We start from the raw sequence: 51,304 nt of genomic DNA, 5'->3' as shown, positions 1-51,304 counted from the left end.
CGGTTTGCTTCGCTGCACCTCCTCTCGCTGTGTTTGGCTGCGCCAAACGGTCGCTGCGCTCCCACCCCCGGATAAATCCCTCCACTCAGCCTGCCGACGGGGCCGGTACGGCAAAATCAAAAGCTTTCGGCGAGCTGACACTCGGCGATTGAGTGGTGAAAAGCACGCGCTTGGCTTTTGCTCTTCTGTGGAAGCCAGCCTGCTGGCGATGGCGGCCTGCCAGCCGACCACTCTCTATCCGAATGCATCCAGTCCCTGTGGGAGCTGGCTTGCCAGCGATGGCGGCCTGCCAGATGTACTCATCCTCTGGAGCTGCCGAAGGCTGCGATCTTTTGATCTTTGGCAGAGCACTAAAGATCAAAAGATCGCAGCCTCGTTGCACTCGACAGCTCCTACAGGTAAATGGCGGACAAAAGAAAACCCCCGACACACCAGAAGTCTGTCGGGGGTTTTCTTTTGCCTGGAAGCATCAGGCGTCTCGCGACGCCTGATCCGGCTCAGCTTATTGGCAAGCTTCGCAATCCGGCTCGTCGATCGCGCAAGCCTTTGGCACTGGCGCCGGACCGGCCGGAGCTGCCAGAACCGAATCGTCGCCGTGGTTGCCGCCGCTGGAAACAGCGTTCAGCTTGCCGGTGTTGATGGTCGACTTCTCGGTGCTGGTCGCGGCCAGGGCACGGAGGTAGTAAGTGGTTTTCAGACCACGGTACCAGGCCATGCGGTAGGTCACGTCGAGCTTCTTGCCCGAGGCGCCGGCGATGTACAGGTTCAGCGACTGGGCCTGGTCGATCCACTTCTGACGACGGCTGGCGGCGTCAACGATCCACTTGGTGTCCACTTCGAACGCGGTCGCGTAGAGCTCTTTGAGTTCTTGCGGGATGCGCTCGATCTGCTGCACCGAACCGTCGTAGTACTTCAGGTCGTTGATCATGACCGAGTCCCACAGACCGCGAGCCTTGAGGTCGCGAACCAGGTACGGGTTGATCACGGTGAATTCGCCCGACAGGTTCGATTTCACATACAGGTTCTGGTAGGTCGGTTCGATCGACTGCGAGACGCCCGTGATGTTGGCGATGGTCGCGGTCGGTGCGATGGCCATGATGTTGGAGTTACGAATGCCTTTCTGTACACGGGCGCGAACCGGTGCCCAGTCCAGGGTTTCGTTCAGGTCAACGTCGATGTACTTCTGGCCGCGCTGTTCGATCAGGATCTGTTGCGAATCCAGCGGCAGGATGCCTTTGGACCACAGCGAACCGTTGAACGTCTCGTACGCGCCGCGCTCGTCGGCCAGGTCGCAGGACGCCTGGATCGCGTAGTAGCTGACCGCTTCCATCGACTTGTCGGCGAACTCGACGGCCGCGTCGGAACCATAAGGGATGTGCTGCAGGTACAGCGCGTCCTGGAAGCCCATGATGCCCAGACCGACCGGGCGGTGGCGGAAGTTGGAGTTCTTCGCTTGCGGCACCGAGTAGTAGTTGATGTCGATCACGTTGTCGAGCATGCGCACGGCGGTGTTCACGGTGCGTTGCAGCTTGGCGGTATCCAGCTTGCCGTCGACGATGTGGTTCGGCAGGTTGATCGAGCCCAGGTTGCAAACGGCGATCTCGTCCTTGTTGGTGTTCAAGGTGATCTCGGTGCACAGGTTCGAGCTGTGAACCACGCCGACGTGCTGCTGCGGGCTACGCAGGTTGCACGGATCCTTGAAAGTCAGCCACGGGTGGCCGGTTTCAAACAGCATGGAGAGCATTTTGCGCCACAGGTCTTTGGCCTGGATGGTCTTGAACAGCTTGACCTTGCCCGGGTACTCGGTCAGGGCTTCGTAGTACTCGTAGCGCTCTTCGAAGGCTTTACCGGTCAGGTCGTGCAGATCCGGTACTTCGGAAGGCGAGAACAGGGTCCACTTGCCGTCATCGAAGACACGCTTCATGAACAGGTCAGGGATCCAGTTGGCGGTGTTCATGTCGTGGGTACGACGACGATCATCACCGGTGTTCTTGCGCAGTTCGATGAACTCTTCGATGTCCATGTGCCAGGTTTCCAGGTAGGCACACACAGCGCCTTTGCGCTTGCCACCCTGGTTAACGGCTACGGCGGTGTCGTTCACTACTTTGAGGAACGGAACCACGCCTTGCGACTTGCCGTTGGTGCCCTTGATGTACGAACCCAGTGCACGCACCGGCGTCCAGTCGTTGCCCAGGCCGCCAGCGAATTTGGACAACATGGCGTTGTCGTGGATCGCGTGGTAGATGCCCGACAGGTCGTCCGGAACGGTGGTCAGGTAGCAACTCGACAGCTGTGGACGCAAGGTACCGGCGTTGAACAGAGTCGGGGTCGAAGCCATGTAGTCAAAGGACGACAGCAGGTTGTAGAACTCGATCGCGCGGTCTTCTTTCTGCTTCTCTTCGATCGCCAGGCCCATGGCCACGCGCATGAAGAAGATCTGCGGCAGTTCGAAACGCACGCCATCCTTGTGGATGAAGTAACGGTCGTACAGGGTCTGCAGGCCCAGGTAGGTGAATTGCTGATCGCGCTCGTGGTTGATCGCCTTGCCCAGTTTTTCCAGGTCGAAGGAGGCCAGCACAGGGTTCAGCAGTTCGAACTCGATACCTTTGGCGATGTAAGCCGGCAGTGCCTTGGCGTACAGGTCGGCCATTTCGTGGTGAGTGGCGCTTTCGGCCACGCCGAGGAAGCCCAGGCCTTCGGCACGCAGGGTGTCCATCAGCAGACGGGCGGTGACGAACGAGTAGTTCGGCTCACGTTCAACCAGGGTACGCGCGGTCATCACCAATGCGGTGTTGACGTCGTTCAGGGCCACGCCGTCGTACAGGTTTTTCAGGGTTTCGCGCTGGATCAGATCGCCATCGACTTCAGCCAGGCCTTCGCAGGCTTCGGTGACGATGGTGTTCAGGCGGCCCATGTCCAGCGGCGCGAGGCTGCCGTCGGCGCGGGTGATGCGGATCGACGGGTGCGCGTCGACCGCGGCTTCGACCGGGGTATGAGCTGCGCGTTCTTTCGAGCGGGCGTCACGGTAGATCACGTAGTCGCGAGCGACTTTCTGCTCGCCGGCACGCATCAGGGCCAGTTCGACCTGGTCCTGGATTTCTTCGATGTGGATGGTGCCGCCCGACGGCATGCGACGCTTGAAGGTCGCGGTGACTTGTTCGGTCAGGCGGGCAACGGTGTCGTGGATTCGCGACGAAGCGGCAGCGGTGCCGCCCTCAACTGCGAGAAACGCTTTGGTGATAGCGACGGTGATCTTGTCATCGGTGTAAGGAACGACAGTGCCATTACGCTTGATCACGCGCAGTTGACCAGGCGCGGTGGCGGCCAGATCCGAATTCGAATCGGCGGCCTGCGGCAAGGTGCCCTGCGGGTTCTCGCGAGTTGTGTCGGTTTGCATGGGTGTCTCCACGTTCTCTATGTTTGTTTGGGCACCATGAAGGTGCCCACCGTTCCGTCCTGAAGCACTACAACCGGCACGCGCCGGGCATAACGACTTCGGGACAGTTCAGGAAGGGGGCCTTGTGGGCGCCGCTTCCATGCCGAAGTCTTCGGTTCGCGCTTTACGCGTGAAACCGCATTCCTTTCGGGGAGCAGATTCGTCACTGCAACACCCGTACCGTTATCGTCGTGGTCGACCGAAAAACGGTAGCCATCCGCAGGCGCGGTTTGGGCTTCTGAAAATACGTTTGGTTCAACCCGACAATGGCAATAAAAAGCCTTGAATTCACTGTCCGGTTTGTGTTTGGTTTTTTAGCGCTAACCCCTACATGTAGGGTTTTTTTGCGCACGGGCTACAAGATAATGCGTTTCGGGGGAGTATTGCAACGTATAGCCTGTGGATAAACCTGTGCGTAAATTGTGTGCGAAAGGGCTGATTCGCGTGTAGGCCGCGAACCTGCTGAGCTAGACCGTTTGTCACTGTTTTTCACGCGGGAAAAACGCTTCAGCGGATTTTTAAGGGCGCGAACCCTATCACAAAAAACCGCCGTGTCCGAACGCATTTGCCGACTTGTGTTCTGCCGATACGCCGTTTATACAATCGGGCGGCGTTTACCCATTCTTATGCTCCCAAAAGATGACAAAAAGACGGGAGCATCGGAATCTGCGGGCAACCGCACGCCTGTGTAGGAGCTGCCGCAGGCTTCGATCTTTTGCTTTTAAAAAGCAAGGTCAAAAGATCGCAGCCTGCGGCAGCTCCTACAGGGGGCAGTGTGTTTCTGCCTTATTAACAAAAACAGCAAGCAGAGGTCACCGGTGGAGCAAGAAGCCTGGCAGGTATTGATAGTCGAGGACGACCAGAGACTGGCCGAACTCACCCGCGAATACCTGCAAGCCAATGGATTGCGCGTGGAGATCGAAGGCGACGGTGCGCTGGCGGCGGCGCGGATCATCAAGGAGCAGCCGGACCTGGTGATCCTCGACCTGATGCTGCCCGGTGAAGACGGCTTGAGCATTTGCCGCAAGGTCCGCGACCGTTACGACGGGCCGATCCTGATGCTCACCGCGCGCACCGACGATGCCGACCAGATCCAGGGCCTCGACCTCGGTGCCGACGATTACGTGTGCAAACCGGTGCGCCCACGGCTGTTGCTGGCACGGATTCAGGCTTTGCTGCGGCGCAGTGACAGCGCCGAGCCGGTCACGGAAAAAAGCCGTCGCCTGCAATTCGGCCCGCTGGTGGTGGACAACGCCTTGCGCGAAGCCTGGCTCAGTGACAGCGGCATCGAACTGACCAGCGCCGAATTCGACCTGCTCTGGCTGCTGGTGTCGAATGCCGGACGAATCCTCTCTCGCGAAGAAATTTTCACTGCGCTGCGTGGCATCGGCTATGACGGTCAGGACCGCTCGATCGATGTGCGCATCTCGCGCATCCGCCCGAAAATCGGCGATGACCCCGATCATCCGCGCCTGATCAAGACCATCCGCAGCAAAGGCTATCTGTTCGTTCCGGAAGCCTGTGTGGATCTGGCGCTGTGAACTCGATCTTCCTGCGCATCTATGGCGGCATGTGCGCGGCGCTGATTCTGGTGGCGGTGCTTGGGGTGCTGGCATTGCACCTGCTCAATCAGGTGCGCAGCGAGCAATACCGCGAGCGCCTGGCCCACGGCACGTTCTCGCTGATGGCCGACAACCTGCAACCGATGAACGCAACCGAGCGCCACCGGGCATTGTTGGTCTGGGAGCGTCTGCTGGGGATTCCGCTGGCGCTGAAGACGTTTTCCGAGACCGATCTGGACCTCTCTCAGCGCGCCCGGGTGCAGCGCGGTCAGGCCTTGGTAGAGCAGACCGGCCCGCATGCGGCGCGGGTCTATCGACTGGTCAGCGACAAGGAACAGTTGCTGCTGACCGGCGACGTCCAGCAGATCAGCGAACAACTGGCCCGCGCGACTATTTACCTGCTGGCCGATGAACTGGTGCGGGTGCCGGTTGGCGAACAGCCCAAGCGGCTGGCGCAGTTAAAGGAGGAGAAAGGTTTCGGTTTTGATTTGCGCCTGGTCACGGTCAACGAGGCCGACATGGACGAAGACCAGAGCCGCCGTGTGTCCGAGGGCGATACGGTGATGGCGCTGGGCAAGGGCGGGGATTCGATCCGGGTGTTTGCCGGCATGGTCGGCACGCCGTGGGTGCTGGAAATCGGTCCGCTGTATCAGATGAATCCGTATCCGCCGCAATGGCTGGTGCTGATTGCGGCCCTCGGCCTGAGCCTGATCGGCCTGATCGTTTATCTGTTGGTGCGCCAGCTCGAACGACGTCTGCGCGGTCTCGAAGCCGCAGCCACGCGCATCGCCAAGGGCAGTCTGGAAACCCGAGTGCCGGCTCGTGGCGCTGACTCGGTGGGGCGGCTGGCGGCAGCGTTCAACGGCATGGCCGAGCACTTGCAGCAGTTGCTGGCGATCCAGCGCGAACTGGTGCGCGCGGTGTCCCATGAGTTGCGTACACCCGTGGCGCGTCTGCGATTCGGGTTGGAGATGATCGGCTCGGCCACCACCCCGCAGGCGCTGGAAAAGTACCGCGAGGGCATGGATCACGACATCGAGGATCTCGATAAGCTGGTGGACGAAATGCTCACCTACGCGCGGCTGGAGCAGGGGTCGCCCGCGCTGACCTTTCAACGCATCGACCTCGATGCGCTGGTCAATCAAGTGATTGAAGAACTGGCGCCGTTGCGTGCCGAGGTCACGGTGCAGCGCGGGTTATGCCTGTCCGCTGCCGATAATGACGGCGCCTGGGTCGAGGCCGAGCCGCGCTTTTTGCACCGCGCGTTGCAGAACCTGGTGAGCAACGCGATGCGCCATGCGCACTCGAACGTCACGGTGAGTTATCAGGTTGGGCAGCTGCGCTGCCGGGTGGATGTCGAGGATGACGGGCCGGGTGTGCCGGAGTCGGCGTGGGAGCGCATCTTCACGCCGTTCTTGCGTCTGGATGACAGCCGCACACGGGCGTCGGGCGGGCATGGGCTGGGTCTGTCGATTGTGCGGCGGATCATTCACTGGCATGACGGGCGGGCGCTCATCAACAAGAGCAAGAGTCTGGGTGGGGCCTGTTTCAGTCTGAGCTGGCCGAGGAATCAGGAGCGCCGCTGAGTTTTATGCTGGTTTTGCCGGCCCCAATCGCTGGCAAGCCAGCTTCCACAGTGTCCGTGGTGAGCACAGATTTTGGATACACCCCTGAAACCTGTGGGAGCTGGCTTGCCAGCGATGGGCCCCTCAGCGGCGCTGAAAAATCTTCAGGCAGGGATGCTGACCAGACTCAACAACTGCCCATCCTGCACACCAAACTGCGCGTCCAGCTCGGTGCCATGACGCCATTCACCTGAAAGATCGGTCAGCAAGCGCAAGCGAACCTGACCCTGTTCCGTCCACTCCAGCACCTCGGCGTGCTCGAAATAAAAGCGCTTCTGCACAATCGGGTACAGCGCCTTGAACAGGCTCTCTTTCACCGAAAACGTCAGGGTCACCCACAACCCCAGTTGCTCTCGCGAGCCGGCGGCCATGCGCTGCAATTCCGCTGGCGTGAGGATCTCCCCGGCCAGGCGTTCGCCACGCTCGGTCTCGAGCAGGTTTTCCAGATCCATGCCCAAGCCGCGCCAGTGTCGCTTGTTGGCGACAATCGCCGCCGCGTGTCCGGTGCTGTGGGTGATCGAGCCGCAGATGTGCGCCGGCCACACCGGCGCACGGTCTTCGCCAATCGCCGGAATCACGTTTGAGCCTTCCAGTTGCTGCAGCGCAGCCCGGGCACAAATCCGCCCGGCGAGAAACTCGGCCTGCCGTTTGGCCACCGAGCGCTGAATGCTCGGCGGCGGCTCGATGGCGCTGCGCTGGAAGTCATCGCCGAGCAGTTGCTTCGGGTCGAAACGGGTGCTGAGCAGGACGGTGTCGGGCAACACGTTGGGCAACGGCCAATGGGCGTCGAGCGGGGTGCAGCAGGCGGGGAGGGGCGGGCTGGAATTCATGGCGGGCATTTTGCCGGTTGGCGCGGATGCTGGGTAGAGCCAAAACCTGTATCAGGCGTCGCTGACCCTGTAGGAGCTGCCGAAGGCTGCGATCTTTTGTTCTTGATCTTAAGAAGCAAGATCAAAAGATCGCAGCCTTCGGCAGCTCCTACAGGGGGCGAAGTGGGTCAGCCAAAGATTTTCTGGAAGAACGCCTTCATGTCCGCCCAGGATTTTTCATCGGCCGCTTTGTTGTAGCCGATATCCGGGCCACCGTGATCGCCGTGGCTCAAGCGATCGGCATCCGGATTGGTGAAACCGTGCTTGGCGCCGTCGAGGCTGACGAATCTGTAGTCGGCGCCGGCCTTGTCCATTTCAGATTTGAACGCGGTGACGTTGTCGGCAGTGACCATGCTGTCCAGCGCGCCATGCTCGACCAGAATTTTCGCTTTCACACTGCCGGGCGTCGCCGGGGTGGTGGTCGCCAGCGCACCGTGGAAACTCACCACGCCCGCCAGCGGCTCGCCCTGACGCGCCGCATTGAGCACCACGCCACCGCCGAAGCAGTAGCCGATGGCGGCGATTTTATTGACGTCGGTCTGCGGCTGCTTTTTCAGCAGATTCAGCCCGGCCTCAAAGCGCTTGCTGGAGGCGGCGGCATCCTGGGTCGCGGCCTGCATGAACGCCATCGCATCTTTCGGGTGCTCGGTGTTCTTGCCCTCGCCATACATGTCGATTGCCAAGGCGCTGTAGCCCAGTTCGGCGAGGTCGCGGGCGCGGCGTTTGGCGTAATCGTTCAGGCCCCACCATTCATGCACCACCACCACGCCCGGGCGTTTGCCCTTGATCGCGTCGTCGTAGGCGTAATAGCCGATCAGTCGGGTGCCGTCGGCGCTCTGGTAAGGAATCTCCTGAGTCTTGATCGCAGCGTTGGCCAGGCTGCTGGCGGCGAGCAGGGCAAGGACGAAAAACAGGCGCATGGTCGGTCTCCTTATCGAAAGTGGTCAGGACAGCCTAGTCGATTTGATTCAGCGCAGGTTCAGAGAGTGTTCAGGGCAGGTACAGGGGCAGGTCAGTAACCTTGCGCCATACCCAAACAGCACTGTGAAAGAGGAAATGCGATGAATCGTCTGAACAAACTGCTGCTGGCTTTTACCTTGTTGGGCTCCAGCCTTGCGGCACATGCCGATGACACCAGCAACTTCGCCGGCCTGACGTTCGGCCAGACCAGTGACAAGGTCAAAAAGTCCCACGCGCTGAACGACAACCTTGGCCACCCGGATGCCAGCGGCGCAATCGATGGCAACAACACTTACGGCGTGCGCCTCGGTCAGCAAAACTCGCAAGGTCGCTACTACGCCACTTACGACAACGTGTCCGGTTCGCACAATGGCATTAAACTGCGCCAGGAAAACCTGCTGGGCAGCTACGATCTGTTCTATCCAGTGGGCGGCAGCACCAAACTGTTCGGTGGTGCCACGGCCGGTTTGACCAAGCTGACCCAGGATTCGCCAGGCTACAGCCGTGACAGCGACATCGGTTACGCCGTTGGTGGCCAGTTCGGTGTGCTGCAACAAGTGGCGCAGAACATTTCGGTGGAACTCGGTTACCGTTACCTGATGAGCAACGCCAGCACCGAAATGAAAGAGAGCGGTGGCAGCAAGCAAGGCTCGCTGGACTTGACCAGCAGCGCCCAGACTTACCTGTCGGCGAACTACGCTTTCTAAAGCGCGGTTCGCTCTAGACCCTGTGGGAGCGAGCTTGCTCGCGAAAGCGGTCTATCAGTCGACAACACTGTTGGCTGGTACATCGCCTTTGCGAGCAAGCCCGCTCCCACACATGCGTTGTTGGAGTTTTTGATTTGCCCGGGAGAGCGTTATGAAACTGTTGGTCGTCGAAGATGAAGCGCTGTTGCGCCATCACCTGCAAACCCGTCTGACGGAGAGTGGCCACGTGGTCGAGTCCGTGGCCAATGCCGAAGAGGCGCTGTACCAGACCGGACAGTTCAACTTCGATCTGGCGGTGATCGACCTCGGTCTGCCCGGCATGGGCGGTCTGGACCTGATTCGCCAGTTGCGCTCGAGCGGCAAGACCTTTCCGATCCTGATCCTCACCGCGCGCGGCAATTGGCAGGACAAGGTCGAAGGCCTCGCCGCCGGTGCCGACGACTACGTGGTCAAGCCGTTCCAGTTCGAAGAACTCGACGCGCGCCTCAACGCCTTGCTGCGCCGTTCCAGCGGTTTCACCCAGTCGACCATCGTCGCCGGGCCGCTGTTGCTTGATCTCAATCGCAAGCAGGCGTCACTGGATGAAGAGCCGCTGGCGCTGACCGCCTACGAATACCGCATCCTCGAATACCTGATGCGCCACCACCAGCAAGTGGTGCCCAAGGATCGCCTGATGGAACAGCTCTATCCGGACGACGACGAGCGTGATCCGAACGTGATCGAAGTGCTGGTCGGCCGCTTGCGCCGCAAGCTCGAAGGCCCGGGCGGGTTCAAGCCGATCGATACCGTGCGTGGTCTCGGCTACCTGTTCAATGAGCGCTGCACTTGATTCGTTCTCTTCGCGTTCGCTTGATGCTCGCCGCCACCACGTTGGCGGTGTTGTTCATGCTCGGCTTGCTGCCGGCCATGCAGGGCGCGTTCAGCCTGGCACTGCAGGACTCGATCGAGCAGCGCCTGGCCTCGGATGTCACCACGCTGATCTCGGCGGCGCGCATCGACAGCGGCCAACTGGTGATGCCGACGCAGTTGCCGGATGAACGTTTCAACCTCACCGACAACCGCTTGCTCGGCTACATCTACGACCGCCAGGGCAAACTGGTCTGGCGCTCGAAAGGTACTCAGGAAGAGCAGATCAACTACAAGCCGCGTTACGACGGCATGGGTAACGAGTTCGCGCGGATCCGCGAGAGCAACGGCCAGGAGTTCTTCGTCTACGACGTCGAAGTCAAACTGCTCGGCGGCAAGAGCGCGGCTTTCAGTATCGTTGCGCTGCAACCGGTGCGCGAATATGAAAACACCCTTGAAGGCCTGCGCGAGAACCTCTACCTGGGCTTCGGCGCTGCCTTGTTGGTGCTGCTGGCGCTGTTGTGGATCGGCCTGACCTGGGGCCTCAAGGCGCTGCGTCGGCTGAGTCAGGAACTCGACGAAATCGAAAGCGGCACCCGCGAAAGCCTCACCGAACAGCACCCGCGCGAGCTGCTGCGTCTGACCGGATCGCTCAACCGTTTGCTGCACAGTGAACGCCAGCAACGCAGCCGGTACCGCGACTCTCTCGATGACCTGGCGCACAGCCTGAAAACCCCGTTGGCGGTGTTGCAAGGGGTCAGTGAAGACATGGCCCAACGCCCGGAAGATCGCGATCAGGCCTGGGTGCTGCAAACCCAGATCGAACGCATGAGCCAGCAGATCAGCTATCAACTGCAACGGGCCAGCCTGCGCAAAAGCGGTCTGGTGCGCCATCAGGTGCGGCTGCGGCCGGTGCTCCAGAGCCTGTGCGATACGCTGGACAAGGTTTACCGCGACAAACATGTTCGAGTGGCGTTCGACCTGCCGGAGCAATGTTATGTGCCGATCGAACAGGGCGCGTTGCTGGAGATGATGGGCAACCTGCTGGAAAACGCCTATCGCCTGTGCCTGAGCGAAGTGCGCATCAGCGTGCGCGAGAGCCTGACCGGTATCGAGTTGTGCATCGAAGACGACGGCCCCGGCGTACCGCCGAATCAGCGCGCGCGAATCCTTGAGCGCGGCGAACGACTGGATCGCCAGCATCCGGGGCAGGGCATCGGGCTGGCGGTGGTCAAGGACATCATCGAAAGCTACAACGCCAAGTTGATGCTCGGAGATTCGCCGATGGGCGGGGCGGCATTCAGGATTCAGTTTCCTGCGGTTTAGGTGTTGGTCTTTCGGGCGCCATCGCTGGCAAGCCAGCTCCCACAGTGTCCGAGTCGTATACAAATTCCTTGAACGACATCAACACCTGTGGGAGCTGGCTTGCCAGCGATGAGGCCAGTCAAGGCGCCACAGACGGCGAGCAGATCACTGCTCCTGCGCCCGATAAGCCCCCGGTGTCAGCCCCGTCCATTTCTTGAACGCCCGGTGAAACGCCGACGGTTCGGAAAACCCCAGTTGCTCGGCAATCTGCTGCAACGACAGATCCGCCCGGCCCAGGTGATAAATCGCGATGTCGCGGCGCAACTGATCCTTCAATTCCTGAAAACTGCTGCCTTCCTCACGTAAATGCCGACGCAGGGTTTGCGGGCTGATGTGCAACTGCGCAGCCACGGCCTCCAGGTCCGGCCAGTGCGCGCTGTCGCGGCTGAGCAAACGGCGCAGGCGGCTGCTGAGGCTGTCGCCGTCGTCCGGGCGCGACAACAGGTCGGCGGGGGAGCGTTCGAGGAAATGCTTCAAGGTGCGTTCGTCCTGCAACAGCGGCATGTGCAGGTAGCGACTGTGAAACAGCAGGCTGCTCTGCTCGGCGCAAAACACCAAAGGGCAGGGGAACAGCAGGTCGTACTCGGCACCCTGCGCCGGTTTCGGGTAACTGAAGGTGGCCTGCTCCAGACGAATCCGCTGGCCGATCAGCCAACTGCCGAGGCGATGCCAGATCACCAGCAGGCTCTCGCTGAGAAAGTGATCCGGGTCCCATAACTGCGCATCATCGAGGCTCAGGCGCACCCATTCGTCTTCGCGGCTCAGGCTCAGGCGCGGGGCTTCGGGGAATAGGCTATAAAACAATAAACCGCGTTGCAGTGCCTTCTCCAGATTGCGGCAGTGGATCAAGGCGTGGCACATCATCGCGAAGCTGCCGGGTTTGCTCGGCGCGTTGCCAAAGCCCAGGTATTCGTCATCCAGCGCCAGCCACAGGCTCTGGATCAGTTGGGTGAATTGTTCCGGGGCGATGCGTGCCCGTGGCTCATCGAGCAACTCGGGGCTGATGCCCAGTTGCTGCAGCAACGGCGCATAGTCGAATCCCGAACGGCGTGCGCCACCGAGGGCGGCGCGGGCGAAATGACTGGCGATGGTACGTTCGCGCATAAGCGGCTGATCCTTCCTCAGGCGCCGGATGGTAGCCGGGGCAAGCGCAGGGCAACAAGGCGGATTTCCGCCAAATTGTAGGACGAGATCCGCTGACTTGGCGGAAATCCGCCACACCTGCGTCACCGGGCGGTGACAAAAAATACCCTGCATACCCTGATATCAAAAGGCTTGCAGCGAATCGCACCAAAGTGGCACGGCGTTTGCGATAAGAGCGACAGAAGTGTGCGTCTTTCCGCTGGAAAAACGCTGCTCGACACAACAAATCCCTCCAGTGCAGGAGGGTTCGCAATTCAGGTTCTGCGCTCAACAGATGGATGTTGCCCGCGGGACGCTTGAGGACACTTGCAATGACGACTCGTCAGCCACTGTACAAATCCCTGTATTTCCAGGTGATCGTCGCGATCATCATCGGTATTGCCCTTGGTCACTACTACCCGCAGTTCGGTGTGGCGGTTAAGCCGCTGGGCGACGGGTTCATCAAGCTGATCAAAATGATCATCGCCCCGATCATTTTCTGCACCGTGGTCAGCGGCATTGCTGGCATGCAAAGCATGAAATCGGTCGGCAAGACCGGCGGTTACGCACTCCTGTACTTCGAAATCGTTTCGACCATCGCCCTGCTGGTCGGTCTGATCGTGGTCAACATCGTGCAGCCGGGCAACGGCATGCACATCGACGTCAGCACTTTGGACGCCTCGAAAGTCGCCACTTATGTGCAGCAAGGCGCAGACCAGAGCGTTGTCGGCTTCCTGCTCAACGTGATCCCGACCACCATCGTCGGCGCGTTCGCCACCGGTGACATCCTGCAAGTGCTGATGTTCTCGGTAATCTTCGGTTTCGCCCTGCACCGCCTGGGTGACTATGGCCGTCCGATCCTCGACTTCATCGATCGCTTCGCCCACGTGATGTTTAACATCATCAACATGATCATGAAGCTCGCACCAATCGGTGCCTTCGGTGCGATGGCGTTCACCATCGGTGCCTACGGTGTCGGTTCGCTGGTGCAGCTGGGTCAGCTGATGGCCTGCTTCTACATCACCTGCCTGGCGTTCATCCTGATCGTGCTGGGTGCCATTGCCCGTATGCACGGCTTCAGCGTGCTGAAGATGATCCGTTACATCCGTGAAGAGCTGCTGATCGTACTGGGCACTTCCTCGTCGGAATCGGTACTGCCACGCATGCTGATCAAGATGGAGCGTCTGGGCGCGAAGAAATCCGTCGTGGGTCTGGTGATCCCGACCGGTTACTCGTTCAACCTCGACGGTACCGCGATCTACCTGACCATGGCCGCCGTGTTCATTGCTCAGGCCACCGACACGCACATGGACATCACCCATCAGATCACCCTGCTGGTGGTGCTGCTGCTGTCGTCCAAAGGCGCCGCCGGTGTGACCGGTTCGGGCTTCATCGTGCTGGCCGCCACCCTGTCGGCGGTAGGTCACCTGCCGGTGGCCGGTCTGGCGCTGATCCTCGGTATCGACCGCTTCATGTCCGAAGCCCGCGCCCTGACCAACCTGGTCGGCAACGCCGTGGCGACCATCGTGGTTGCCAAGTGGGTGAAAGAGCTGGACACCGACGTGCTGCAAGCCGAGCTGGCTTCGGGTGGTCGCGGTATTGCTGACACCCGTCCGGAAGACGACCTGGGTGTGGCTGAAGGTGCTACCCCGAGCAACGTCAAGTAACTGCAATTTGGTAATACCTTGTGGCGAGGGAGCTTGCTCCCGCCGGACTGTGCAGCAGGCCCCTCTTTGAAGAATGGGGCCGCTTCGCGCCCCTGCGGGAGCAAGCTCCCTCGCCACAGGTGTCCTGAAAAACCTGCTTCGGCAGGTTTTTTATTGCCTGCGATTTGAGCATTACGGTCACTGCCGCTGACACATCCGGTGATTGCCGTGCGCGGCATCGCTGCCTAGTCTGAGTGCATCGCACAAGGAGCTCGCCCATGTCCGCACCGCTGGCCTCACTGAAGATTCTCGATTTTTCGACCCTGCTACCGGGGCCATTCGCCTCGCTGTTGCTGGCCGACATGGGCGCCGAAGTGCTGCGCATCGAGTCGCCCACGCGCATGGACCTGCTGCGGGTGTTGCCGCCGCACGATCAAGGGGTGTCCGCCAGCCACGCTTACCTCAACCGCAACAAGCGCAGCCTGGCGCTGGATCTCAAGCAGCCGGAGGCGCTGGAGGTGATCAGGCAGTTGCTGGGCGAATACGACATCGTTCTGGAACAGTTCCGTCCCGGGGTGATGGAACGTTTGGGGCTGGGCTACGAGGCGTTGAAGGCGATCAACCCGAAGCTGATTTACGTGTCGATCACCGGCTACGGCCAGACCGGCCCGTACAAGGATCGCGCCGGGCATGACATCAATTATCTGGCGCTGGCCGGGCTCTCCAGCTACACCGGCCGCACCGATAGCGGGCCGTTGCCGTTGGGCATGCAGGTGGCGGATATCGCGGGCGGTTCACTGCATGGGGTGATCGGCCTGCTGGCGGCGGTCATCGCCCGGCAGCAGAGCGGGCAGGGCACGCATCTGGACGTGAGCATGACCGATTGCGCCTTCAGCCTGAACGCCATGGCTGGCGCCGGATATCTGGCCTGTGGCGAGGAACCGCACTGGGAAGACCAGATGCTCAATGGCGGCAGCTTCTATGACTATTACCGCTCGCGCGACGGGCGCTGGTTGTCGGTGGGCAGTCTGGAACCGGGGTTCATGCAGCAACTGTGCGCGGCGTTGGGCCGGCCGGAGCTGGCGGCGCAGGGCTTGTCGCCGAAACCCGAACACCAACGGTTATTGAAGGATGCGCTGAAAGTTGAATTCGAGAGGCACGACTTTGCCGAGCTGTGTGAATTGTTCGCCGGAGTCGATGCCTGTGTCGAACCGGTCTTGAACCTGAGCGAGGCGGTGCAGCATCCGCAATTGCAGGCACGGGAACTGGTGACCCAGGTGCCGCGTGGCGACGGTACGACTCAGGCGCAGATCGGCTGTCCGTTGAAATTCTCCGAGGCGCTGCCGGCGCCGCGGCATGTTGGTGCGAAGTTGGGACAGCACACGGAGCAGGTGCTGGGGGAGTTGGGGTTTGATGCTGAGCGGATTGCTCAATTGCGTGCGGCCAAGGTCATTCTCTAGCGTTGGTGCTGGCCTCATCGCTGGCAAGCCAGCTCCCACAGTTTCTTTGGGGTGTTCACAGGCTCTGTGTTCGGCACAAAACCTGTGGGAGCTGGCTTGCCAGCGATGAGGCCCTCCAATGCAGCAACGAACCGGCTATTCCACCCGCATCTCACCACTGAACACCAAAGTGTTGCGACAACGCCGGCACAAATACCGCCGCCCCTGGCGCACCAGGCTATGACGCTGCGCCGAAAACGGAAAATCACTGTCGGCGCACGGGCATTTGTAGATATAGCGGGTCACGCTGCGGCGTTTCACGGCGTAGGTGTGGCAACGATCCGGTGGCAGTTCATAAACCCCGCGCATGATCAGTTGCCACTCCTCGCCGTGCGGCTGGATGCGGTCGCCGAACAGTTGATGGGCGATCAGGTGCGCGACTTCGTGGGCCACGGTCTGCTTGAGGAAGTGTTCGGTGTTTTCCCGGTACAGCTGCGGGTTGAAGCGCAGCAGGTTCTCGTGCAGATGCGCGACACCGGCTTTTTGCCCGCGCAGCTTGAGGCTGACGACCGGGCGTTGGAAATGACGTTTGAAAAAGGCTTCAGCGAGTTGGTAACAGTCTTCGACGCGGGTATTGAGTTGCTCGGGCATGCTTGATGGATCTCCAGAGGCGTCGAGTATGCCGCAACCTCCAGGACTTGCGAATCGTTGACCTGCCGAATGGTCATTCGCGAAACGAGAAGGCCGCCTTGCGGCGGCCTGTATTGGCAGATCTTGTTGTTCTCGGGGATAACGCCTGTCAGTTGGTATACACCGGCCCCACGCCGAGGCCCCAGACAATCACGGTGAACGCCATGATGGCGACCAGCACCACCAGACCCACCGCCAGCACCGAGCTGGAAAACAGGAAGCCTTCGTCCGACGGTATGTTCATGAACGTCGGCAGCCCGACGTACAGCAGGTACACCGTGTAGCAGATGGCCGCCGTGCCGACGATCATCCCCAGCCACATATGCGGATACAGCGCCGCCAGCCCGCCAACGAACAACGGCGTGGCGGTGTAGGTCGCGAACGCCACGCAACGCGCCAGGCTTGGATTGGCGTCATACGTGCGGGCCATCCAGTGCACAAAGGCGCCCATCATCGCGACCCCGCCGAGCATTGCCAGGTACGACATCACGGTCATCCAGATTGCGCTTTCGACGGTGAGCATCACCGGCGCGCGGTTGCCGATCACCCAGCCGACCTGCGTGGTGCCGATAAACGCCGAAACGGCCGGAATCGCCGCCAGGATCAGCGTGTGCGTCAGGTACATGTGGCTGATGCTTTCCTCTTGGTCGCCACGGATTTCCTTCCATTCCTGATCGGGGTGGGTAAAAAGTCCCACTACGTGATGGATCATGCCAGTCACTCCTCTTGTTATTGCCATCGCCCCCCAGCGGAGCGCCTACGGGCCAAGGTGGCCGAGCAAATACAGGTCTTCAGATGTATGCGACCTTATGTCGCAGTATAGAAAGGACTTAACCGCACAGGGACTAGGGGCTTAGAGCAAATTGCGCTGTAAACACTGGGCGTAATCGCGGCAGGGTCTTGCGCATTTGAGGCTGGGTCACCTCTGTGGCGAGGGAGCTTGCTCCCGCTCGGCTGCGCAGCAGTCGCCAATCCTTGCAGTTCGGTGAGTCAGGAAAATAGCGACTGCAGGTTTGGGGGCGCTTCGCACCCCAGCGGGAGCAAGCTCCCTCGCCACAGGGGATCGGTTGAAAGGGACAGACCCACGGCCCTTCGCGCTCCCCGGGTTTTTGCGTAAAATGCCCGCCTTTCGTCACACCTCACGGATTTCGCGTCATGGGCACTCTTACGGTCAACCAGAACAAACTGCAAAAGCGCCTGCGCCGCCTGGCCGGCGAAGCGGTCGCCGATTTCAACATGATCGAAGACGGCGACAAGGTCATGGTCTGCCTGTCCGGGGGCAAGGACAGCTACACCATGCTCGACGTGCTGCTGCACCTGCAGAAGGTTGCACCGATCAAGTTCGAGATCGTCGCGGTGAACATGGATCAGAAGCAGCCGGGTTTCCCCGAGCACGTGCTGCCGGCCTACCTGAAAGAGCTGGGCGTCGAGTACCACATCGTCGAGAAAGACACTTACTCGGTGGTCAAGGAGTTGATTCCCGAAGGCAAGACCACCTGCTCGCTGTGCTCGCGCCTGCGTCGCGGCACGCTGTACACCTTTGCCGATGAAATCGGTGCGACCAAGATGGCCCTCGGTCACCATCGCGATGACATCGTCGAGACGTTCTTCCTCAACATGTTCTTCAACGGCACCCTCAAGGCGATGCCGCCGAAGCTGCGCGCCGACGACGGGCGCAACGTGGTGATCCGTCCGCTGGCCTACTGCAACGAGAAAGACATCCAGGCCTACTCGGACTTCAAGGAATTCCCGATCATCCCGTGCAACCTCTGCGGTTCGCAGGAAAACCTGCAGCGCCAGGTGGTCAAGGAAATGCTTCAGGACTGGGAGCGCAAGACTCCGGGCCGCACTGAAAGCATCTTCCGCAGTCTGCAGAACGTCGTGCCGTCGCAACTGGCCGACCGCAACCTGTTCGACTTCACCAGCCTGAAGATCGACGAGACCGCGGCTTCGCGCTTCGTTAACGTCGTCAACCTGTAAACCCTTTCCCTGTGGGAGCGGCCCTGTGGTGAGGGGATTTATCCCCGATGGGCTGCGCAGCAGCCCCAGCTTTTCTGGGGGAGCTTTGCTCCTCATCGGGGCGGTGCGACGTTTCGCTAAATCCCCTCACCACAGGGCCTGCCCCCACATGGGGTTTTTCGTTTCATTCGATAGGAGAGGGCATGCGCGATTACAAGTGGCTGCACGAATACTGTCTGAACCGCTTCGGCTCGGCGGCTGAACTGGAAGCCCATCTGCCCGTTCCCAAGACTCCCGCGCAATTGCGCAAGATCAGCGACGACCGCTACCTCTCGACCATGGCCCTGCGCGTCTTTCGCGCCGGCCTCAAGCACAGCCTGGTGGACGCCAAGTGGCCGGCTTTCGAAGAGGTGTTCTTCAAATTCGATCCGGAAAAAGTCGTGCTGATGAGCGCCGAACATCTTGAACGCCTGATGCAGGACGCGCGGATCATCCGCCACCTGGGCAAGCTCAAGAGCGTGCCGCGCAATGCGCAGTTCATTCTCGATGTCGAGCAGGAGAAGGGCAGTTTCGGCGCGCTGATCGCCGACTGGCCGGTGACCGATATCGTCGGTTTGTGGACCTACCTGAAAAAACACGGGAGTCAGTTAGGTGGGCTGTCGGCACCACGCTTCCTGCGCATGGTCGGCAAGGACACCTTCGTGCCGAGCTATGACGTGGTCGCGGCGCTGAATGCGCAGAAGATCGTCGACAAGGCGCCGACCAGTCTGCGCGATCTGGCGATTGTGCAGAACGCGTTCAATCAGTGGCATGAGCAGAGTGGCGGGCGGCCGATGAGTCAGATTTCGATGATGCTCGCGTACACTGTCAATCATTGACATCGAGTTGCTTCAATCGCTGGCAAGCCAGCTCCCACAGGATCCTTGTTGAAACACAATTTTGTGATCGACACAAAAACGGTGGGAGCTGGCTTGCCAGCGATAGCGATCTGTCAGGCGACAGAGACTTCGCCCTCGCCAGCCAGCTTGCGATTCAACTGATACCGCCACCGCACATACAGCAGCGCCGAGCAGAACAGCGCCAGGCTCGCGGCCATCTCCAACACGCCAAACAGCTGCCGGTTCGGGTCATAGGCCGCCAGTGCACCTTTGATGAAGTACAGATTCACCACAAAGCACATCCACGAGTGCGCACGTGCGTTGCCCATCAGCATCCCCGGCGCGAGGATCAGCCACGGGATCAGTTCGACCAGCAGGATCACCCACGGTCGAGCGCCGTGCAGGTCGGCGAACACCAGGTAATAAGCCGCCAGCAATCCTGCCAGGCCGAAAAAGCACAGCAGACTGATAACCCGCATCGCCCGTACACGCGGCTCCAGCCATTCAACGCTGGGCAGGACTTTCGGCTTCCGGGCCATGTCAGCCCTCCAGTTTTTGCGCGGTTTTCGCCAGGCGTGCGCCGAGTGCGCGACACAGCGCCATCTCGTGCGGATCCAGACCTTTTTTGCCATCGGCCCCGGCGTGATGACTGGCGCCATACGGCGTACCGCCGCCTTGGGTTTCCAGCAACGCCGACTCGCTGTACGGCAGGCCGGTGATCAGCATGCCGTGATGAAGCAGCGGCAGCATCATCGACAACAAGGTGGTTTCCTGGCCGCCGTGCAGGCTGGCGGTGGAGGTGAACACGCCAGCCGGTTTGCCGACCAGTGCGCCGGTCAGCCACAGGTTGCTGGTGCCATCGAGGAAGTACTTCAGCGGTGCGGCCATGTTGCCGAAACGTGTCGGGCTGCCGAGGGCCAGACCCGCGCAATTCTTCAGGTCATCGAGCGTGGCGTACAACGCGCCTTCATCCGGGATGTCCGGCGACACGGCTTCGCACTCGGTGGAAATGGCGGGCACCGTACGCAAGCGCGCTTCGAGACCCGCCTGTTCGACACCGCGCGCAATCTGCCGCGCCATCTCATTGGTCGCGCCGTTGCGGCTGTAATACAGCACCAGAATATAGGGCGCGCTCACGGCAACAGCTCCAGCACATTTTCCGGCGGACGACCGATCACGGCTTTGTTGCCGACTTCAAGAATTGGCCGTTCCATCAGTTTTGGGTGCTGGACGATGGCGTCGATCAATTGCGCTTCGCTGAGGCTTTCGTCAGCCAGCTGAAGCATTTTGTATTCATCTTCTCCGGTGCGCAGCAACTGACGCGCGCTGATTCCCAGCTTGCCGAGCAGTGCCTTGATTTGTACCGCATTCAGTGGGGTTTCGAGGTAACGCACCACGTTCGGGGTCAGGCCGCGGGCCTCAAGAAGTTCCAGCGCGCCGCGGGATTTCGAGCAGCGCGGATTGTGATAAAGCGTCAGATCGGTCATGGCAGGTCGCTTCTGGCGTAAAGTGGCGGCTATTCTAACTGTGCAGCGCGCAATCCAGAACCTTCAGAGGCGATGGGTCGCAGGCGCCTTCAATTTTTGACCAGGGAACATGACATGACACGGCGATTGGCAGCGGCATTGACGATAATCGGGGCGTTGATGCTGGGGGGCTGCGGCAACGACTACGGCATTGACCAGAATGGTCAGAAAGTGGCGTCCGAGCGCCTGGACAAACAATGGGTAGTGCTCAACTACTGGGCCGAATGGTGTGGCCCGTGCCGCACTGAAATCCCGGAACTCAACCATTTGGCGGACGAACTCAAGAGCAAGAATGTCGGTGTGTTCGGGGTCAACTTCGACAACGTCCAGGGTGAAGACCTGAAGAGCGCCAGCGAGAAACTCGGCATCAAATTCACCGTGCTGGCGCAGGATCCGGCCGACCTGTTCGACCTGCCGCGCAGTGAGGCCTTGCCGGTGACCTACATCATCGACAACAAGGGCAAGGTGCGTGAGCAGTTGATGGGTGAGCAGACGGCGGCGGGGGTGATGGCGAAGCTGGAGGCGTTGCAGGCGACGAAGTGAGCTGAATCGGCTTTTGTGGCGAGGGAGCTTGCTCCCGCTGGGCCGCGAAGCGGCCCCAAACCCTGCTGACTCGTGTCTCCGGCAACGCGCGGTTAACGGTTTTGCGACTGCTACGCAGCCGAGCGGGAGCAAGCTCCCTCGCCACAGTAACTTCAGTGTGCGTCGAAGGGGGTTAACCCTCTTCCAGCCACCAACGCAACGGCTTGCCTTCGGCCGGCCAGAAGCGCATCTGCTCGATCGGCGAGATGTCCCAGCGCTCAACGCCTTGCAGCGCCTGCAGGAAGCGTTGTTCCTGCTCCATCAGCGCCGGGGAGCAGAGTTTGCGGGTCTTGCCGATCGGGCCGAAGCTCAGCTTGTCGCCGTCGAGGGTGTACGGCGCGAACCAGTGGTTGCAGCCGCCATTGCCGTAAGCACGACCATCGTCGCCGAGGGTCACGGTCAGGTGGCTGTAATCCATTAAGGGCCGCTCGCCGATCCATTCCAGAATGTAGCTGCGGTTCTGTTGCAACTGCACTGGCTCTGCGGCGCAGCCCACCAGACCGGCACCGACCAGCAGCGGCAGGGCAAGGCGTTTCATCACGCAGGCTCCTGGCATTTCGGGCACAAGTGCTTGTCGCCAACGGCTTTCCAGCCCAGCTCGGCGATGCGCGCGGTGGCGGCCGGCTTCTCGGCGCTCTTGCCCAACTTGGCGTCCACGGCAAACTCGAAGTTCAGCTCTTTGGCGCAGCTGTCGCAGTTGACCTGCCAGGTGTGGATCGCCAGTTCGCCGAATACCGGGCCGGTGGTCATCGCGGTCCATTGGCCCGGCGGATTGATCAGGTGGCGCACGGTGTCGACGGTCAGGCGCATGGACAAGTCCTTGCTGCCTTTGAGCGTGACCAACAGGACGTCACCGTTGCGAATCGAGCCACCATTGCCGGTGACCTGATAGCGGCCCGGTACAAGGGCGCGGCATTCGGTGAGGGTGTGTTGCGGGTTCATCAGGGTGTAGCGGAAATCGTGTTCGACCATGGGTCCTCCAAATCTGCGCGACATGCTAGCACGGGCTGGATTGCAGGATGGCGTACGTGTGCGACCTTCGATCCGGTTCAAATCGGCTGGCGCTCATGGCAAACTGCCGCCCTTCAATCTGAGGGAACGGAACATGGCGTTGATCGAATGTTATGAATGCAAGCGCAGCATCAGCTCGGAAGCAAAGGCGTGCATTCATTGTGGTGCTCCGATGGCGCAGCAGCACGAGCACACACCGGCGCAAGCCGCCGCGACGATTTCATTCGGCAGCCTGCCGCGCAACAAATCCGTGCCCGAAGCCTTTGTTCCGCCACCAGCTCCGGAGCCGACGCCGAAAGTGACACCGGCCGCTGTCGGCCGGCGCCGTCGGCAGCCCGAGCCCGCGCCGCAGCCTCAGGCCAACGCCGATGGTTCGCGTCCGGTGGAAGGCTGGTTGAAGATCATGGTGTTTCTGTTGCCGATGGTCTTTGTCTGGTTCCTGCTGCGCAACGGCCACTCGATGAAACAGCGCTTTTTCGGGTTTGGCTGGCTGGCGCTGCTGATTCTGGCCTCGTCGCTGTCGCCCAAATAAGCCGCCAATCCTCAGCCTTCGACCTGGTTCTGCGGCGTGCCTGCGGCCCAGGTCGCGATGTTGTGCAGGGTGGTCGCGGCAATCGCACCCAAGGCTTCATGGGTCAGGAACGCCTGATGCGCGGTGATGATCACGTTCGGAAACGTCAGTAACCGCGCCAGCACGTCGTCCTGCAACGGCAGGTCGCTGCGGTCCTCGAAAAACAGCTGCGCTTCTTCCTCATACACATCCAGTCCCAGATAGCCCAATTGGCCGTCCTTCAGTGCATCGATCAACGCCGGTGTGTCCACCAGGCCGCCGCGCCCCGTGTTGATCAGCATTGCCCCCGGTTGCAGATGGGCCAGTGACTCCCGGTTGATCAAGTGTTTGCTTTGCGCATTGAGCGGGCAATGCAGGCTGATGATCCGCGACTGCGCGAGCAGCTCCGGCAGGCTCAGATACCGCGCGCCCAAAGCCACAACATCCGGATTTGGATACGGATCGTAGGCCAGCAACTGACAACCGAAACCGTGCATGATTTTCGCGAACGTCGCGCCGATCTGCCCGGTGCCAACGATGCCGACCGTTTTGCCCACCAGATCGAAACCGGTCAGGCCGTGCAGGGTGAAATCGCCTTCGCGGGTGCGGTTGTAGGCGCGGTGCAGGCGCCGGTTGAGCGCCAGAATCAGCGCCACCGCATGTTCGGCCACCGCATGTGGCGAATAGGCCGGCACCCGCACCACGGCCAACCCGAGGCGTTTAGCCGCGAGCAGATCGACATGGTTGTAGCCCGCCGAACGCAGGGCGATCAGGCGCGTGCCCCCGGCCGCCAGACGCTCCAGCACTGGCGCGCTGAGATCGTCATTGATGAAGGCGCAGACCACCTCGTGGTGCTCGGCCAGGGCGGCGGTGTCGAGACTGAGCCGGGCCTGCTGAAAGTGCAGTTCTATCCCGCCCGGGCAATCGACGGCGAGGAAACTGTCGCGGTCGTAGGTCTGGCTGCTGAAAACGAGCGTGCGCATGTATTCCTCCTGGAACGGGGTGGCGAGTCAATATTGACCACCACCACTTTATCGGCGGTTGCCAACACCGGTATTGCCATGGGTCAGGCGCTGATTCTGGCCTGGGTCGCGAGGCGATTGATCGCCCGCTCCAATTCCTCCAACGCCGCCGGTGCTTTCGGGTCGCCCTGTTTGAGCAGGGTTTCACTGCGCTGACAGGCCGCGCGCAATTGCGGCACGCCGCAATACCGAGTCGCGCCGTGCAGGCGATGCACGCGCTCGATCAGTGCATTCTGATCGCGGGCTTCACTGGCGGCGCGAATCGCTTCGCGGTCGGCTTCCAGCGAGGCAAGCAGCATCGCCAGCATGTCCGCCGCCAGATCGGCCTTGCCGGCGGCCAGGCGCAAGCCTTCTTCGTGGTCAATCACGGGCAGTTCGTTGCTGCCCGTCGCACTCTCGCTGGCGCGCTCCGCGCCTTGATTGCGCAAGGCCAGCCCCGTCCATTTCAGCACCACTTGCGCCAGTTGCCGCTCGCTGATCGGTTTGGTCAGGTAGTCGTCCATGCCGCTTTGCAGCAAGGCGCGTTTTTCGTTGGCCATGGCGTGGGCGGTCAGGGCGACGATCGGCAGCGGTGTGCTATGCCGTTCGCTTTCCCACTGACGGATGGTTTCGGTGGTCTGGCGTCCGTCCATGCCCGGCATCTGTACGTCCATCAGCACCAGATCGAAGGATTCGCTCTGCACCGCTTTGACTGCTGCGTAGCCGCTTTCCACGGCCAGCACCTTGGCGCCCATGTCTTCGAGCAGGGTCTGCACCAGCAACAGGTTGGCTGGGTTGTCGTCGACGCACAGGACTTTCGGAGCACGGCTCGACAGCGGTTCGCCTGGTTCATTGCGCGGCTGGCGCGGGTTGGCCAGATCCGCCAGCGCCCGACGCAATTTGCGCGTGCAGGCCGGTTTGGCTTGCAGCTGACTGTGCGGGTTGGGCACCGAGAGATGGAACAACGTCTGTTCGGTGGTCGGGCACAACACCAGCACTTTGCAACCGAGGTGTTCCAGATCCCAGATGTGCTGGTTCAGGCGCTCCGGGAGCATGTCGTTGCTGGTGATGCCGAGCACCGCAAGGTCGATGGCCTGATCGGTCTGGTGCGCGCCGGTGACGCCGTTGGTCAGGCTCTCCAGGGTATTGAATGGCGTGACATCGAGGCCACAGTCTTCCAGTTGATGCTGCAAGGCCTGGCGCGCCAGTTCGTGATTTTCCAGCACCGCCACGCGGCGTCCGAGTAGCGGTGGGGCCGGCAAATCTTCGGTGTCGTCGCGGGTTTTCGGCAGGCTCAGGCTGATCCAGAACTCCGAGCCTTCGCCCGGGGTGCTGTCGACGCCGATTTCGCCGCCCATCTGTTCGATCAGGCGCTTGGAAATCACCAGACCCAGACCGGTGCCGCCGGGCTGGCGCGACAGCGAGTTGTCGGCCTGACTGAACGCCTGGAACAACGCGCGCACATCCTGACTCGACAGGCCGATGCCGGTGTCCTGAATGCTGATGCGCAGTTGCACGCTGTCTTCATGTTCTTCTTCAAGCATGGCGCGCGCGACGATGGTGCCTTCGCGGGTGAACTTGATCGCGTTGCTGACCAGGTTGGTGAGGATCTGTTTCAGGCGCAGCGGGTCACCGACCAGCGACAGCGGCGTGTCGCGATAGACCAGGCTCACCAGCTCCAACTGCTTGGCGTGCGCCGCCGGCGCCAGAATCGTCAGGGTGTCCTGCAACAGGTCGCGCAGGTTGAACGGGATATGGTCGAGCACCAGCTTGCCGGCCTCGATCTTCGAGAAGTCGAGGATCTCGTTGATGATCCCGAGCAAGCTGTCGGCGGACTTTTCAATGGTGCCCAGATAGTCGAGCTGGCGCGGGGTCAGCTCGCTTTTCTGCAACAGATGCGTGAAGCCGAGAATGCCGTTGAGCGGCGTACGGATTTCGTGGCTCATGTTGGCGAGGAACTCGGATTTGATCCGGCTCGCCTCCAGCGCTTCTTTGCGCGCCAGGTCCAGTTCGATGTTCTGGATCTCGATGGTTTCCAGGTTCTGCCGCACGTCTTCGGTGGCCTGATCGACGCTGTGCTGCAATTCTTCGCGCGCGTTCTGCAGGGTCCCGGCCATGCGGTTGATGCCCGAGGCCAACTCGTCCAGCTCCTGGCTGCCGAGCGGTGGCAGACGGGTTTCCAGATGACCGTCCTTGAGTTGCGCGACGGCGTGTTTGATCTGGCTCAATGGGCGGTTGATGGTGCGGCCCATGCGCAAGGCGAGCAGGGCCGCGCCGGCGAGGCCCGCGGCGATCAGCAGCAGGCTGGCAAACAGACTGCGATAACCGCGCAGCAGCATGCCGTTGTGCGACAGCTCCAGTTCGACCCAGCCGAGCAGGCGCTCGGATTCTTGCGGGATCACGTCGCCGGCGAGGTTGCGATGCTTGCCGAACACCGGCATCAGATAACGGGTGGCGTCATTGCCGCTGCGCCGTTGCAGTTGTGCACTGTCGCCACTGGGGGCTTGATTGAGCATGGTCGGACCGGCGTGCGCCAGCGGGGTGCGGTCGGGGGCGAGGAAGGTGACGGCGCGCACGTCAGGCTGTTCCAGCGATTGGGTGGCGATGCGTTCGAGCAAATCGGTGTTGCCGTGGCCCATGGCGGGCGCTACCAGTGGCGCCAGTTGCTCGGCGATCATTTCACCGCGCTGCATCAGTTGGGTCTGCAAATCGGACTGTTGCATCCAGGTGAAATAGCCACCGAGCACCAACGCCATCAGGCTGGTGGGCAACAGGGTCAGCAACAATACGCGACCTTTGATTCCCAGTTTCTTGAGCACACCCATCTCCTGCATCCCGCTGAACTGTTGACTCGCACGTGCGTCCGGCACGCGACATTGGCGCAGTGTAGCGATTTGCAGGCAGGCAATCTTCGGAAAAATCATCTCGCCCTCGGCCGTCAGGGCGAGGCGCGTTTGTCCGGCCGGTCAAGCTTGGGTTGCCCGATGGCGGACAATCTTGAATAATCGGCCAACTGAGAATTATTTGCAGATACTCATGACTCCTGTTTCCACCGACCTGCCACGCATTCTTGCCATCGAGGACGACCCGGTGCTCGGTGCCTATGTTCACGAACACCTGGGCCGGAGTGGATTTGCGGTGACCTGGTGCCAGAACGGGCAGGAAGGTCTGAACATCGCTCGCCATCAGCCGTTCGACGTGGTGCTGATGGACATTCTGTTGCCCGGGCTCGATGGCCTGAAGGTGCTGACGCAATTGCGCCAGAGCCATTCGACGCCAGTGCTGCTGATGTCGGCGCTGGGCGCCGAGGCCGATCGCATCAGCGGCTTTCGTCTGGGCGCCGATGATTACCTGCCCAAGCCGTTCAGCATGGCCGAGCTGCATGTGCGGATCGAGGCGATCCTGCGCCGGGTGGCGCTGGATCGGCGTCCGGCAGCGATTGCACCGGCGGCGATTCATGGCGCGCTGCGCTTCGACGAAGAACAGTGCGAGGTCTTCTATAACGCGCAAGCTGCCGGTTTGACCCGCAGCGAATACCGCTTGCTGGAAACCCTCAATCGCAACGATGAAGAAGTCCTGAGCAAGGCCTTCCTGTATCAGCACGTGCTGCAACGCGGCTATGCGGCCCACGACCGCAGCCTCGACATGCACATCAGCCAGATCCGCCGCAAACTCAAGGCCATCGGTTACACCGAACGAGAAGTGCGCACGGTATGGGGCAAGGGTTATGTGCTGAGTGCGCCCGATGAAAGTCTCTGACTTGCCGGGGCGGCATTCGCTGTTCTGGAAACTGGCGTGTCTGCTGGTGGCGTTCTGTCTGCTGATGATCTGGTTAAGCTGGTCGTGGGGGCGTTACATGGAAGAGCGCAATCAGTTCCTTTCCGACGAGGCGCGCGGCACCCTCAGCCGTTATGCCGGCGAGGCCGAGCGGGCGTGGCAGCGCGGTGAGCGCGACGGTGTCGATAACTGGTTGCAGAGTATGGAGTTGCGTGAGGCGGCCTGGGTCGGGGTGATCGACCGCAATCTGCAATCGTTGAGCAGCGAGCCGCTGAATGAACAGGAAATCCAGCACCTGACCTTTTTGCGCGGCCTCGACTGGCCGATCCACAAAAAGGGCCGGCCGTGGCTGCGTGTGCCGTTTCCGAAGGACCCGTCCGCCGGCAGTCTGGTGATCGAGTTGCCCGAGCGTTTCCTGCCGGGGAAATACCGGGTGTTCTGGCGGGTGATCACCAACGGCGTGATTCCGGGGCTGTTCACCTTATTGCTGTGCATTGGCCTGTATCGCTTGCTGGTAGTGCCGTTGAATAACTTGCGTGAGCAGGCCAACGCCTGGCGTGCCGACCAATTGCATGTGCGTCTGTCGAGCGGTATCACCCAGCGCCCGGACGAACTCGGCGAGCTGGCGCGGGCCTTCGATTCAATGTCCGAACGCCTGCAATCCACCGTCGCCCTGCAACAGCAGCTGCTGCGCGACCTGTCCCATGAACTGCGTACGCCGCTGAGTCGTCTGCGGGTGGCCAGTGAAAGCGAGCAGGATCTACGGCAACTGCGCGAGCGCATCGGCCGTGAAGTCGACGGCATGCAACGGCTGGTCGAAGACACCTTGCAACTGGCCTGGCTCGACACCGAGCGTGCGCCGCTGCCTGACGAAGCGATCCAGATCCAGGCGCTGTGGGAAATGCTCACCGACAACGCCTGTTACGAAAGCGGCTGGCCGAGCCTGCAATTGCAGTGCGCGGTGCCGGCGTCGTGCTGGGTGCGCGGCAACCTCAATACTTTGGCGCAGGCGCTGGAAAATATTCTGCGCAATGCCATCCGTCATTCGCCCGAGGGTGGCATCGTGCGCCTCGATGGACGGCGTGACGGCGATTACTGGCATTTGTGGCTGGAGGATCAGGGCGGCGGGGTGGCCGAGGGCGATCTGCAACGGATCTTCTCACCCTTCACCCGCCTCGACGGCTCGCGCCCGGGGGACGGCGGGTTTGGGTTGGGGTTGAGCATTGCGAGGAATGCGGTGCAGCGCCAGGGTGGGATGGTGTGGGCGGAGAATGCCGGGGCGGGGTTGCGGCTGAATTTGCGCCTGGTGGCGGATGACGCTGCACTCAGATCCGATGCCATCGCTGGCAAGCCAGCTCCCACCGTGAACTTCTGTCAGACAAATACCGTGTGAACACCTGAAACCCTGTGGGAGCTGGCTTGCCAGCGATGAGGCCATCAGCATCGCTCTGGAAACTTCAGAACGGCCAGTCTTTTGTCTCACCGCTGATGAGAATTTTACTGCTTATTCCCATAAACCATAAGCTCCGCACTTTGCGTGATATGGCCTGCGAACGTTTGCCGGTATGATAGGCGCCCCCGCACGTCTGGATTGCGAATACGCCATGACCCTGCAGTACCCAACCATCGCCGATTGCGTCGGCAACACGCCGCTGGTGCGTTTGCAGCGCCTGCCCGGTGCTACCAGCAACACCCTTTTGCTCAAGCTTGAAGGGAATAACCCGGCGGGTTCGGTCAAGGACCGTCCGGCGTTGTCGATGATCACTCGCGCCGAGTTGCGCGGGCAGATTCACGCTGGCGATACATTGATCGAAGCGACCTCGGGCAACACCGGCATCGCTCTGGCCATGGCTGCCGCGATCAAGGGTTACAAGATGATCCTGATCATGCCGGACAACTCCAGCGCCGAGCGTAAAGCGGCGATGACCGCTTACGGTGCCGAGCTGATTCTGGTCAGCCAGGAAGAGGGCATGGAAGGCGCGCGCGATCTCGCCCAGCGGATGGAAGCCGAGGGCCGTGGCAAGGTGCTCGATCAGTTCGCCAACGGCGACAACCCTGAGGCGCACTACACCACCACCGGCCCGGAAATCTGGCGTCAGACCCAGGGCACCATCACCCATTTCGTCAGCTCGATGGGCACCACCGGGACCATCATGGGCGTGTCACGCTACTTGAAAGAGCAGAGCGACAGCGTACAGATCATCGGGCTGCAGCCGATGGAAGGCTCGGCCATTCCCGGCATCCGTCGCTGGCCGCAGGAATACCTGCCGAAGATCTATCAGGCCGACCGTGTCGACCGCATTGTCGACATGGCGCAAAGCGAAGCCGAGGACGTCACCCGGCGTCTGGCCCGCGAAGAAGGCATCTTCTGTGGTGTGTCCTCGGGCGGTGCGGTGGCAGCCATGCTGCGCCTGTCCAAAGAAGTTGAAAACGCGGTGATCGTCGCGATCATCTGCGACCGTGGCGACCGTTATCTGTCGACCGGCATTTTCGACGCGGCCAATTGATGGCCAAGCACGAGAGAGGCCTGCGCTTCCAGCCCACCGGCGGCAGCAAGGCCGCGCAAATCCCGACCGGCAAAAAGCAGCGCTTGAACATCGAGCGCCTGGCCAATGACGGTCGCGGCATCGCGTTTTTCGAAGGCAAAACCTGGTTCGTCCTCGGCGCCCTCGCCGGTGAAGAGATCGAGGCGCGGGTGCTTGGCGCCCGCGGCAAAGTGGTTGAAGCGCGCACCGAGCGCGTGTTCAAGGCCAGTGAACTGCGTCGCCCGGCTGCCTGTCAGCACGCCGGCCGTTGCGGTGGCTGCAGCGTGCAACACTTGCCCCATGCCGAACAGCTTGCCCTGAAACAGCGCATGCTCGCCGAGCAGTTGTCGAAGGTTGCAGGCGTTGCGCCTGAAGAATGGGCTGCGCCGTTGACCGGCCCCGAGTTCGGCTACCGCCGCCGCGCGCGGATTGCCGTGCGTTGGGACATGAAGGCGAAAAAACTCGAAGTCGGTTTTCGCGCCGCCGGCAGTCAGGACATCGTCGGTATCAACGAATGCCCGGTGCTGGTACAGCCCTTGCAACCGATCATGACCCGTTTGCCGGAGATGCTCCGTCGTTTGAGCAAACCGCAAGCGCTGGGGCACGTCGAGTTGTTCAGTGGTTCTTCGCTGGCGGTGTTGTTGCGCCACATGGCGCCGTTGTCTGAAGCCGACCTGACGATCCTCAAGGAATTCTGCCAGTTCCATGACGCGCAACTGTGGCTGCATGGCGACGGCGAGCCGCAACCGGTGGATGCCACGCAGTCTCTGGGTTATCGCCTGGAACAGTGGGATCTGGATCTGGCCTGGCGGCCGGGGGATTTCATCCAGGTCAACGCCGGGGTCAACGAGGCGATGGTGGCGCAGGCACTGGACTGGCTGAAGCCGACCGGTGACGAGCGCGTGCTCGACCTGTTCTGCGGTCTGGGCAACTTCGCCTTGCCGCTGGCCAAAAGCGTGCGTGAAGTGGTGGCGGTGGAGGGCGTGCAGACCATGGTCGACCGTGCCGCTGCGAACGCTGCTAGCAACAATTTGCATAACACAAAGTTTTTTCAAGCCGATTTATCCCAGCCTTTGACCGATGTCGAATGGATCGGAAACGGCTTTTCTGCGGTACTCTTGGACCCACCGCGTGACGGTGCTTTCGAGGTGGTGCGCAAGCTCGCGACCCTGGGTGCCGAGCGGTTGGTTTATGTGTCGTGCAACCCTGCAACTCTGGCGCGCGATACGGTCGAATTGATCAAGCAGGGCTACCGGTTAAAACGTGCCGGGATTCTCGATATGTTTCCTCAGACGGCGCATGTCGAGGCCATGGCGTTATTTGAAGCGAGCCAGGATGGCTCGTCTGAATCCGTCTGATCTGTCCGCGCAGCGCTCGCTTCAGCCCCGCGAGCGCAAACGGGCATTAGGGATCAGCGATTTGACGCATTGAATCTGCGTCGTAGGGAAGGTAAAGCAGCATGGTACAGGTGAGAGCACACCAGCCGATCAACACCGACGGCAGTATCAATCTCGAGGCTTGGCTCGATCACGCGGTCAGTGTCGACATGGCACTGGATCGCGAAGCCTTGAAAGAAGCCTGCGAGTTCGCTCGCGAGGCCGAACAGCAGTCCAATGCCAAGAAGAACCTCTGGGCCGAGGGCAGCGGCAGTTTCAGTACGGGCCTGGAGATCGCCGAGATTCTCGCCGACCTCAAGCTTGACCAGGACTCGCTGGTCGCGGCGGTGCTGTACCGTGGCGTACGTGAAGGTCAGATTGAGCTCGCGGCCGTCAGCCAGCGTTTCGGTCCGGTGGTGGCCAAGCTGATCGACGGCGTGCAGCGCATGGCGGCGATCAGTGCCAGCCTCAGCCCGCGCCAGTCAATGGTGATGGGCACCCAGGGCCAGGTGGAAAACCTGCGCAAGATGCTGGTGGCGATGGTCGACGACGTCCGCGTCGCGCTGATCAAACTGGCCGAACGTACCTGCGCGATCCGTGCGGTAAAAACCGCCGACGACGAGAAGCGTAACCGTGTCGCCCGGGAAGTCTTCGACATCTATGCGCCGCTCGCGCACCGACTCGGCATCGGCCATATCAAGTGGGAACTGGAGGACTTGTCCTTCCGTTACCTGGAACCCGATCAATACAAACAGATCGCCAAGCTGCTCCACGAGCGGCGGCTGGACCGTGAGCGCTTCATCAGCGATGTGATGACCCAGCTCAAGGATGAATTGCAGGCCACCGGCGTCGATGCCGACATCAGCGGCCGGGCCAAGCACATCTATTCGATCTGGCGCAAAATGCAGCGCAAGGGTCTGGAGTTCAGCCAGATCTACGACGTGCGCGCCGTACGCGTGCTGGTGCCGGAAATGCGCGACTGCTACACAGCGCTCGGTATCGTCCACACCCTGTGGCGGCACATCCCGAAAGAGTTCGACGACTACATCGCCAACCCGAAAGAGAACGGCTACCGCTCGCTGCACACGGCGGTGATCGGTCCGGAGGGCAAGGTGCTTGAGGTGCAGATTCGTACCCACGCCATGCACGAGGAGGCCGAGCTGGGCGTGTGCGCGCACTGGCGCTACAAGGGCACCGACGTCAAATCCGGCTCCAATCACTACGAAGAGAAAATCTCCTGGCTGCGTCAGGTCCTCGAGTGGCATGAAGAGCTGGGTGATATCGGTGGTCTGGCCGAACAGCTGCGAGTCGATATCGAACCGGATCGGGTCTACATCTTCACCCCGGACGGCCACGCCATCGACTTGCCGAAAGGCGCGACGCCGCTGGACTTCGCCTACCGCGTGCACACCGAGATCGGTCACAACTGCCGTGGCGCGAAGATCAATGGGCGGATCGTGCCGCTCAACTACAGCCTGCAGACCGGTGAACAGGTCGAGATCATCACCAGCAAGCACGGTACGCCGAGCCGCGACTGGCTGAACCCGAACCTGGGCTATGTCACCACCTCCCGGGCGCGGGCGAAGATCGTTCACTGGTTCAAGTTGCAGGCCCGTGACCAGAACGTCGCGGCGGGTAAAACCCTGATCGAGCGCGAACTCAATCGCCTCGGTCTGCCGGCGGTGGATTTCGACAAGCTGGCCGAAAAGGCCAACATGAAAACCGCCGAAGACATGTTCGCCGCCCTCGGTGCCGGCGACCTGCGTCTGGCGCAACTGGTCAATCTCGCACAGCAACTGGTCGAGCCGGAACGCGGCAACGAACAGCTGGAGTTGATCCCGCGCAAAGCCACTGGCTACAAGCCGGGCAAGCGCGGCGACATTCAGATTCAGGGCGTCGGCAACCTGATGACGCAGATGGCCGGCTGCTGCCAGCCGCTGCCGGGCGACGCGATTGTCGGTTACATCACCCAAGGCCGCGGCGTGAGCATCCACCGTCAGGACTGCGCCTCGGTACTGCAACTGGCCGGGCGCGAGCCGGAGCGGATCATCCAGGTCAGCTGGGGCCCGGTGCCGGTGCTCACCTATCCGGTGGACATCGTCATCCGCGCTTACGACCGTTCCGGTCTGCTGCGTGACGTCTCGCAGGTGCTGCTCAACGAGCGGATCAATGTGCTGGCGGTCAACACCCGCTCGAACAAGGAGGACAACACCGCGCTGATGTCCCTGACCATCGAGATTCCGGGGCTGGATGCGCTGGGGCGTTTGCTGGGGCGGATTTCGCAGTTGCCGAACATCATCGAAACGCGGCGTAACCGTACCCCATAACGCGGTCCCCTGTAGGAGCTGCCGAAGGCTGCGATCTTTTGATCTTGAAAATCAAAATCAAAAGATCGCAGCCTTCGGCAGCTCCTACACGGTTGAGTGAGATTTTGTATGCACAGCCTTGAAGACCTGCTCCACCTGATGAACCGCCTGCGCGATCCGCAGTACGGTTGCCCGTGGGACATCAAGCAAACCTACGCGACCATCGTCCCGCACACCCTCGAAGAAGCCTACGAAGTGGCCGACGCCATCGAGCGCGGTGACTTCGATCATTTGCAGGGCGAGCTGGGCGATCTATTGTTTCAGGTGGTCTATTACAGCCAGCTGGCCCGGGAAGAAGGGCGCTTCGAATTTGCCGGGGTGGTCGACAGCATCACCCGCAAGCTGATCCGCCGTCATCCACACGTCTTCCCCACCGGCGATCTGTATGCGCCGCTGGATGTGCCGCGCCTGAGCGAAGAACAGGTCAAGCAGCGCTGGGAAGAGATCAAGGCCGAAGAACGCGCCGAGAAATCTGCCGCGCCCGAGCAGCTGTCACTGCTCGATGACGTGCCCGCCGCATTGCCTGCGCTGTCGCGTTCGGCCAAATTGCAAAAGCGTGCCGGGCAGGTCGGCTTCGACTGGCCGGATGCGTTGCCGGTGCTGGACAAAGTGCGCGAAGAGCTCGATGAAGTGCTCGAAGCCATGTCCGAAAACGATCCGCAAGCGGTGGCCGACGAGATCGGCGACCTGCTGTTTTCCGTGGTCAATCTGGCCCGGCATCTGAAGGTCGATCCGGAAACTGCGCTGCGTGGCGCCAACGCCAAGTTCGAACGACGTTTCCGTTTTATCGAACAGGCATTGCGCGACACCCGTCGTCCCATGGAAGATTGCACCCTCGAAGAGTTGGACGCCCTGTGGGGTGAAGCCAAACGCCAGGAAAAGAATCTGCCCAGCTGCGGCTGAGCCGTTGCCCAAGTGAGTAAGCATTAATGAGCCTTTCCCTTCGCGACCAGTTGCTCAAAGCAGGCCTGGTCAACCAAAAGCAGGCCAAGCAGGTCAGCAAAGACAAGCAGAAGCAACAGCGCCTGGCCCACAAGGGGCAGGCCGAACTGGATGATTCGCAGCAGCGCGCCGCTCAGGAAGCCATGGCCGAGAAGGTCAAGCGCGACCAGGAGCTGAACCGTCAGCAGCAGGAAAAGGCCGAGGCCAAGGCTCGTGCCGCGCAGGTCAAGCAGTTGATCGAAGTCTCGCGTCTGCCCAAGCTGACCACCGAGGACTACTACAACTTCGTTGACGACAAGAAGGTCAAGCGCATCTCGGTCAACACGCTGATGCGCAACAAACTCAGCAGCGGTTCGCTGGCGATCGTGCACCATGCCGGCGGTTACGAAGTGATCCCCCGTGAAGCGGCCCTGAAGATCCAGGAGCGCGACCCGCAGCGTATCGTGCAGCTCAACGTGCAGACCGAAGAGGTCAATGCCGAGGACGATCCGTACGCGGCCTATCAGATCCCTGATGACCTGATGTGGTAAACCGATAAAGCTGTAATAACGACAAACTGTGGCGAGGGAGCTTGCTCCCGCCGGGGCGCGGAGCGGCCCTTGTTTTAAAGCAGGGGCTGCTGCGCAGTCCAGCGGGAGCAAGCTCCCTCGCCACAGGTTCAATATTCGCCTAAGCGGATTTCAGATCCCGCTGCTGTTCCTGCAGTTCAAGTTCGGCCTTGTAGTTGTGGGCGTCGATCTCGTTGTGGAACATGCCGACCAGCAAGTCTTGTTGATGCACATCCCAGATCCGTACACCGGCGGCTACGCCTTCGTGGGACATGTGTGAATCGTCGCGTTCAGTTACTTTTACAGTCATCTGCTAGCTCCAAATCTCAAGTTATCTGCAGCAAGGCGTGTGCAGGACTCTTTTATATGATTTGTTAGCTTGCTAAGTAAACGATTGATTTGCGCAAGGTGTTGTTGCGGTTTTTGCAACAGTGCTGTAGCCCGCGTAATCCGCGACATTCGGTCGCAGGGTGGGAAGTTTCATGACAGAAGTTTCATCTCCTGAGCAAACCGGGATTCCTGTGGGAGCTGGCTTGCCAGCGATAGCAGAGTTTCAGACAACATTGATATTGCCTGTGCTGACGTCATCGCTGGCAAGCCAGCTCCCACAGGGATCGGTGGTGTTTCCGCGACTTTCTACAGGCCAAAAAAAACGCCCCGAACCAGTCGGGGCGTTTTCATGTGTGGCTCTGCAGCGGGGACTTACTTGCCTTCCCAGCGCTTCAGCACCAGCGTGGCGTTGGTGCCGCCGAAGCCGAAGCTGTTGCTCATCACGGTGTTGATGGTGGCGTTCTCGCGGGTCTTGGTCAGCACCGGCAGATCGGCCACTTCAGGGTCCAGCTCGTCGATGTTGGCGGAACCGGCGATGAAGTTGCCTTCCATCATCAGCATGCAGTAGATCGCTTCGTGAACGCCAGCGGCGCCCAGGGAGTGACCGGACAGGCTCTTGGTCGAGCTGATCGCAGGCGCCTTGTCGCCGAACACTTCGCGCACACCTTTCATTTCCGCGACGTCGCCGACCGGAGTCGAGGTGCCGTGGGTGTTCAGGTAGTCGATCGGGGTGTCGACGGTGGACATTGCCATCTGCATGCAGCGGATCGCGCCTTCGCCGCTTGGGGCAACCATGTCGTAGCCGTCGGACGTTGCGCCGTAGCCAACGATTTCGGCGTAGATCTTGGCGCCACGGGCCAGCGCATGTTCCAGCTCTTCAACCACGACCATGCCGCCACCGCCAGCGATGACGAAACCGTCACGGTCGGCGTCGTAGGCGCGGGAGGCTTGTTCCGGGGTGTCGTTGCGCTTGCTGGACAGGGCGCCCATCGCGTCGAACAGGAACGACTGGCTCCAGTGCTCTTCTTCACCGCCACCGGCGAAGACGATGTCCTGCTTGCCCATCTGGATCTGTTCCATGGCGGTACCGATGCAGTGAGCACTGGTGGCGCAGGCAGAAGCGATGGAGTAGTTCAGGCCCTTGATCTTGAACGGCGTGGCCAGGCACGCGGAAACGGTGCTGCTCATGGTCCGCGTTACACGGTATGGGCCAACGCGCTTCACGCCTTTCTCGCGCAGGATGTCCAGCGCTTCCATCTGGTTCAGGGTCGACGCGCCGCCCGAGCCGGCGATCAGGCCGGTACGCGGGTTGGACACTTGCTCTTCGGTCAGGCCGGAGTCAGCAATGGCGTCTTTCATGGCCAGGTAGGCGTAAGCCGCTGCGTGGCCGACGAAACGATAGATCTTGCGATCGATCAGTTCTTCAAGGTTGAGGTCGATGGAGCCGGAAACCTGGCTACGCAGACCCATTTCAGCATATTCCGGGTTGAACCGGATGCCAGGGCGGCTTGCACGCAGGTTAGCGGAGACGGTCTCTTTGTCATTGCCCAGGCACGAAACAATGCCCAGACCAGTGATAACGACGCGGCGCATGCGAATAACCCTTAGAAGTTGTCAGTGGAGGTGAACACGCCGACGCGAAGGCCTTCGGCGGTGTAGATTTCGCGACCGTCGACAGTCACCGAACCATCGGCGATGGCCAGGTTCAGCTTGCCCTTGAGGACGCGTTTGATATGGATGTTGTAGGTGACTTTCTTGGCGGTCGGCAGGACCTGGCCGAAGAATTTCACTTCGCCCGAACCCAGCGCACGGCCACGGCCCGGCAGGCCTTGCCAGCCCAGGAAGAAGCCGACCAGTTGCCACATGGCGTCCAGACCGAGGCAGCCCGGCATCACCGGATCGCCTTCGAAGTGGCACGCGAAGAACCACAGGTCAGGGTTGATATCCAGCTCGGCGACCAATTCACCTTTGCCGTACTTGCCGCCTTCTTCGCTGATCAGGGTGATGCGATCCACCATCAGCATGTTCGGGGCGGGCAGTTGCGCGTTACCTGGGCCGAACAGCTCACCGCGACTGCAGCGCAGCAGGTCTTCCCGAGTAAAGGCGTTTTGTTTGGTCATGCGAGCTCCTCAATAATCCCATGCGGCAGGTGGGGCAAATCTTCCCGGCCGATCGACGCGTTCATGCCTCGTACCGGCAGCCTACTCATAGACTATTGCGTTGTGGTGAAAGTCACAGCACCAAGGACATGAATGTACACTTGTGCACTGAAATTTTTATTCAAGCCTCTTTTGAGGCTCGTTCGGGTGCCTAAGACTGCCGCACTTTCGCTTTTCACGCCAGTCGCAGATGGTCGAAAAACCGTCACTACTGCACCCAGCGCTGCAGAATCTGTTGTAGGTCATTGCGTTTGAACGGCTTCGCCAGGTAATCGTTCATGCCCGCCGACAGGCAGGTTTCGCGGTCGCCCTGCAGCGCGTTGGCGGTCAGTGCGATGATCGGCACCTCGCCGCGTCCAGGCAGTTGGCGAATCTGCCGGGTCGCCTCATAGCCGTCGATGATCGGTAGCCGGCAGTCCATCAGAATCACTTCGAACTCATTGCCCTCAGCGCTGCGTACCGCCTGCGCGCCATCGGTGGCGACGCTGACGGTGAAGCCCAGGCTGCGCAGCATCGCCTCGATCACGGTCTGGTTGACCGGATTGTCCTCCACCAGCAACACATGGCGCCCCTCGCCATGCCCGTTGCCATTGGTCGCGCGCGGTGCCGCCAGCGGCGGCAATGTCTGCTTATATAAGGCCAGCGGGATTTCCAGGGTGAACACCGAGCCCAGGCCTTCTTCACTTTGCGCGCGCAACGTCCCGCCCATGCGTTCGGCCAGGGTGCGGGCGATCGGCAGGCCGAGGCCGGTGCCGCCATAGCGCCGGGAAATTGAACTGTCAGCCTGCTGGAAGGCGTTGAACATCAACTCCAGACTTTCCGAGGAGATGCCGATGCCGCTGTCACGCACCGAACAGGTGAACCACAGCAGTTCGTGATCCAGCGACTGCCACTGCGCCTCGATGCTGACCCGGCCACGCTCGGTGAACTTCAACGCGTTGCCCACCAGATTGACCAGAATCTGCCGGATCCGCGTCGGGTCGCCCTGCACCTGCAAGGCGCGCATGTCCTCGGGGATCCGCAGGTTCAGGTCCAGGCCACGCTGCACCGCGCTGTGCTGGAACGACTGGGCACACGCGCCGATCAGGTCGGCGAGGTTGAACGGAATGTGCTCAAGCTCCAGCTCCGAGCGTTCGATCCGCGAGAAGTCGAGGATGTCATTGATGACTTTCAACAGGTGTTCGGTGGACTCGGACGCGAGCGCCGCGTACTCGATCTGCTCCTCGGTCATGTCGGTGGTTTCCAGCAACTGCAACATGCCCAGCACGCCGTTCATGGGGGTGCGCAGTTCGTGGCTCATCATCGCCAGGAAATCGGATTTGGCATTGTTGGCTTTTTCCGCTTCCTCGCGGGTCTGGATCAGTTGCGCCATGGCCTGATGCTGTTCGCGGCTGGCTTGCTCCAGTGCCTGGGCGAGGTTGTTGATGTGCTGCGACAGCGCGCCCAACTCGGTGTCATCGACGATCGGCAGCGGAGTCTTGTAGTCGCCTTGCTGAATCGCCTTGACCGCGTTGCCGATATCGCGAATCGGCGCTGACAGACTGCCGGCCAGACGCCGCGCCAGAACAAAGGTGAAGAGCAGGGCGAACAACGCCAGAATCCCGGCCTTGAGCAGAATTTCCTGTTGGCGCTGACTGAAGGCATCGTTGGACAGACCGACGATTACCCGGCCCAGGTAATCCTCGCTGGTCACGTTGTTGCTGGCTTTGGCGTCGTGGAAAAAATCGCTGTTGAGGGCGATCCGTTGCAGGCGCACCGGGGCCTGGAACACCTCGACCTGATGCGGGCGGTTGTGCGCGTCGGCGGCTTGCTCAACGTAGGCGAGAATCCGGTTGGCGCTGTCCTGCACTTCCAGAAAGCGCACGTTCGGTGTGGCCAGGGTCGCTTTGAGCAGGCTTTCCAGCACTTCGTTGTTGCCGGAAATCACCCCGTACTCGGTGGCGGGCGCCAGTTGATTGGCGATCAGTTGCCCGGTGTGATTGAGCTCCTGCCGTAAATCCTGAATCCGCACGAAGGTAAAGAAACTGATCAGCAGCAGCGTGAGCAGCAAGGCCGGGCCGAGGCTGATCAATTGCGTGCGGGTGTTGATGTCCCAGCGGCGACGCAGATTCATGGGTGGCTTTCTCCTTCAGCCAACTGGCGGGCAACAGACGCTTCATCGATTGGCTCGATACCCAGGGAACGAGCGACCTGCACATTACTTGAGACCTTGAAACGATCGGGGTAGAGCGTTCGCGGCCACATCGCCGGCGGGCGATCGAGCAACTGGTCAAGGATCGCCAGCCAGTCAGGCTGATCGCTGTAAGTGCTGGCGAGGCTGCCGGCCCGCACGAACGCCGCGTTCGGCCCGACCAGCGCCACTTGCCGGGAGTAACTGCTGAGCAACAGGTTTTTCGCGGTTTTCGGGTTGTACAGATCGGGATCGTCGAGGCCCAGCAGCACGTCACTGTTTCTCAGCACGCTTTGCAACGGGCGACTGTCCTGGGTGTTGTCCCAACGCTGGCTGACGATTTGCAGGTTCAGCGGCGCAGCAGCCTGGTGCAGCTCCTTGAGCAGGAATTCGCTGTGCTGGTCGAACAGCACGCCGACCCGGCGCACCTGCGGCAGAATCCGTCGAATCAGTTGCAGTTGCCGCCCCAGCGGCGGGTCGCTCCACAGCAGACTCAAGTGCGGCGGTTGTGCGCCACCCAGGCGTTGCCGCGCTTGCAATCGGCTGATGCGCAACACCAGCGTCGCCGGCCCCTGGGATTCCTGCAGGCGCCAGTCGAGGCTGGGCAGGTCGAGCAGAATCATCCGCAGATTGCTCGGCAACTTGCCCGGCGCCGGCAGGCTGGTCAGTGGCTGGAACCGCACGTTGTCAGTGGGGCGCAGCTCGCTCAGGGCCTGGACGAAGGCTTGCACCCCGGGGCTTTCTTCGGCGCCGGTCAACAGAATATCGGCGGCTTGCACCGCCACGCCGTGCAGCCACGCGGTCAAAAACAGACAGACACCCGCCAGCCAGTGGCCAAGGGTTGGCGTCTTGTTTGGCGTGGCGTAGCGCACCTTAGAACTCCAGCTCGGCGCTGAAGTACAGCACCCGGCGTTCGTCGTAATTGTTGTCGACGAAAGTGGTCGGTTCATTATCGAGCCGCTGCTGCAGCACGCCGGCCAGTTGCAGTTGGGCCTTGCCCAGCGGGATGCGTTTGGCGATGCGCGTGTCGACGCGCTCGAAGCGGTAGCCGTTGAGCGCGTTGTCGCCGTAATAGAACAGCGCGCTGTTCCAGCCGTGGCCCCAATCACGCAGCCAGCCGGCAGAACCGCTGTTGCGCGAGGTGAATTGCTGATCCAGCGGATTGCTCGCTTCGGCGTCGACGAAAGCGTAAGTGAAGCGCAGGCGATCGACCATGCTCAGGCGCCAGTCGAGCTGGGTTTCGCTGCCGCGAAAGCGTGAGCTGTTGGCGTTGCTGGCGATGTACTGGTTGTTGCGCAGCGGCTCGCTGATCATCCCGGTGATTTCGTCGTAGAACAGCTTCACGTCCACGGCTAGCCCTAGCTCGGCGAAATAGCCGTTGTAGCCCAGTTCGCGCGAGCGCATGTGTTCCTGATCGAGATTGCCCGGGCCACGGGTTTTGACGAAGTAGCGCGCCGAAGACTGGCCATAGGCGGACGGTCGCAGGTTGCTCACCTGATAGCTCCAGTTGACGTTGTTCTCGAACATGTCCGGCGAGCGGATCGCCTCCGAGTACACCGCGCGCAGGCCATGGCGTGGGTTGATCAGGTAGTTGACGGCGAAGCGGGGCGTCAGCGAGCTGCCGATCAATTGGGTGTTTTCAAACATGGCGCCGCCCTGCAACAGCCAGTGTTCACTGGCACGCCATTCCAATTGGCCGAACGCACGCCACGTGGTGTCGTCCAGCGTGCCGTTGAAGTAGGTCTCGGAGTCGGCCCGGTCGTAACGATAGTTCATGCCGCTGACCAGCCGCAGGCTGTCGGACAGGCTGAGAGTGTCCTGCAATTCCAGATCGTAGCGTGATTCGCGGGCGCTTTGATCGATGTCGCCACACAAGGTCTGGCTGGCACCGTTGCGCCATTGATCCAGCACTTGATTGGCCAGGGCCATTTCCTGTGGCGTTCCGGCTTCCGGGCCGGGGCCGGTGAAGCGGGTGATATTGCGTGCCAGGCGTTCGGTGTAGTTCGGGTTGAGCTGCCACAGTTGGGTCAGTTGCGGGCTGAACGACACTTCGGCATCGCAGGCGCGCCACACTTGCTGGCGATCCCAGTGCTGCGCCGAGCCTTGTATATAAAGGCTGTGTTCGGGATTGATGTCGAGATTCCAGCGCACCGAGCCGGCGTAATCCTTGGCGATCACGTCGGAATTGTTCCCGGCAGCGGTAATCCCCGAGAACACCGGGCGGTAGGTATAAGGCCGCTGGTTGGTACCGTCCTTTGCATTGACCTGCCAGTCGAGGCTCTGGTTGTCACTCAGAGTCTGGCTGACGGCGAGGCTGAAGCGGTTCAAACGGTGGCTGTCGCGGTAATCGGCGCCGGTGCGGTCGCTGTCGAAGCCATCGTCTTCCTGGCCGGACAGCGACAGGCGCAAGTCGCCGCCGTTCCAGCCCGTACCCTGGCTGGCATAGAAATCGTTGATGCCGCGCTGGCCGCGGGTGTACTTCAGGCGTGTGCCGTGGCTGTCTGCCGGGTTGCGGGTGATGATGTTGACCACCGCCATCAGCGCGTTGGCACCGTAGCTGACCGTGTTCGGCCCACGGAAAACCTCGATCCGCTCGATGTCTTCCATGGCCACCGGAATATCACTCCAGTCCACCGTGGCCAGGCCCGCGCGGTACACCGAGCGGCCATCGATCAGCACCTGCATGCGCCGCGCTTCGCTGGCATTGGTCCCGTGATAGTTGACCGCCGCCTGATTGCCGCTGATGTTGCCGACCATCATTCCCGGCACCAGCCGCAGCAACTCACTGATGTCGCGGGCGCCACTGGCGTTGATCAGTTCACTGTCGAGTACGGTCATGCTCCCCGGCACTTCCGCCGGTGTCTGTTTCAGGCGTGTGGCCGTCAGCACCTGCGGCAGCGTTTCGCTGTCGACAAACAGGTCGTCCGCCTGCAACACCGGGCTGAACAGCAGCGCCAGCAACAGGGACGAACGTGAGGGGGGAGAGCCAAAAGACACGACACAGCCTTGATCACAAAGAATTGGCGCGCATGTTAACCGAGCACAGTGACTTTTCCAGTCACGATGCTGGCATTTTCCTAGGTTTTATTGGTCTTCTTCCTACAAGTGTCGGTAATTGACGCAGGGGCTGGCCGCGACCCGGACGCCCCGTATAATGCCGGCATCGCCACTGGTATGGATTAACGGATTGCATATGACTGAACAGCGCCCGATTGCGGTCCTGGGAGGCGGAAGTTTTGGTACCGCCGTGGCCAATCTTTTGGCCGAGAACGGCCATCAAGTCCTGCAGTGGATGCGCGACCCCGAGCAGGCCGAGGCCATCCGGGTCAATCGCGAGAATCCGCGTTACCTCAAAGGCATCAAGATCCTGCCGGGGGTGACTGCGGTCACGGACCTGCAGGCCACCCTCGACGCCTGCGAACTGTACTTCGTCGCGCTGCCGTCGAGCGCCCTGCGCACGGTGCTGGCCGCTCATGCCGAGCGCCTGAGCGGCAAGATGCTGGTCAGCCTGACCAAGGGCATCGAAGCCCACACCTTCAAACTGATGAGCCAGATCCTCGAAGAAATCGCCCCGCAGGCGCGCATCGGTGTGCTGTCCGGGCCGAACCTGGCGCGGGAGATCGCCGAGCACGCGCTGACCGCCACAGTGGTTGCCAGCGAAGACGAAGAACTCTGCAAAGCGGTACAGGTTGCGTTGCATGGTCGCACCTTCCGCGTTTACGCCAGTGCTGACCGTTTCGGCGTCGAGCTGGGTGGGGCGTTGAAAAACGTTTACGCGATCATCGCCGGCATGGCGGTGGCGCTGGAGATGGGCGAGAACACCAAGAGCATGCTGATCACTCGCGCCCTGGCCGAGATGACCCGGTTTGCGGTGAACCAGGGCGCCAACCCGATGACTTTCCTCGGTCTGGCCGGGGTCGGTGACTTGATCGTGACCTGCTCGTCACCCAAGAGCCGCAACTATCAGGTGGGGTTTGCCCTCGGTCAGGGCTTGAGCCTTGATGAAGCCGTGTCGCGCCTGGGCGAAGTCGCTGAAGGGGTCAACACCCTGAAAGTGCTCAAGGCCAAGTCCCAGGAGGTTGGCGTGTACATGCCGCTGGTCGCCGGGCTGCATGCGATCCTGTTTGAAGGACGCACGCTGGAGCAGGTGATCGGTCTACTGATGCGGGCCGAGCCGAAAACCGACGTCGACTTTATTTCCACCAGCGGTTTCAACTGATTCAACAGGAAGCGAGCCATGAACGATCCGAAAACCGAAGCCAAGTACGAATCCATCCTCCTGCGGGTGCTGTGGATGATCGTCTACGTGCTGGTCTGGCAAGTGGCGCAGTTCATCCTCGGCGCGGTGGTGCTGGTGCAACTGATCTATCGTTTGATTTACGGCGCGCCGAGCGCCAGCCTGATGAATTTCGGCGACAGCCTGAGCCAGTTCCTCGCGCAGATCGGTCGCTTCGGCAGCTTTCACAGCGACCAGAAACCCTGGCCGTTCGCCGACTGGCCGACCCCGCGTGCCCCGGAAGGCGAGGCGCCGCACGCCGTGCCGCCAGCCCCGCATCCGGCCCGCGATGAGGAACCCAAGCTATGAAACTCTGGGTATTGCGTCACGGTGAGGCCGTGCCTTATGGCTCGTGCCCCGACTCCGAACGGGAACTGACCGCGCACGGTCGCCAAGAGGCCTTGAGCAGCGCAGCCCGATTGATCGGTCAGCCGCTGACGGCGATTTACGCCAGCCCTTATCTGCGCGCACAACAGACTGCGCAGATCGTTCGCGAGGCTCTGGGTTTCGAGCCGGAGATCCGCACTGTCGATTGGCTGACGCCGGAGAGCGATCCGGACAAGGTGGCGGATCAACTGGTGTCGGTGAGCAATGTGCTGCTGGTCAGCCATAACCCGCTGGTGGGCAATCTGCTCAGCTATCTGCAGCACGGCGCCGGTTATCCGCCGGAGAAGGTCAGCACCGCTGGCCTGGCCGAATTGGAAAGTCCTGAGTTGTTGATTGGCTCGATGACCCTCAACAGCCTCAAGCACCCTTAACAGCAAAAGATCGCAGCCTGCACAGATCTCTGTTGGCGCTGCCGCAGGCTGCGATCTTTTGATCTTGTTTCTTTTGGTAAAAAATCCAACCAAGCACTTGCTTGGTTGACTACGCTTGCTCCAGACCCAAAAAACAGGAGCGAGTCGCATGTCTGCCGCCTTCCGTTTGCCGCTGGACGTGTTCTACGAGCGTGAGGCCCGGCATCCGCGCCAGCGTTTTTTGGTGCAGCCCATTGGCGGCGGGCAGGTCGAGACGCTGACCTGGGCCGATGTCGGCCATCAGGCCCGTTGCGCCGCGCACTGGCTGCGCGCACGGGAATTGCCGCAAGGCAGCCACATTGCACTGATCTCGAAAAACTGCGCGCACTGGATCATTGCCGATCTGGCGATCTGGATGGCCGGACACGTCTCGGTGCCGCTGTATCCCAACCTCACGGCAGACTCGGTGAATCAGGTCCTGACACATTCGGAAAGCGTGCTGGCGATCATCGGCAAGCTCGATGACTGGCCGGGCATGTCGGTCGGTGTGCCGGCGGATTTGCCAACCATCAGTCTGCCGCTGCATCCGCCCGGCGAGTTCGATTTCAGTTGGGATGACCTGCAAGGGAGCTCGCCGATCCAGGACGATCCACGCCCGGCATCCGAACAACTGGCGACCATCATCTACACCTCCGGCACCACCGGACTGCCCAAAGGCGTGATGCACAGTTTTGCCAATCTGGGGTTTGCCACGACACGCGGCACGCAACTGTTCGGGCTCAACGAGCAAGACCGCCTGCTGTCGTACCTGCCGCTGTGCCATGTCGCCGAACGAATGTTCGTTGAACTGGCGGCGATCTATACCGGGCAAACCGTGTTCTTTGCCGAAAGCCTCGACACCTTCATCACCGATCTGCAGCGGGCGCGGCCCACGGCGATGTTCGGCGTGCCGCGCATCTGGACCAAATTCCAGATGGGCGTGTACGGCAAGATCCCGGCCAAACGCCTGGATTTCCTGCTTGGCCTGCCATTCATTGGCAAGCGGGTCGGGCACAAGGTGTTGGCCGGGTTGGGCCTTGATGCCTTGCGCGTTGCCCTGTCCGGTGCGGCACCGGTGCCGCAGACCCTGCTCAGCTGGTATCGGAAACTCGGCCTCGATGTGCTGGAGGTCTATGGCATGACCGAGAGTTGCGGCTATTCGCACATCTGCCTGCCGGGTCAGTACAAGCAAGGCTGGATCGGCAAGCCGTGCCCGGAGGTCGAGGTGCGGATCGACGAGTCCGGTGAGGTGCAGGTGCGCAGTCAGGCGAACATGCTTGGCTATTTCAAGGAGCCGCAGAAAACCGCCGAGACCCTCACCGAGGACGGCTTCCTGCGTACCGGCGACAAGGGCGAACAGGATGCCGAGGGGCGTTTGCGCCTGACCGGCCGGCTCAAGGAAATCTTCAAGACCAGCAAAGGCAAATACGTGGCCCCGGCGCCGATTGAAAACCGGCTGGCGGTGCATTCGCGGATCGAACAGGTCTGCGTGGTTGGCGATGGTCTGAGTGCGCCGCTGGGCTTGTGCGTGCTGTCGAACGTCAATCAGGAGGAGGCGCGGGCGAGTCTGCATTCGAGCCTGGAGAAGCTGCTCGAAGAGGTCAACGCCGTGCTCGACAAGCACGAGCGCCTGCGCCGACTGGTGGTGGTCAAGGACAGCTGGGCGGTGGAAAACGGTTTTCTCACGCCGACCTTGAAGATCAAGCGCAACGTCATCGAAGACACTTACGGTGCGCGGTTTGAAGAATGGAGCGCGCGCAGCGAGGCGGTGCTGTGGCAGGATTGAATGACGATCAAAACAACAAAGGAAGCCTGCGATGACCTTGTGGCGCACCACTCCGAACATCGAGCAGTTGAACGCAATCCAGAAAAACACCATCGGCGAAGTGCTGGATATCCGCTTTGAGTCCTTCGACGAAACGTCGTTGACGGCGAGCATGGTCATCGACCACCGCACCCACCAGCCTTACGGTCTGCTGCACGGCGGCGCCTCGGTGGTGCTGGCGGAAACCGTCGGTTCCATGGCCAGTTACCTGTGCATCGACGCCAGCAAGTTCTACTGCGTTGGGCTGGAGATCAACGCCAACCATTTGCGCGGTTTGCGCAGCGGTCGGGTGAGCGCAGTGGCCAAACCGATTCACATCGGCCGCACCACGCATGTCTGGGACATCCGCCTGACCAGCGATGAAGGCAAGGCCAGTTGTGTGTCTCGTTTGACCATGGCAGTGGTGCCATTGGGTGAGCAACCGCCGGCGCGTTGAGGTCAGATGCGCCATCGCCATGACCGGACTGTCATCATTCCTGGCAGTTACGGTCATTGCTCAGGGCCGCGCTCTTGCGGACAATCAGCGGCATGTTTCCGCTCATGGATAAACCTGCATGTCGCAACCGATCTTTTTCACCCACGCCAACGGGTTTCCCTCGGGCACCTACGGCAAGTTGTTCGCGGCGCTGGCGCCCGAGTACCGGGTTGCGCATCTGGAGCAACATGCCCATGACCCGCGTTTCCCGGCGGACGACAACTGGTACAACCTGGTCGACGAACTGATCCACCATCTGCAGCAACAGGATCAGCCGGTGTGGGGCGTCGGCCATTCGTTTGGCGGTGTGTTGCACCTGCACGCGGCGTTGCGTTGCCCTGAGCTGTATCGCGGCGTGGTCATGCTCGACTCGCCGGTGCTGACTCGCACAGACCAGTGGGTGATCCGCGCGGCCAAGCGCTTCGGCTTCATCGATAAACTGACCCCGGCCGGACGTACGTTGGGGCGGCGCGAAGAGTTCGCCGACCTCGACACGGCGCGCAGCTACTTTGCCGGCAAGACCCTGTTTCGCGGTTTTGATCCGGAATGCTTCGATGCCTACCTGCAACACGGGCTGCAGACGGTTGGTGACAAGTTGCGCCTGCGCTTCGACCCAGCCACCGAAATCAGCATCTATCGCGGCGTGCCGCACACCAGCCCGGGCCGTACGCGCCAATTGCAGGTGCCGCTGGCCGTGGTGCGCGGGCACAAGAGCCGGGTGGTCATGCGTCATCACACGCGGTTCGTCGGGCGTCTGCCCCAGGGTGAAGCCCTGAGCATGCCCGGCGGGCACATGTTCCCGCTCGAACGTCCGCAAGACACCGCGCGCCTGCTCAAAGAGCTGTTTACGCGTTGGGAGCGCCGCCAGCAGAAGGACTGCGCATGAGCCCGACCTTCGAAGAAGTGCGCCTGAGCCTGCCGCATATCGAACTGGCGGCGCACTTGTTCGGCCCCGAGGACGGTCTGCCAGTGATCGCCCTGCATGGCTGGCTCGACAACGCCAACAGCTTCGCGCGCCTGGCGCCCAGGCTCAAAGGCCTGCGCATCATTGCCCTGGACATGGCCGGGCATGGGCATTCCGGGCATCGCCCGAACGGCGCCGGTTATGCGCTGTGGGACTATGCGCACGACGTGTTGCAGGTCGCCGAGCAATTGGGCTGGAAGCGCTTCGGCCTGCTCGGGCATTCGATGGGCGCGATCGTTTCGCTGGTGCTGGCCGGGTCGTTGCCAGAGCGCATCACTCATCTGGCATTGATCGACGGGGTGATTCCGCCTACAGACAAAGGCGAAAACGCTGCCGAGCGTATGGGCATGGCCTTGCAGGCGCAGCTGGACCTGCGCGAGAAGCGCAAACCGGTCTACAACACCCTCGATCGTGCCATCGAAGCCCGGATGAAGGGCTTGGTGGCGGTCAGTCGCGAAGCCGCCGAGCTGCTGGCGCAACGCGGCCTGATGCCAGTGCCCGGCGGTTATACCTGGCGCACTGATAATCGGCTGACTCTGCCATCGCCGTTGCGCCTGACTCAGGAACAGGCGATGGCGTTCGTCCAGCGCATCACCTGTCCGGCGCAACTGGTGGTAGCCGCCGACGGCATGCTGGCCAGACATCCGGAGTTGCTGGAGCGTCTACCCTTTAGCCAGGAACAGCTGGCGGGCGGGCATCATTTGCATCTGAACGATGAGTCCGGTGCCGACCTTGTCGCAGACTGTTTCAATCGCTTCTTCGCCATTCCTTGACTTGCACCGGGCAACTGTCGAGGCTGGGCGGGTTGAAATGGGAGACAAACACGATGGATTTCTATACCGCTGCGACCCCGACCCGCCAAGCCATGCCGATCCGATGAGCCTGACTATGCGGTCACTCAGTCTGTTGGCGCTGTGCTGTTTCAGTCCCGTTCTCTTCGCTGCCGATGTGCCAGGCAGCCAGGATCTGCAGATCGTGCCGCGCCTGGCCGATGCGCAGATTGTCGACTATCGCCCTCCGGTGGAGCTCGAGCGGATCTATCCGCTGGGCTCGATCCGCAAGATCAGCGGCCAGTTGCGCTTCGACGGCCAGGTCACCGCGCGCGGCCAGACCACTTCGGTCACCTACGAATTGCCCCCGGAACACTCCGCCACCGAAGCCTTCACTGCTGCTCGCGAAGCCCTGCAAAAGCAGGACGCCGAGTTGCTGTTCTGGTGCCAGGCCCGCGACTGTGGCGAAAGCAGCCTGTGGGCCAATGAAGTGTTCGGCAATGCCAAGCTGTACGGTGCCGACGAGCAACAGGCCTATCTGCTGTTGCGTCTGGCCGCACCGAAGGACAACACCCTGGTGGCGCTCTACAGCATCACCCGTGGCAATCGCAAAGCCTACCTGCATGTCGAACAGTTCGAAGCGGGCGCGCCGTTGGGCGAGTTGCTGCCGACCTCGGCCACGCTGTTGCGACAGCTCAAAAGCACCGGCGAACTGGACTTTCCCAAGCTGACCGGAGACCCGGATGACACCTGGCTACGACTGATTTCCCGTGGCTTGAACCTCGACACCACCCAGCGCGTGACGATTGCCGGGCCGAAGGCCGAGGCCTGGCGTCAGGCATTGATCGGTCAGGGCGTGCGCGCGGCGCGGATGGAGGCGGGGAGCGCCGACGGCGCTGGCCTGCGCATTGATCTGTTGCGATAAGCTGCATCCGACGTGCACGCATGGCGTGTTCGCCTACTCTTTGTCCGACTGACTTCTTCGAGACTTTACATGCTCAATAATGATCGGCTGTTGGTGCAGATCCTTTTGCTGGTGCTGTTTGGTGCCAGCCTGTGGGTGATGGCGCCGTTCTGGTCGGCGCTGTTCTGGGGCGCGGTGCTGGCGTTCGCCAGTTGGCCGCTGATGCGTCTGTTGACCCGTTGGCTCAATGGCCGCGAATCGCTCGCTGCGGCTATTTTGACCCTCGGCTGGATGCTGCTGGTGGCGGCGCCACTGGTGTGGCTGGGGTTCAACCTGGCCGATCACGTGCGCGATGCCACGGCGTTCATCAAGGATGTACAGGTCGACGGCCTGCCGGAAGCACCGGCCTGGCTCGGCAGCGTGCCGCTGGTCGGCGAGCGGCTGGTCGGGGTCTGGAACAGCATCGATCAGCAGGGCGCAGCGCTGATGGTGTCGATCAAGCCGTATCTGGGGCAGGTCGGCAACTGGTTGCTGGCGCGCAGTGCGCAGATCGGCGGCGGGATCCTCGAGCTGACCCTGAGCATTGTCTTCGTGTTCTTTTTCTATCGCGACGGGCCGCGACTGGCGGCGTTTGTGCACGGTCTGCTGGAGCGGCTGATTGGCGAGCGTGCCGGGTATTACATCGAGCTGGTGGCCGGCACTGTGCAGCGGGTGGTCAACGGGGTGATCGGTACGGCAGCGGCGCAGGCGATTCTGGCGTTGATCGGGTTCCTGATTGCCGGGGTCCCGGGGGCGCTGGTGCTGGGGATCGTGACGTTCCTGTTGAGCCTGATTCCGATGGGGCCACCGTTGGTGTGGATTCCGGCCACGGCCTGGCTGGCCTGGAAAGGTGAATACGGGATGGCGGTGTTTCTCGGGATCTGGGGGACGTTCATCATCAGTGGCGTGGATAACGTGTTGAAGCCTTATCTGATCAGCCGGGGCGGGAATCTGCCGTTGGTGATTGTGTTGCTTGGGGTATTTGGCGGGTTGATTGCGTTTGGGTTTATCGGGCTGTTTATCGGGCCTACGTTGTTGGCGGTGGCTTATAGTTTGTTGACGGATTGGAGCAAGAGTCAGTCTCGGGTTTAGGCGTTGCGGCAGGCTTTTTTGGGGTTGTGGGCATATCCGTTGCTTCGGGTGTTGCGGCTGGCGGTTTCGCCCTTACGGCGAGTCACTTTGGCAAACGCCCCAAAGTAACCAAAGGTCTTGGCCCCGGCGTTCGGCCCTCGCTTAGGCTCGGGTTCCTTCGTTACGGGATTCATCCGGGGGCATCGCCTCCGGTTTGCTTCGCTGCACCTCCTCTCG

General features: G+C 61.3%; 46 protein-coding genes. 27 read left to right on the top strand and 19 right to left on the bottom strand.

All coding sequences use genetic code 11. From position 1 onward, the window contains the following. Positions 1–502: 502 nt before the first annotated feature. Positions 503–3,397, bottom strand: a complete 2,895-nt coding sequence (locus tag OC71_RS09290) for a ribonucleoside-diphosphate reductase subunit alpha (RefSeq protein ID WP_041067575.1) — start codon at positions 3,395–3,397, stop codon at positions 503–505. Between the two features lie 857 nt (positions 3,398–4,254). Between OC71_RS09290 and OC71_RS09285 the strand changes: the two genes are divergently transcribed. After that, positions 4,255–4,977, top strand: a complete 723-nt coding sequence (locus OC71_RS09285) for a response regulator (RefSeq protein WP_041067574.1) — start codon at positions 4,255–4,257, stop codon at positions 4,975–4,977. Beyond that, positions 4,974–6,584 (top strand): ATP-binding protein, encoded by a 1,611-nt coding sequence (locus OC71_RS09280; RefSeq protein WP_041067572.1) that lies wholly within the window; start codon positions 4,974–4,976, stop codon positions 6,582–6,584. The genes OC71_RS09285 and OC71_RS09280 overlap by 4 nt, the downstream gene beginning before the upstream one ends. 143 nt (positions 6,585–6,727) lie before the next feature. Here OC71_RS09280 and OC71_RS09275 read toward each other — a convergent pair whose 3' ends face one another. Both OC71_RS09275 and OC71_RS09270 read right to left on the bottom strand, forming a co-directional pair. After that, positions 6,728–7,453, bottom strand: coding sequence for a 4'-phosphopantetheinyl transferase (locus tag OC71_RS09275; RefSeq protein WP_041067571.1), 726 nt, complete (start codon positions 7,451–7,453; stop codon positions 6,728–6,730). Between the two features lie 167 nt (positions 7,454–7,620). Beyond that, complete coding sequence (locus tag OC71_RS09270; RefSeq protein WP_041067570.1) at positions 7,621–8,412, bottom strand: dienelactone hydrolase family protein; 792 nt, start codon at positions 8,410–8,412, stop codon at positions 7,621–7,623. A 141-nt stretch (positions 8,413–8,553) separates the two neighbouring features. On the opposite strand from OC71_RS09270, the gene OC71_RS09265 reads away from it, so the two are divergent. The 3 genes from OC71_RS09265 (at position 8,554) to OC71_RS09255 (ending at position 11,331) form a co-directional block, all read left to right on the top strand. After that, positions 8,554–9,159, top strand: coding sequence for a membrane protein (locus OC71_RS09265; protein ID WP_041067567.1), 606 nt, complete (start codon positions 8,554–8,556; stop codon positions 9,157–9,159). Between the two features lie 151 nt (positions 9,160–9,310). After that, a complete protein-coding gene (locus tag OC71_RS09260) occupies positions 9,311–9,988 on the top strand; it encodes a response regulator transcription factor (protein WP_027612288.1) in 678 nt (225 codons plus the stop codon). Next, a complete protein-coding gene (locus tag OC71_RS09255) occupies positions 9,985–11,331 on the top strand; it encodes an ATP-binding protein (RefSeq protein WP_041067565.1) in 1,347 nt (448 codons plus the stop codon). The genes OC71_RS09260 and OC71_RS09255 overlap by 4 nt, the downstream gene beginning before the upstream one ends. 144 nt (positions 11,332–11,475) lie before the next feature. On the opposite strand, the gene OC71_RS09250 is transcribed toward OC71_RS09255, so the two are convergent. After that, the gene (locus OC71_RS09250) at positions 11,476–12,474 is read right to left on the bottom strand and encodes an AraC family transcriptional regulator (RefSeq protein WP_041067564.1); all 999 of its coding nucleotides are present in this window, start codon (positions 12,472–12,474) and stop codon (positions 11,476–11,478) included. A gap of 350 nt (positions 12,475–12,824) precedes the next feature. Here OC71_RS09250 and OC71_RS09245 point away from each other — a divergent pair, with 350 nt between their 5' ends. Beyond that, entirely contained in the window at positions 12,825–14,159 is a 1,335-nt protein-coding gene (locus OC71_RS09245; protein ID WP_041067561.1) for a dicarboxylate/amino acid:cation symporter, read from the top strand. Positions 14,160–14,416: 257 nt separating this feature from the next. Further along, a complete protein-coding gene (locus tag OC71_RS09240; RefSeq protein WP_041067558.1) occupies positions 14,417–15,598 on the top strand; it encodes a CaiB/BaiF CoA-transferase family protein in 1,182 nt (393 codons plus the stop codon). 135 nt (positions 15,599–15,733) lie between these two features. On the opposite strand, the gene OC71_RS09235 is transcribed toward OC71_RS09240, so the two are convergent. Next, positions 15,734–16,228 (bottom strand): SprT family zinc-dependent metalloprotease, encoded by a 495-nt coding sequence (locus OC71_RS09235; protein WP_041067555.1) that lies wholly within the window; start codon positions 16,226–16,228, stop codon positions 15,734–15,736. A gap of 148 nt (positions 16,229–16,376) precedes the next feature. Continuing rightward, entirely contained in the window at positions 16,377–16,979 is a 603-nt protein-coding gene (locus OC71_RS09230) for a Yip1 family protein (protein ID WP_041067554.1), read from the bottom strand. Between the two features lie 443 nt (positions 16,980–17,422). Here OC71_RS09230 and ttcA point away from each other — a divergent pair, with 443 nt between their 5' ends. Both ttcA and OC71_RS09220 read left to right on the top strand, forming a co-directional pair. Next, positions 17,423–18,247, top strand: coding sequence for a tRNA 2-thiocytidine(32) synthetase TtcA (gene ttcA, locus OC71_RS09225; RefSeq protein ID WP_041067551.1), 825 nt, complete (start codon positions 17,423–17,425; stop codon positions 18,245–18,247). Between the two features lie 182 nt (positions 18,248–18,429). Next, complete coding sequence (locus tag OC71_RS09220) at positions 18,430–19,104, top strand: DNA-3-methyladenine glycosylase I (protein WP_041067548.1); 675 nt, start codon at positions 18,430–18,432, stop codon at positions 19,102–19,104. A 113-nt stretch (positions 19,105–19,217) separates the two neighbouring features. Here the strand turns inward: OC71_RS09220 and OC71_RS09215 are convergent, their stop codons facing one another. From OC71_RS09215 to arsC, 3 genes are read right to left on the bottom strand one after another with little or no spacing between them, the layout of a single operon-like run. Next, positions 19,218–19,643, bottom strand: a complete 426-nt coding sequence (locus OC71_RS09215; protein WP_041067545.1) for a DUF2069 domain-containing protein — start codon at positions 19,641–19,643, stop codon at positions 19,218–19,220. A gap of 1 nt (position 19,644) precedes the next feature. Next, a complete protein-coding gene (gene wrbA, locus OC71_RS09210) occupies positions 19,645–20,241 on the bottom strand; it encodes an NAD(P)H:quinone oxidoreductase (protein WP_041067542.1) in 597 nt (198 codons plus the stop codon). Beyond that, positions 20,238–20,591 (bottom strand): arsenate reductase (glutaredoxin), encoded by a 354-nt coding sequence (gene arsC / locus OC71_RS09205; RefSeq protein WP_041067539.1) that lies wholly within the window; start codon positions 20,589–20,591, stop codon positions 20,238–20,240. The genes wrbA and arsC overlap by 4 nt, the downstream gene beginning before the upstream one ends. 114 nt (positions 20,592–20,705) lie before the next feature. On the opposite strand from arsC, the gene OC71_RS09200 reads away from it, so the two are divergent. After that, positions 20,706–21,173: a TlpA disulfide reductase family protein gene (locus OC71_RS09200; protein WP_041067536.1), complete on the top strand. Its 468-nt coding sequence runs from the start codon at positions 20,706–20,708 to the stop codon at positions 21,171–21,173. A gap of 172 nt (positions 21,174–21,345) precedes the next feature. Here OC71_RS09200 and OC71_RS09195 read toward each other — a convergent pair whose 3' ends face one another. Then, positions 21,346–21,750: an META domain-containing protein gene (locus OC71_RS09195; RefSeq protein ID WP_041067533.1), complete on the bottom strand. Its 405-nt coding sequence runs from the start codon at positions 21,748–21,750 to the stop codon at positions 21,346–21,348. Beyond that, positions 21,750–22,184, bottom strand: a complete 435-nt coding sequence (locus OC71_RS09190) for a hypothetical protein (protein WP_041067531.1) — start codon at positions 22,182–22,184, stop codon at positions 21,750–21,752. The genes OC71_RS09195 and OC71_RS09190 overlap by 1 nt, the downstream gene beginning before the upstream one ends. A gap of 133 nt (positions 22,185–22,317) precedes the next feature. Here OC71_RS09190 and OC71_RS09185 point away from each other — a divergent pair, with 133 nt between their 5' ends. Continuing rightward, positions 22,318–22,755 carry a hypothetical protein gene (locus OC71_RS09185; RefSeq protein WP_041067528.1) on the top strand — a complete coding sequence of 146 codons (438 nt, stop codon included), beginning with the start codon at positions 22,318–22,320 and terminating at the stop codon, positions 22,753–22,755. Between the two features lie 11 nt (positions 22,756–22,766). On the opposite strand, the gene OC71_RS09180 is transcribed toward OC71_RS09185, so the two are convergent. Together OC71_RS09180 and OC71_RS09175 are read right to left on the bottom strand one after the other, a co-directional pair. Beyond that, positions 22,767–23,756 (bottom strand): 2-hydroxyacid dehydrogenase, encoded by a 990-nt coding sequence (locus OC71_RS09180; RefSeq protein ID WP_041067525.1) that lies wholly within the window; start codon positions 23,754–23,756, stop codon positions 22,767–22,769. Positions 23,757–23,839: 83 nt separating this feature from the next. Continuing rightward, positions 23,840–26,593, bottom strand: coding sequence for a response regulator (locus OC71_RS09175; protein WP_041067576.1), 2,754 nt, complete (start codon positions 26,591–26,593; stop codon positions 23,840–23,842). A gap of 217 nt (positions 26,594–26,810) precedes the next feature. On the opposite strand from OC71_RS09175, the gene OC71_RS09170 reads away from it, so the two are divergent. From OC71_RS09170 to OC71_RS09140, 7 genes are all read left to right on the top strand, one after another. After that, the gene (locus OC71_RS09170) at positions 26,811–27,533 is read left to right on the top strand and encodes a response regulator transcription factor (protein ID WP_041067521.1); all 723 of its coding nucleotides are present in this window, start codon (positions 26,811–26,813) and stop codon (positions 27,531–27,533) included. Further along, on the top strand, positions 27,520–28,944 hold the full coding sequence (locus tag OC71_RS09165; protein ID WP_041067518.1) for a sensor histidine kinase: 1,425 nt from the start codon (positions 27,520–27,522) through the stop codon (positions 28,942–28,944). The genes OC71_RS09170 and OC71_RS09165 overlap by 14 nt, the downstream gene beginning before the upstream one ends. Before the next feature lie 211 nt (positions 28,945–29,155). Then, the gene (gene cysM, locus OC71_RS09160) at positions 29,156–30,058 is read left to right on the top strand and encodes a cysteine synthase CysM (protein WP_041067515.1); all 903 of its coding nucleotides are present in this window, start codon (positions 29,156–29,158) and stop codon (positions 30,056–30,058) included. Beyond that, positions 30,058–31,434: a 23S rRNA (uracil(1939)-C(5))-methyltransferase RlmD gene (gene rlmD, locus OC71_RS09155; protein ID WP_041067512.1), complete on the top strand. Its 1,377-nt coding sequence runs from the start codon at positions 30,058–30,060 to the stop codon at positions 31,432–31,434. Before cysM ends, rlmD begins: the two co-directional genes overlap by 1 nt. A 101-nt stretch (positions 31,435–31,535) precedes the next feature. Continuing rightward, complete coding sequence (relA, locus tag OC71_RS09150) at positions 31,536–33,779, top strand: GTP diphosphokinase (RefSeq protein WP_041067509.1); 2,244 nt, start codon at positions 31,536–31,538, stop codon at positions 33,777–33,779. Between the two features lie 108 nt (positions 33,780–33,887). After that, a complete protein-coding gene (mazG, locus tag OC71_RS09145; RefSeq protein WP_041067506.1) occupies positions 33,888–34,721 on the top strand; it encodes a nucleoside triphosphate pyrophosphohydrolase in 834 nt (277 codons plus the stop codon). Between the two features lie 26 nt (positions 34,722–34,747). Next, positions 34,748–35,290: a DUF2058 domain-containing protein gene (locus tag OC71_RS09140; RefSeq protein ID WP_007968960.1), complete on the top strand. Its 543-nt coding sequence runs from the start codon at positions 34,748–34,750 to the stop codon at positions 35,288–35,290. A 139-nt stretch (positions 35,291–35,429) separates the two neighbouring features. Here OC71_RS09140 and OC71_RS09135 read toward each other — a convergent pair whose 3' ends face one another. The 6 genes from OC71_RS09135 to OC71_RS09110 all read right to left on the bottom strand — a co-directional run bounded on the left by OC71_RS09135 (position 35,430) and on the right by OC71_RS09110 (position 42,964). Continuing rightward, positions 35,430–35,618, bottom strand: a complete 189-nt coding sequence (locus tag OC71_RS09135) for a hypothetical protein (protein ID WP_003227153.1) — start codon at positions 35,616–35,618, stop codon at positions 35,430–35,432. A 392-nt stretch (positions 35,619–36,010) separates the two neighbouring features. Next, positions 36,011–37,231 carry a beta-ketoacyl-ACP synthase I gene (fabB, locus tag OC71_RS09130; RefSeq protein WP_003227152.1) on the bottom strand — a complete coding sequence of 407 codons (1,221 nt, stop codon included), beginning with the start codon at positions 37,229–37,231 and terminating at the stop codon, positions 36,011–36,013. A gap of 11 nt (positions 37,232–37,242) precedes the next feature. Continuing rightward, complete coding sequence (gene fabA / locus OC71_RS09125; RefSeq protein ID WP_003227150.1) at positions 37,243–37,758, bottom strand: 3-hydroxyacyl-[acyl-carrier-protein] dehydratase FabA; 516 nt, start codon at positions 37,756–37,758, stop codon at positions 37,243–37,245. Positions 37,759–38,005: 247 nt separating this feature from the next. After that, positions 38,006–39,910 carry a response regulator gene (locus tag OC71_RS09120; protein ID WP_041067497.1) on the bottom strand — a complete coding sequence of 635 codons (1,905 nt, stop codon included), beginning with the start codon at positions 39,908–39,910 and terminating at the stop codon, positions 38,006–38,008. Then, positions 39,907–40,839, bottom strand: a complete 933-nt coding sequence (locus tag OC71_RS09115; RefSeq protein WP_041067494.1) for an ABC transporter substrate-binding protein — start codon at positions 40,837–40,839, stop codon at positions 39,907–39,909. Before OC71_RS09115 ends, OC71_RS09120 begins: the two co-directional genes overlap by 4 nt. Position 40,840: 1 nt before the next feature. Continuing rightward, on the bottom strand, positions 40,841–42,964 hold the full coding sequence (locus OC71_RS09110) for a TonB-dependent siderophore receptor (RefSeq protein WP_041067491.1): 2,124 nt from the start codon (positions 42,962–42,964) through the stop codon (positions 40,841–40,843). A gap of 196 nt (positions 42,965–43,160) precedes the next feature. Here OC71_RS09110 and OC71_RS09105 point away from each other — a divergent pair, with 196 nt between their 5' ends. The 9 genes from OC71_RS09105 to OC71_RS09065 all read left to right on the top strand — a co-directional run bounded on the left by OC71_RS09105 (position 43,161) and on the right by OC71_RS09065 (position 51,088). After that, positions 43,161–44,186, top strand: a complete 1,026-nt coding sequence (locus tag OC71_RS09105; protein WP_041067488.1) for an NAD(P)H-dependent glycerol-3-phosphate dehydrogenase — start codon at positions 43,161–43,163, stop codon at positions 44,184–44,186. An 18-nt stretch (positions 44,187–44,204) separates the two neighbouring features. Beyond that, on the top strand, positions 44,205–44,552 hold the full coding sequence (locus OC71_RS09100; RefSeq protein ID WP_007968953.1) for a DUF4389 domain-containing protein: 348 nt from the start codon (positions 44,205–44,207) through the stop codon (positions 44,550–44,552). Then, positions 44,549–45,001, top strand: a complete 453-nt coding sequence (sixA, locus tag OC71_RS09095) for a phosphohistidine phosphatase SixA (protein ID WP_041067483.1) — start codon at positions 44,549–44,551, stop codon at positions 44,999–45,001. The genes OC71_RS09100 and sixA overlap by 4 nt, the downstream gene beginning before the upstream one ends. A 148-nt stretch (positions 45,002–45,149) precedes the next feature. Continuing rightward, positions 45,150–46,805, top strand: coding sequence for an AMP-binding protein (locus OC71_RS09090; protein ID WP_041067480.1), 1,656 nt, complete (start codon positions 45,150–45,152; stop codon positions 46,803–46,805). 31 nt (positions 46,806–46,836) lie between these two features. Then, positions 46,837–47,280, top strand: coding sequence for a hotdog fold thioesterase (locus tag OC71_RS09085; protein ID WP_041067477.1), 444 nt, complete (start codon positions 46,837–46,839; stop codon positions 47,278–47,280). A 118-nt stretch (positions 47,281–47,398) separates the two neighbouring features. Then, positions 47,399–48,205 carry an alpha/beta fold hydrolase gene (locus tag OC71_RS09080; RefSeq protein ID WP_041067473.1) on the top strand — a complete coding sequence of 269 codons (807 nt, stop codon included), beginning with the start codon at positions 47,399–47,401 and terminating at the stop codon, positions 48,203–48,205. Further along, a complete protein-coding gene (locus OC71_RS09075) occupies positions 48,202–49,056 on the top strand; it encodes an alpha/beta hydrolase (protein WP_041067470.1) in 855 nt (284 codons plus the stop codon). The genes OC71_RS09080 and OC71_RS09075 overlap by 4 nt, the downstream gene beginning before the upstream one ends. A gap of 115 nt (positions 49,057–49,171) precedes the next feature. After that, a complete protein-coding gene (locus tag OC71_RS09070) occupies positions 49,172–49,978 on the top strand; it encodes a DUF4892 domain-containing protein (RefSeq protein ID WP_041067467.1) in 807 nt (268 codons plus the stop codon). A 69-nt stretch (positions 49,979–50,047) separates the two neighbouring features. Further along, on the top strand, positions 50,048–51,088 hold the full coding sequence (locus OC71_RS09065; RefSeq protein ID WP_041067465.1) for an AI-2E family transporter: 1,041 nt from the start codon (positions 50,048–50,050) through the stop codon (positions 51,086–51,088). The last annotated feature ends 216 nt before the right edge of the window (positions 51,089–51,304 follow it).

The organism is Pseudomonas sp. W15Feb9B, assembly GCF_000828175.1.
Lineage (GTDB): Bacteria > Pseudomonadota > Gammaproteobacteria > Pseudomonadales > Pseudomonadaceae > Aquipseudomonas > Aquipseudomonas parakoreensis.
Note: the sequence above shows the minus strand (reverse complement) of the source record. Positions and strands in the feature narration are given on the sequence as shown.

What these genes read in the sequence shown, in the direction of transcription:
- OC71_RS09075 (WP_041067470.1), top strand. Translation starts at nt 48,202, where the DNA reads ATGAGCCCGACCTTCGAAGAAGTGCGCCTGAGCCTGCCGCATATCGAA.
- mazG (WP_041067506.1), top strand. Translation starts at nt 33,888, where the DNA reads ATGCACAGCCTTGAAGACCTGCTCCACCTGATGAACCGCCTGCGCGAT.
- OC71_RS09185 (WP_041067528.1), top strand. Translation starts at nt 22,318, where the DNA reads ATGGCGTTGATCGAATGTTATGAATGCAAGCGCAGCATCAGCTCGGAA.
- relA (WP_041067509.1), top strand. Translation starts at nt 31,536, where the DNA reads ATGGTACAGGTGAGAGCACACCAGCCGATCAACACCGACGGCAGTATC.
- OC71_RS09235 (WP_041067555.1), bottom strand. Translation starts at nt 16,228, where the DNA reads ATGCCCGAGCAACTCAATACCCGCGTCGAAGACTGTTACCAACTCGCT.
- ttcA (WP_041067551.1), top strand. Translation starts at nt 17,423, where the DNA reads ATGGGCACTCTTACGGTCAACCAGAACAAACTGCAAAAGCGCCTGCGC.
- OC71_RS09140 (WP_007968960.1), top strand. Translation starts at nt 34,748, where the DNA reads ATGAGCCTTTCCCTTCGCGACCAGTTGCTCAAAGCAGGCCTGGTCAAC.
- OC71_RS09240 (WP_041067558.1), top strand. Translation starts at nt 14,417, where the DNA reads ATGTCCGCACCGCTGGCCTCACTGAAGATTCTCGATTTTTCGACCCTG.
- sixA (WP_041067483.1), top strand. Translation starts at nt 44,549, where the DNA reads ATGAAACTCTGGGTATTGCGTCACGGTGAGGCCGTGCCTTATGGCTCG.
- OC71_RS09290 (WP_041067575.1), bottom strand. Translation starts at nt 3,397, where the DNA reads ATGCAAACCGACACAACTCGCGAGAACCCGCAGGGCACCTTGCCGCAG.
- OC71_RS09250 (WP_041067564.1), bottom strand. Translation starts at nt 12,474, where the DNA reads ATGCGCGAACGTACCATCGCCAGTCATTTCGCCCGCGCCGCCCTCGGT.
- fabB (WP_003227152.1), bottom strand. Translation starts at nt 37,231, where the DNA reads ATGCGCCGCGTCGTTATCACTGGTCTGGGCATTGTTTCGTGCCTGGGC.
- OC71_RS09220 (WP_041067548.1), top strand. Translation starts at nt 18,430, where the DNA reads ATGCGCGATTACAAGTGGCTGCACGAATACTGTCTGAACCGCTTCGGC.
- OC71_RS09190 (WP_041067531.1), bottom strand. Translation starts at nt 22,184, where the DNA reads ATGGTCGAACACGATTTCCGCTACACCCTGATGAACCCGCAACACACC.
- OC71_RS09230 (WP_041067554.1), bottom strand. Translation starts at nt 16,979, where the DNA reads ATGATCCATCACGTAGTGGGACTTTTTACCCACCCCGATCAGGAATGG.
- OC71_RS09215 (WP_041067545.1), bottom strand. Translation starts at nt 19,643, where the DNA reads ATGGCCCGGAAGCCGAAAGTCCTGCCCAGCGTTGAATGGCTGGAGCCG.
- OC71_RS09090 (WP_041067480.1), top strand. Translation starts at nt 45,150, where the DNA reads ATGTCTGCCGCCTTCCGTTTGCCGCTGGACGTGTTCTACGAGCGTGAG.
- OC71_RS09270 (WP_041067570.1), bottom strand. Translation starts at nt 8,412, where the DNA reads ATGCGCCTGTTTTTCGTCCTTGCCCTGCTCGCCGCCAGCAGCCTGGCC.
- rlmD (WP_041067512.1), top strand. Translation starts at nt 30,058, where the DNA reads ATGGCCAAGCACGAGAGAGGCCTGCGCTTCCAGCCCACCGGCGGCAGC.
- OC71_RS09135 (WP_003227153.1), bottom strand. Translation starts at nt 35,618, where the DNA reads ATGACTGTAAAAGTAACTGAACGCGACGATTCACACATGTCCCACGAA.
- OC71_RS09080 (WP_041067473.1), top strand. Translation starts at nt 47,399, where the DNA reads ATGTCGCAACCGATCTTTTTCACCCACGCCAACGGGTTTCCCTCGGGC.
- OC71_RS09195 (WP_041067533.1), bottom strand. Translation starts at nt 21,750, where the DNA reads ATGAAACGCCTTGCCCTGCCGCTGCTGGTCGGTGCCGGTCTGGTGGGC.
- fabA (WP_003227150.1), bottom strand. Translation starts at nt 37,758, where the DNA reads ATGACCAAACAAAACGCCTTTACTCGGGAAGACCTGCTGCGCTGCAGT.
- OC71_RS09105 (WP_041067488.1), top strand. Translation starts at nt 43,161, where the DNA reads ATGACTGAACAGCGCCCGATTGCGGTCCTGGGAGGCGGAAGTTTTGGT.
- cysM (WP_041067515.1), top strand. Translation starts at nt 29,156, where the DNA reads ATGACCCTGCAGTACCCAACCATCGCCGATTGCGTCGGCAACACGCCG.
- OC71_RS09100 (WP_007968953.1), top strand. Translation starts at nt 44,205, where the DNA reads ATGAACGATCCGAAAACCGAAGCCAAGTACGAATCCATCCTCCTGCGG.
- OC71_RS09180 (WP_041067525.1), bottom strand. Translation starts at nt 23,756, where the DNA reads ATGCGCACGCTCGTTTTCAGCAGCCAGACCTACGACCGCGACAGTTTC.
- OC71_RS09260 (WP_027612288.1), top strand. Translation starts at nt 9,311, where the DNA reads ATGAAACTGTTGGTCGTCGAAGATGAAGCGCTGTTGCGCCATCACCTG.
- OC71_RS09265 (WP_041067567.1), top strand. Translation starts at nt 8,554, where the DNA reads ATGAATCGTCTGAACAAACTGCTGCTGGCTTTTACCTTGTTGGGCTCC.
- OC71_RS09275 (WP_041067571.1), bottom strand. Translation starts at nt 7,453, where the DNA reads ATGAATTCCAGCCCGCCCCTCCCCGCCTGCTGCACCCCGCTCGACGCC.
- OC71_RS09170 (WP_041067521.1), top strand. Translation starts at nt 26,811, where the DNA reads ATGACTCCTGTTTCCACCGACCTGCCACGCATTCTTGCCATCGAGGAC.
- OC71_RS09120 (WP_041067497.1), bottom strand. Translation starts at nt 39,910, where the DNA reads ATGAATCTGCGTCGCCGCTGGGACATCAACACCCGCACGCAATTGATC.
- OC71_RS09245 (WP_041067561.1), top strand. Translation starts at nt 12,825, where the DNA reads ATGACGACTCGTCAGCCACTGTACAAATCCCTGTATTTCCAGGTGATC.
- OC71_RS09070 (WP_041067467.1), top strand. Translation starts at nt 49,172, where the DNA reads ATGCGGTCACTCAGTCTGTTGGCGCTGTGCTGTTTCAGTCCCGTTCTC.
- arsC (WP_041067539.1), bottom strand. Translation starts at nt 20,591, where the DNA reads ATGACCGATCTGACGCTTTATCACAATCCGCGCTGCTCGAAATCCCGC.
- OC71_RS09200 (WP_041067536.1), top strand. Translation starts at nt 20,706, where the DNA reads ATGACACGGCGATTGGCAGCGGCATTGACGATAATCGGGGCGTTGATG.
- OC71_RS09085 (WP_041067477.1), top strand. Translation starts at nt 46,837, where the DNA reads ATGACCTTGTGGCGCACCACTCCGAACATCGAGCAGTTGAACGCAATC.
- OC71_RS09065 (WP_041067465.1), top strand. Translation starts at nt 50,048, where the DNA reads ATGCTCAATAATGATCGGCTGTTGGTGCAGATCCTTTTGCTGGTGCTG.
- OC71_RS09165 (WP_041067518.1), top strand. Translation starts at nt 27,520, where the DNA reads ATGAAAGTCTCTGACTTGCCGGGGCGGCATTCGCTGTTCTGGAAACTG.